The following is a 57,671-nucleotide window of genomic DNA, read 5'->3' as shown; positions in this document are numbered from 1 at the left end:
AAACGGTAGGTCAGATCGACGGTCAGCCGCACGTCGCGTTCGCGGTCACCGTCATAGGGCCGACTGATCCAACTCAGGTTGGCTCCGGCCTCCAGCACATCGTTCCAGCTCACCCGCTGGCCATACCCCAGCAGCGCAACGGCACCTGTCGAATAATCGCGCTGGCTGTAGGTCCCGGCACCGACTTGGAATTGCTGGCTCCACTGGGTTTCGTAGCGGCTATAAAGCACATGATTGACGTTCACCGTCGGCAGCACGCTGAAGTCGGACTTGGGGTTGAAGTACGGCACGTCTTCGCTCTTGCTGTTGTGGCTGGTGCCGACCTCCAGGCCCAGGTCCACCTGCACATGGGCCGTGCTGTAGATACCTTCGCGTCCGGTAAGCAGGGCCTCGGTGCGATTGTTGCCGTCGCTGAAATGCGAGGGCGTGACCGCCAGCTTCCACTCGCGGCTTTCGTCGGCGCGCCAACGCAGGAATGCACTCGCCGAATTGGCGCTGATGTCGCTGTTCAAGGCGCGCAACGGCGTCGCTGCCGACAGCCGTTCGAGGCTGCCGCCGTATTGCCAGTGATCATTGATATCGAAAGCCGCCGCCAGGCGCGCGCCGAGTTTGTCGCCATAGCCGTAGGACTGGTTGGAGACCTCGGCCTGTAGGGTCATGTCACGGGTCCGATCTTCGATACCAAGCCGCTGCCAGCGCCGTCGGGCATCTCCTTCGGTGAAGCGGCCAAAGGCATAACCGGCCCCGGCGAACAACCGCCAGTCCTCATTGATCGGCGGACTGTAGAGCGTGCTTTCAATGCCGTAGTCGCGACTGCCGGTCACCGCACCGGCACCGGCGGCACCGCCACCAAAACTCTTGCCGGTATAGGCCTCGACCCGCAACTCGGCCATGTCATGGACTTCGCGCAGACGCTCCAGGCGCTGGACCTGCAGGCTCTCGGCAAACCGTGCGGCAACGTCGTCGGTCAGCACATCGAGCTGGCGCCACTCCTGCAACGCCAGGGCGGTGTTGGCCTGGGCCACTTCCAGCCCCAGGTCGCGCGGCGCCTCGCTTTCGGTTTCCTTGTTCAAGGCCTCGGCACGCCGTGGCCACTCACGGGCCAGGTACATATCGGCCTGGGCCACCCGCAAGCCGACCTCACCTGGCGCCTGTGCCACCAGCGCCTCCAGACCTTGCTCGCTGGCGGGCAGATCGCCGTTGTGCTGCCCCATCTGCGCCGCCAACTGCTGGGCGTCCAGCCAGGCATCGTTGGGAACACCGCCCGGCACGCCCTTGAGCTGCAATCGCGGCGGTACGGTGAGCGCCAGCGCGTCCGCCAACGCGCGGGCTTCTTCCGGCTGGTCGCTTTCAACCAGGGCATAGACCAGCGCCGAGGTATCGCCCGCCTGGTCGATGGGGTCCGCGCTGGGTGCCGCGAGAATCTGCCGATACAACGCCACGGCCTTCTCCGGTTCGCGTACCGCGAGGTAAGCCGAGGCAATCCAGCGCTGGGCATAGGGTGGGATCGTCACCCCTTCATCTATCAGTTTTTGCGCCTCGCTCAGCACCTCGGCATTGCGCGAGCGGGCCTTGAGCGCACCCAGGCGGTCGATGCGCCAGTGCACCACATCATCATGGGCCTGCGGGTCCGCGGACCAGGCCGCGAGCAAGCGGTCGTAGTCGGCCAGGGCACGATCGGCGACGACAAAACGTTCCTGTTCGGTTCGGGTCGGCAGCTCGGCCAGGCGGACCCGCTCGGCCGCCAGCTCGCCTTCAAGGCGCCGGGTCGCGGCCGCGTCGATCAGCCCGGGATGCCGCTGGGCCAGGCGCAGGGCCGGCTCCGGCAGGCGCGCGCGCTCCAGGGCGAACAGGTATTCACGCATCACTTCGGGTTTATCCGAAGCCCGGATAAAAGCCTGGTCGTACTCGAACAAAGCATCACTGTTAGCGCCCGAGCGGGTCAGCGCATACCCCAGGGCCATGCGGCGGGCCGGGTCGTTGGGTTGTTTGTCGACCTGTTCGCGCGCCCGGCGCACCGCGTCCTGGGGGTCACCGCCATCGGCCTCGGTAATCGCCAGGCCCAGTTGCAGGTCGGCATTCTGCGGCTCACGCTCCAGGGCCTGGCGATACAGGCGCTCGGCCTCATCCCAGCGTTTCAGGTTGCGATAGGCGCGGGCGACGGCGGTCAGGGCCTGGGTCGGCAAGGTCCGCTGGGCACCCTGGGTTTCATAGACACTGACCACTTCGGCATCCAGCCCGGCCCAGCTGGCGATCTGCAAGTGATCGCTGATCTGGCCGGCGGATTGTTGCGCGGCCGGCAATTGACGCAAGAGCACCAGCGCCGGGGTGTAGCTGCCGTCACGGGCCTGCCGGATAAGCTGGTCGTAGGCGGTATCGGCGAAGGCATTGAGGGGCCAGAGCAACTGGCTGCACAACGCCACTCCCAGCAACGTGTGCAATCTGCCCCCGAGGCAGAGTTGAGCATTACGCGGCATATCGTCCATTTCCCCAATGACAGCCGGAGTTCAATGCTCCTGCCTGATGCAGACACACAGGGGAGCCTAGCGACAGCAGTCGAAAACGTCGCCCGCCTGTCGTTCTCGAAGGGTAGACCAAAAAAACAAGCTCAATACGTATTCAGTCGGTGCTCACTAAAAAGACCTGGGGCAACGCGCGGTCAGTCCTGCCAGAGAGGCAGGCACAGCGTGAACGTCGTGCCCTGGCCCTCGACGCTGGCGCAGTGAATACGCCCCTCATGCCGGTCGATCACCGCCTTGACCATCGACAGTCCCAGCCCCAGGCCTTCGGTGTTGTCAGGGCCGGCAAAGCGTTTGTACGGTTCAAAAAGCTGCGGCAATGCCTGTGCGCCGATGCCCCGCCCCTGATCGCCAACGCTGCAGGTCAGTTCATGCTCCGCTACCGTTACATCGAGGCTGACGAAGGTGCCGGAAGGGCTGTACTTGATGGCGTTTTCCAGCAGGTTGAACAGCGCCCGGGTCAGCAGCGAGGCATCGGCCCGCACCAGGCTTTCATCGACCTCGTCGAGCCGATGGCGCAGCTCGATGCCCTTGAGCTGGGCCAAAGGGGCCACCTGGTCGAAGGCGTCCAGCACCAGCATGGCGAACAGCACCGGCTCGAAGGTGTAAGCCTCCGACTCGGCCTTGGCCAACTGCACAAAAGCCTCGGTCAGACCCAGGGCCCGGCGCACTTGCTGTTCGATCTGGTGATAGAGCGGCGCATCGTCGTGCTGCGCGCGCTGCACTTCCAGCAGTGCCAGGATCGCCGAGTGCGGCGCCCGCAGGTCATGGGACAGAAAGCGCAACAAGGTCGCCCGTTGCTGCTCGGCCTCACGTGCAAGACTCAGGTCCGCCAGGCTGAACAGCCAGCCGACGGTGACTTCATCTTCCGTTGACCGCAGCGGTGCCAGGTCCAGGTGCAGGGTGCGCTGGCGACTGTCGCGAAATTCCTGGCTCGGCAGTTCGGTCAATGCTGGCCGCACTGGCCCGCCAACACCGGGAAAGCCAAGGCCCGCCAGGCAATCGAGCCAGTCCTCACCGACCAGCATGGGTCCCAGCAGGTCACGCGCGCTGCGGTTGGCGAGCAGCACCTGGCCCTGGGTGTCGGTGATCAACGTTGCCACGGGCAGGCATTCCAGGCCATCGGCCATAAACCGCCGGGTATCGCGAGTACGCCCGAGGGCCTGTTCCAACGCCGCGATGCGACCTTGCAACACATCACCCTTGGGCACCACGACCCGGCGCCGTTCGGGCAGCACCCTGGGCTCGTCGTTCAGACGGGCCAATTCCCAGCCAAAGTAAGCCAGTACCGCACTCAGGCGCCGCCAGTTCCAGATCAGGTAAGCCAGCAAAAAACCGCTCAGGCTGGCGGCCGGCGACCACCACAGGCCGAACCGCAACAACCCCCAGGCTGCCAGCAGCACCGCGGCCATGCTGCCGAGCGTCAGCCACAACGCATAACGCGCACGCAACAACAGCCCGCCCAGCAGGAGGGCCACCGCCAACACCGACAACAGCATGCCCGGCAGTGGCGCCAGCTCGACAATGCTGCGCTGCTGCAACAGGCCATTGAGCAGGTTCGCCTGGATCTCCACCCCGGCGGTGGTGCCGGCCTGCTCGGACACCGGCGTGACATAGCGATCCCCCAGGCCCGGTGCGGTCGCGCCCACCAGGATCAGCCGATCACGCAACAGCGTCGCCGGCACCTCACCGCGCAGCACGCTGATATAGGGCACGCTGGGGAAGCCGCCAGCCGCCGCGATAAAGGGCACCAAGATGGCGTTCTGCCGTTGCCATCCGTGGAGCTCGGAAACACTTCCGGCACCGGGCATCGGTTGCCGCTCAGCCTCCGGCAGCGCCATCTGATAGGCCAGCCAGGCCAACTGCTCACGGGGCTGGTGGACCGGACCTTCGCGCAGGAATACCCCGCGCACCACGCCGTCGTTATCCGCTTCGACATTGATATGGCCGACCGCCCTGGCGCAACGTCGCAGCGGTTCGATCGGCCCGACTTCGCCCAGCGCCGTGGCAAAGCGCGGCACGCCTTCGCGCAACAGCGGCAAGACCACATTGCCGGCGCGGCACAGGGCCTGGGCCAGGCGCTCGTCGCCGCTGCCCGCAGCCTCCGGCTCGCTGAAAATCACATCGAACAGCACACCCCGGGGCTGCACGGCGCTCAAGCGCTCGAGCAGCTCGGCATGCACGCTGCGCGGCCAGGGCCAGCGCCCCAGGGCCTCAAGACTGCGGTCATCGATGGTAACCAGGAGGATCCGTGGATCGACCGGCAAGGGGCTCAGGCGGCTCAACCGGTCATAGAGAAAATGGCTGAACGCCAGGTTCTGGCTCAAGGAGAGCACGGCGGTCAGCGGCAGCAACAACAGGCCCACCAGCAGCCATTCGCGCAACAAACCACGAAACAGCCGTTGTGCCTGCGTCGGCTCGCGTCCCTCGTGCCGTCGCCACAACCTCATGGACGCCGGATACCGCAGCTATTGCTCATGAACCGTCCTGGGCCAGTAGTAGATATCGTAGACCCCAGTCTGGCCCTCAAGTCCCTGCTCGTCGAATGCCGACAGCCGCACATGGTAGAACGCCGCCTGCAAACCACTGAAACGGATATCCGGGGTGCTGGAAAAACGTTCCTGCTTGATATTGAGAAACGCCGCGTCGGTAGCGACCTGCGCGCGATAGCGCCGGGCGCCGTCGAGGGGCTGGAGAAAAAGTTGCCAGATCGGCTTGTCGCCACGCTGGCCGTCCTGCCCGAGCAGGCGTGGAGCCGCCAGCAGGTCGACCGGCTTGAGCTCGCCCTGGTCCTGGATCTTCAGGCCCTGTCGGGCGTTGACCCTGACCGCGGGCTCAGCCGCAACGGGCAGTTTGTCCCGCGCCTTGTTGCCGGGTGCCGGCGACGCTTCGGCGCGACTCACCGCGACCTGGCCGTCGAGCACTTCAACCAGAGACTGCCCCTCTTCGCTACGGGTGCGAAAGTGCGTACCGCGCACCCCGAGCACGCCGACCGAGGTGCGAATCTGGAAGCGATCATGTTCGCTGATGCGCTTGATCACATAGGACTCGACCTGACCTTGTTCGAGCTGTATCTGCGGGATCGACTGCGTCTCGTCCAGCTGCAAACGCACCTGCGAGTTGGACGGCAGGACGATCCGCGAACCGTCGCCCAGCACCAGGCTGACAAAGGCATCGCCCGAGGTTCTCACCCCTTCGTGTTCCTCCAGGCTCATCCCTTCTTCCAGCGCCAGCGGCTTGCCCTTGGCATCCAGCTTCCAGGCCTCGCCCGCCAGGTGCAGCACCACCGCCGGAAAAGGCTGCGGACGGCATTGTTGTTCGCGATCAAGGTAAGGCGCGCGCAGGGCCGGTGTGGCCGCCAGGGCAGTGTGGCCGATCAGGCAGAAGACAATGCCGAGCAGCAGGCTCGGACGGGACGGGAAAGCAGGAAAATACGGGTGCGAAAGAAAGCGTTCGCTCATGGGCTTGGCCGCTCAGGCTCTGGAGGGAGCAGGATCGAAGTAAAGGAACGACGGCACACAACCATCCGGGCCCATCATGCCACAGCGCCCCCAATTGGCCGGACCACACTGTGTTGCTTTGTGTGAATGCGCACCGGAGTGTGACGGAAAAATGGCCAAGGGAAGGCATCCTGGCTTCCCTTGGCGGCGGTCCGTGTGGATCCGAACCGCCACCCGTCCATGGGTCGGACTTGCTCCAAAGTGCCCCCTTTAGTGCTGGAGCTACTCTATGGGTAAAACGGCGGTGCTCGGCGAATCTGTCAGATTTGTTCAGAATTGCCCTTGCCGGTCAGAACACCCAGCGCGGCTGCTCCCGTGGGGTGATGACCTCACCGGTGGTCCATAGCGTCGGTGCGGAGAATGGCGCTATCCAGCTGCCCTCGGGCACCACGGGTAAACGTTCGGCAACCAGCGAGGGACGTGCAGCCCCGTAATGGAACAGCCCGACGACAAAACCGAAACCAAGACACAGGCTCAACCCGGACAACAACCCGAGCACCGCCCAGGATGGCAAACCGCTGAAACGAAAGGGACTGCCCATGGATCCTTCTCCTTGACCGTGCAAATCGTTACCCTGCGCCTGCCCCCACAAAGGCCACGGTACGCCGGGTAAAAGCCATTTGACATCAGCCTAGCCAGCCGTCACCGGTCCTTGAGGAAATCGCCAGAATTGTTCAGATTTGACAGCCGACTTACAGACCTTCGCGTAGGAAATAGCCTGTAGAGTCCCCTTTTGAGAGACACATCCGCCGTTAAGCCAGGAGAAAACTCCAGACATGCGTGTCGCCATACTCGACGACGAACCCGCCGAACTGCGCCGGGTCGAACAGACCCTGGGCCAGATGGCCGGTGTCGGGGAAGCCCCCTGGACCCTGCACGGTTTCGAGCGCGGCGAGGACCTGTTGCGTCAGTTGCGCCGGGAAACCTTCGACCTGCTGATTCTCGACTGGCAGGTGCCGGACCTCAGCGGCCTGGCGCTGTTGCGCTGGACCCGTGAGCACATGGAAGTACCGCCGCCGGTGATCATGCTCACCAGCCGCGATGCCGAGAGCGATATCGTCCTGGCTCTGGGCAGTGGCGCCGACGATTACGTGAGCAAACCGTTCCGCGCCAATGAACTCAAGGCGCGGGTCAATGCGGTACTGCGCCGGCATGCCGGACAGCGCGGCAATACCAGCGAAATCGCCATCTTCAATGATTTGAGTTTCGACGATGCCGAACTGACCGTGACCCGCTCAGGCCGCCCGGTCAACCTGACCGAGCGTGAGTATCGCCTGGCCCGCTGCCTGTTCAGCAACCTCGGGCGGCCGCTGTCGCGCGAGTACCTCTATGAGCGCTTCTGGCCCCATGAGGAAATACTCTCCTCGCGGCCCCTCGATACCCATATCTATCGCCTGCGCAACAAGCTGGGCCTGACCGCCGAACACGGCTGGCAATTGCTGACGATCTACGGCTATGGGTATCGACTGGAAAGCGTCACCTCTGGCTGAACGCCGCTTAAGGCTGCTCGCCGCCGCTCGCACCACCGAACTTGGTCAGCAGCAAGGTGATGAAATCTTCCACCGGCATTTTCTGCCCGTTGAAGTCCACCTGGCCATTGGCGTAGTGCAGCGTCGAGATGATATCGCTGCCTTGCACCGTCGCCATCTCCGTGGACAAGGCCATGGTGCCGGCCATTTCACTGGCCATCGAGGCTTGCTGGGTGATCGCCTTGGGGTCGGTCTGACCCTGGATCTGCGCTTGCAGGCCCGCCAGGTCGGCGATCATCGGCTTGGACAACGACACCTTGGCATCCAGTTGCGAAACCAGTTGCTTGCCCAGTTCCACCGGTGGCAGATCGGTGGAAGACGGGTTGGTCAGGTCCACCACCAGGCTGGCGCGGCTCTCACCGTTGGCGGTCTTGATCGAGAAGTTTTCCAGGGCGATCTGCGGCTTGCCGGTCAACACTTGCTTGATGTCCGCTTCGGCCTGGGCCTGCTGGGCCGGGGTCAGTTCCGGAACCGCCGCCTCTGGGTCTTCAGCCCCGGCCGCCTGGGCCTTTTGCAAGGCTTCCAACTGGACCTGATACAGCTTGATCAGCGATTGCATCGCCGGGAAATCCAGGTTCTTCGCCGTCCAGCTCATCTGGGCACTGCCCACCGGCTTGTCGTTGTAGTCGATCGAGGCGATGTTATAGGCCAGGCGTCCGGCGAGCACATTGCCCTGCGCTTGCGTCGAGTCTTTCTGCTCGAAGCCCTTGATGGTGACCACCGCCGGCTTGACCCCAAAGCCCAGCTTGGTTTCGCTCAACTCGAGGGTGTTCTGCCCCAGGTAGAAACCCAGGTCGCTCTTGGTCAGGTCGCTGGCCAGGGTCAGGCCGCTCAATTCGACCTGCACCGGCCCCTGCTCAGGGGTGACCGTGGAGACCTTGAGGTTATCCATATAGCCGTTGAGCTTGATCTTGGCCGCCTGGTCGCTGGCGGTCACCGCAAGGTTCAGCCCGGAGAATTTCAGGCTGCTGGTGGCGTTCGGCGCGAAGTCCAGCGGCACCAGTTCGACATTGCCGTCCACCGAACGGTTGTAGCCCAGGGCAACCTGGCCCTTGAGCGGCGCGGCGCCCTTGGCGGCGTCGAACCACTTGGCGGTGGTGTCGTTCTTTTCCAGCTCGTAGTTGCTGTTGACCATCACCGGCGCCAGCTTGAACGCCTTGAGACGCGACCACGGCAACGGCCCGTGCTCGATATGGTCGACGAACAGCAGCTCGAGGTCTTTCTTCTCCGCGCCGGCCTGCAGGTTCTGGAACTTGACGCGGTAGTGCGCGGTGCTGGTGAACAGATGGCGATCCAGCGATACCAGCTCGATCTGCGCGCTGCCGCCGGCACTGGCCAGGGCAGTCTTCAGCTGTTGGTTGGCGTCCTGGATCGAAGTGTTCAGCACCCCTTCCAACTGATTGCCGGTGTACCACGCGCCGACGGTGCTCACCGCACCGACCACCACGACAAAACCTAAAAGCAAGCCCGCTGATTTATTCATGAATTGACCCGATCGATGTCCGTTAAATGGAGAAATGCTGGTCTTCCTGACCCCTGACCGGAGCCGGCTCGACAATGCCCGAAGGGACGCAGGGTAGCATTTGCCGGAGCAGGCCCCAAGGCCTTGCCCACAAGGCCACTGGCCATCACCTCATCCTACGAACAAAAGCGAAATGACTGACAGCGCAGTACGGGAATCGTGCGTTCGGCAGCGCCTATTGGCGTCCCGCGCACGTTTGCGGCGGATCAACGACCGCCGGGCAGGAACAGCAATGACTCAGGAATACTGGACTTCCATCTCATCCAGTTGATGGTCGAAGGTCTTCAAACGCGCGGTCCAGGTGTACACCAGCACCTCGAAGTCGCGGTTGATCACCACGCCGTCCGCCGAGTCATTGCGCGGGTCGCAGACGTCCAGTTGATGCCGCTCACGGGCCATGGCCGTGGCCACATCGGACAATTCGCGGGCATTGGTCAACCAGTGGCGTTCGTCATGGGCCACTTCGCGGTCGAGTTTCAGGCATTGGATCTTGAGCATCTCAAGGCTTTTTTCCAGCGGCGTACCGGTGAGTTCGCCCATGACTTCCTGGAAGGTCCGACCGGGTTGCCAGTAGCTGCCCCAGAAATAGCGGTCGAAGACCGTTTCGACCCGGCGCAGGGCGACTTTGGTATCCCAGACCAGCACCAGGGTCTTGCTCTGGGAGAGCTGGCGTTTCTTCACCTGCTGCGCCTGGTAACTGGCCCAGGCCACCACGGCGATGGACATCACCGCGATCAACGCCGTGGCGCTGTCGAGAAAGGCCAGGGCCTTGTCGATCTGGTGCGCCAGCATGACGCCATAGAAGTAGGTCGCCGAAAGCAGGACAAGCGCCACCACCGCACACCAGAAACCAGGAGCATAAGGGTTTTTCATTATTAGAATCCCCATCGGGCCACGCTGACCACGATGGTTAGGATTCTCCCAGCGCTCCCCACCAGCGGCGACCAGCCGATAGTTCAAAGCATAGCAACGGACTCAGGGTTTCGCGTGTTCGGCAGGTGGCGTTCGTCCGCTTTCCCAACCGCCGCCCAGGGCCAGGAACAAATCGATCTGGCTCATCGCGACCTGGGTATTGGCCGAGGCCAGTTGGGCGCGCACATCGGTGTAGGTGCGGGTCGCCTGCAGGTCGGCGAGGAACGAGGCGCGACCGGCCTTGAAGAAGCGGTGCGTCTGGTCCGCGGCGAGCTTGGCCGAGTTCCCCGCATCGGCCAGGGCATCGCGGCGATCAAGCTGCGCGGTGTACTGGGCCAGGCTGGTCTGGGTTTCGCGGATGGCATTGAGCACCACACCGTCGAAGTGCGCCAGGGCACCCTGGGTACCGGCCTCGGCTTCGCGGATGCGGGCACGGGCGCCGTTGGTCGGCACGGTCCAACTGATCGCCGGGCCGAAGCCCCAACGGTTGGTCGACGGATCGCCCAGATCCTTGAGAATACCGACCGTCCCCACCGTGGCACCGATGCTGATGTTCGGGTACAGCTCGCCCGTGGCCACGCCGATGCTGGCCGTCGCTGCCGCGAGCCGGCGTTCGGCCTGGCGGATATCCGGACGGCGCTTGAGCAACTCGGCACCGTCGCCCACCGGCAACAATTGAGTGATATGCGGCAGCGCGGCGCAATCAGCGACGCCCGCCGGCAGTTGGTCCAGGGGTTTGGCCAACAGCATCGACAGGCGATACAAACCGGCCTGGCGCGCGGCCTGGTAGCGCGGCAGTTCGGCGCGCAGGGATTTGAATTGGGTCTGGGAACGGGTGACCTGGGTTTCGTCGCCACGCCCGGCATCGCGCAGACGCTTGGTCAGCTCGGTGCTCTGGGATTGCAGCGCGAGGGACTCCTCGGCAATCCCGCGCTCTTCGTTGGCCGCACAAACCTGGGTGTAGGAGCGCACCACATCCGCCACCAGGGTGATACGGGCCACATCGCCCGCCGCCTGGGTAGCGTCGGCATTGGCTTTGGCCGCCTCGATGCCGCGCTGCAAGGTGCCCCACAGGTCGAACTGATAGGACGCGGAAAGCGCGATTTCACCGATATTGGCCACCGGGACCTTTTCCGGCAGCAGGAAGGCCTGGCCGGACTCCTGCAAGCGCTGGGCCCCGGCTTTCACCCCGGCACTGAAACCGCCGGCCGCCTCGGCCTCTTCCACCTGGGCCCGGGCCCGTGACAGGCTAGCCGCCGCCACACGCAGATCGGTGTTGGACGCCAGGGCCTGGCGTACCAGCTCGTCCAGGCGCGGGTCCTGGTACAGCCGCCACCAATCGGTCGGCACCGGCGCCGACACCACATTGTCACCTTCACCGGCGATATTCCCTTGCAGGTCCTTGCGTTGCATCGCCGAGTCGGCCGGCAGGTGATAATCCGGGCCGACCATCGAGCACGCCGACAGCATCAGGCCAAGGCCCAGGGTCGCGACTTGCGCCAGCGGTTTCATTGCGCAGCCTCTTTCTTCGGCGCGGCCTTGGCGTCATCGATGATCGACACCGTGGCCGTGCGTCCGGCGATCATGCGGAAGTCCGCCGGCACGTCGTCGAAGGCGATGCGCACCGGAATCCGCTGGGCCAGGCGCACCCAGCTGAACGCCGGGTTGACGTTGGGCAGCAGGTTCGTGCCGCTGGTGCGGTCACGGTCCTCGATCCCGGCGACGATGCTTTCCACATGCCCGCGCAACCGCGCGTTGTCACCGATCACCCGGATGTCCACGGCCTGGCCGACATGAATGCCGTCGAGCTTGGTTTCCTCGAAATAACCGTCGATATGGAAGGAGCTGCTGTCCACCACCGCCAGCACCGGCCGGCCGGCCGTGACGAACTCCCGCTCACGGGGCGCGCGGTCGTTGATGTAGCCGTCCACCGGACTGCGAATCACCGAACGATCGAGGTTCAACTGCGCGGCGTCCACCGCCACCTGGGCTTCGGCCAGGGCCAGCTCGGCACGGGCGACCCGCGACTGGCTTTCTTCCAGTTGCTCACCGGCCACCAGGTTGCCCAAACCCCGGTTGCGCTTGTTCTCGCGCTGGGCCTGGGCCAGGGTTTCCTGGCGGTCGGCCACGGCGGCCTTGGCCTGGCGCAGCGCCAGCTTGAAGCGATCCTGGTCGATGCTGAACAGCACCTGGCCGCGGCTCACCGGCTGGTTGTCGCGCACCTGCACCTGCTGGATCAGGCCGGACACGTCCGGGGCGATCTGCACGATATCGGCACGGATATGCCCGTCCCGGGTCCAGGGCGCGAACATGTAGTACATCACCATGCGCCAGACCACCAGGCAGGCGAAGATCACCACCAGCAAAGTCAGGACTACACGGCCAATGGTCAAAAGAGGTTTTTTCATGTCATCAGGTATCGACTGAACGAATCCACAACGCCCAGCAACAAAGCGTAGAGACCGACGTTGAACAAGGCCCGGTGCCAGACCAGGCGGTAGAAGTGGACGCGCGTCAACAGCCCGTGCACCACCAGGTACAGCGCATACGTAATGCCCATCAGCACCAGCAGCGTGGGCAGGAACACCCCGCTGATATCCAGCTCACCGATCATAACGGCACTCCATTGATCCCATACGGAACGCTCTCCGGCTGATCGCCGCTATCGACAAACTCGACGCCGGGCAACAACGCCAGGCGCAGGCCACTCAAGGCGTGCAACAGGTGCAGGCGGGTTTCGCCATCGTCCAGGCCCTGGGAACTCAAGGCCCGGCGCGTGCGGTCCATCGTCATCAGCAAAGGCGCTGGAGCCGGCAGGCGCTCGCGGGCCTCGAGGCAGGCGCGGAAGTACTCGCCGACCTCTTCCACCACCTGTTTGAGCAGCACATTCGCCACCCCCAGCACCCGCGGGGTGTAGGCCAGCAGGTCGAGCAGGTTGAGCGCGACCCGCAATTCGCGCAGCGCCGCGCCGGTGTCCTGGCCGGTCATGGCCAGGCGCGGCAGGTGCTGCATCAGCCGGTCGAGCATCTGCGCACCCAGGTGCCGGTGTTCGGCCAGGGTCGCCGGCTCGGTCAGCCCGACGATGTCGTGCCAGCTGAAACGGGTCAGGCGCTTGGCCGCCAGCTCGGCGCCGAAAGGCCGCGCCACCAGGGTCCAGACAAAAGCGAACAGCAGGCCCACGGGACCGGCCAGGTTGGCGTTGGAAAAGTTCAGGAAGTCCGCGTCATAGGCCCCTGAAATGCTGATAAAGGACGAGGTGTTGACGATGGTCAGCAAGGTGCCCAGGTAGAAACGCGGCTGCACGGTGAGGGTGCCGACGCAGATAAAGGGCACGGCGAAGGCCAGCACCAGCATCGGGAAATCGTGCAGGTTGGGTAGCACCACGAACAGGTAGAGGCTGGCGAAAATCACCGACATCGCGGTCCAGAAAAAGAACCGGTAGATCTGTGGCGCCGGGTCGTCCATCGCCGCGAAAAAGCTGCAGGCCACCGCCGCGAGGATCACCGCGCTGGCCCCGTCGGTCCAGCCGAGCAGGATCCACAGCACCGAAGCGACGATGATCGCCAGCACCGTCGAGCCCGCCGAATAGAGCATCAGGCCACGGTCGAGAAACGGCGTCAGGCGGCCCAGGCGCCAGTGGCGGTAGACCGCGCGCCAGCTGTCCTGGCTTTCGCACTGGATGGCATATTGCAGGCTGCGCAGGTCCTGCCACAGGTCAATCCATTCGCCGAGGCGGTAGAGGGCGTTGGAGAACAGCAACTGGCGTCGGTCATCCAGCTCGAGCGGGCTCGGTTGCAGGCTCTCGATCTCGGCCCGCAGGCTTTGCCAGCGTTCAACCGGCGCTCCTTTTGTGGTGCTTTCCAACCATTCGCGGGTGGCCACGAGCAAGGGTTCGAAACGCGCCACCAGCTCCGGCGTGCGCCGCTCCATCGCGTAAAGAGCATCGTCCAGGGCATCGACCACCGGCAACAGGTGAATCATCCGCCCGCGCAACTCCTTGGTGTTGCGCACGGTCTGCGGCCGGGCACCTTCGTGGGGCAACTGGCCGATCATCAATTCGAGGCTGTTGAAGGTCGCCACCATCGCCGAGCGCAGCGCGCTGACTTCATCGGCCTGCACGTTGCGCGAAAGGAAACGCAGGCTGTAGGTCGAGGCATCGCCGAACCATTTGCCCGCCGCGTCGATAAACACCGGGGCCAGGCGCCGGGGCCAGAACATGCTGCCGACCACCGCCGCCACGGCGATGCCGAGAAAGATCTCCTCGGTCCGCGACACCGCCACATCGAACACCCCCAGCGGGTTGTCGACCACCGGCAGGGCGATCATCGGCATGGTGTAGCCGGCGAGCATCAGCGCGTAGCTGTTGGCGGTGCGCAGGTGCAGCGAGAGAAATAGCAGGATGCCGGTCCAGAGCGCGATCGCCACCACCAGCAGATAGGGTGTCTGCACGAACAGCGGGACGAACAGCACCGCCGCCGAGGCGCCGAGAAAAGTACCGACCGCGCGGTACAGGGCCTTGGAGCTGGTGGGACCGACAAAGGGGCTGGAGACGATGTAGACGGTGGCCATGGCCCAATACGGGCGCGGCATTTCCATCAGCAAGGCGATATACAGCGCGATCATCGAGGCGGCGAAGGTCCGTACACCGTAGAACCAGTCGCGGGCGGGGGGCATGCCGGTCCAGAAACCGTTCACGGATTCGCCACTCCCAGGTTCTGCCCGGCCGCTTCGAACGCGCGGATGACTCGTAGCGCCGCTTCCAGATCAGCCGGAGCGATGCCGTCGAGCACTTCACTACGCAGGCGGATCAACTGAATTTCGATGTCCTGCATCAAGTGCTCGCCGGCCTCGGTCAGGCTCAGGCATTTGGCCCGGCGGTCACTCGGGTCTTCGCTGCGCAGCACATAGCCGGCATTGCACAACTGGTCGAGCAGGCGCACCAGCGACGGGCTTTCCATTCCGGCTTCGTGGGCCACGGTGACCTGGCGCACGCCCGGCCCCATGCGCCCGACCAGCAGCAACGGCATGGCGCAGGCTTCGGAGATCCCATAGTTGACCAGCGTGGTCTGGCACACCCGGCGCCAATGGCGCGAGGCGACGACGAGGCCGGCACTGATGTGCTTGTGCAGCTGTTCGAGGTGCTTGGACACGGGGAGATTCGCATTGTTAGTTTGCTAACTATCAATATCTCGCATCAGTTGGGGGCTCGTCAAGTTTTGAAACAATTACTTCATGCCGTGGATTAAACCCCTCTCCCCTTCCTCAACAACACATCCAACTGATCCACCACTTCCGCCCAGTCGGCATCGTCGAGAATCTCGCTCCGCAAAAAGTCCGCCTGGCTCTTGCTCCAGAAAAACGCGTCCGCCAGATGCAGCTCCGGCTTGAGCGGCGAGTGGGTGGCGATAAAGCGGTCGATGCTGACCGGGTCATCGGGCAGGCCCAGTTGCTTGAACAGGGACGGCAGGCTGTGATTGGGTGATTCCATGGAGGTCTCCGGTACAAGGAAAAGGGCGATGCTGGTCAGACAGCTTCGCGAGCAAGCACGTTCCCGCTGTGAAGCACCGCGTGAGTGGAGAACGGACAGCGCCCGGGGTCAGTGACAGACCTCGCACACCTCGGCATGGGGCACCAGCTTCAGGTACTGGTCCATCTGCATATGCACCAGGTTGTGGTGGTTGCCGGCTTCCAGGTAGATGTCGTGCTGGCGGGTCAGTTGCGGGTCGACCACCATCTTCAAGCCATAGGACTCACCCAGCGCCGGCACCGCCCCGCGTTCGCAATCCTGGAACAGATAGGCCAGGGTGCTTTCCCGGGTGATCTGCCAGGTACTGGCGCCACGGACCTTGCTCAGGTCCAGGTGCTGGCTGGCGGGCAGGACCGCCATCAGGTAGTGGCCGTGCTGGTCGTCGAGCACCACCGATTTGGCCATGCGTTCGGCCGGGATCCCCGCCAGGCGGGCGGTTTCCAGGCTGCTGGACGAATGCGGATGAGCGACGATGTCGAATTCGCAGCGCGCCTGTTCCAGGCTGCGCTGCACGGTTTTTGCCATGCGCATGATGCACCTCCGGGCCCTGTCGAATGCCCCAGGGCGATGGGTTTGCTGCATTCCTTGAGTAAGAGTCTAGGCAGTTCGCCGTGGAGCGTCGGCTTAACGTCAGTAACCGTTCTCGCTATCACAGGTCCTCGATAGTCGAGTCGGGTCTAAAGCTTCGAGTCCACAAATTCGGCCATACGCGGAATCTTGAACCGACACGGAACCTGTAGGAGCAGGGCTTGCCCGCGAAAGGGTCCTTGAGATCGCTAAAAGCTTCGCGGGCAAGCCCTGCTCCTACAGGCTCCGTGGGGCTCTAAGCCTGCGTTTATCCGGTGGGTCGCCAGAGCTCGACTAAGCTTCTTAATGGGGGTAACGAACTCGCGGAGAATGCAAGTGAGCGGTCGTTGCTGGTGGCGTTGGTTGTTGATCGGGTGGCTGATCGTCTGGCCCGTCGGGCACCAGCTTGCCGAAGGCGCCGACTCCGTCGTGACCCTGATCGTATTGCCCCTCGACGACTCCGGTTCCGGGCTGATCCTGCTGGGTATCGCCCTGATCGTCGCTGAGACGCTCCTGCCCAGCTTCGGCGTGATCGGCTTCGGTGGCCTGGTCGCCGTCGTGGCGGGCACATTGGTCCTGTTCGACCCACAGCTGTTCGACGACAACACCGCACGGCCGTTGAAACTCACCCTGATGCTGATCGGGCTGCTCCTGCTGGTCGGCTTGATCGTCGCGGCCCTCAAGGCCCGCCAGCGCCAGGTGGTCAGCGGCGACGCCGGACTGGAAGGCAGCCTGACCCCGGTGACCGCCCTGAAAGCCGGCGATGCCTATGCCGGTTGGGTGCAACTGCAAGGCGAAAACTGGCAGGTCCTCAGCCCCACGCCGCTGCATCCCGGCCAACAGGTCCGGGTCATCGCACGCAAGGGCCTGCTCCTGGAAGTGAAAGCCGTTGACGACCCGCCAAGGCGAGGAGATTGATCATGGTCCTGCAATTGGGCTCCGGCGCGCTGCTCGCGCTTCTGCTGCTGATGCTGCTGGCATCGACCTTTCGCATCCTGCGCGAATACGAACGCGGCGTGGTGTTCCAGCTCGGGCGCTTCTGGCAGGTCAAGGGACCGGGGCTGATCATCTTGATTCCGCTAGTGCAGCAGATGGTCCGGGTGGACCTGCGCACCGTGGTCCACGATGTCCCGCCGCAAGACGTGATCACCCGCGACAACGTCTCGGTCAAGGTCAATGCGGTGCTGTATTTCCGCGTGCTCGACCCGCAGAAGGCGATTATCCAGGTGGAGAATTTTCTCGCCGCCACCAGCCAGCTGGCGCAGACCACGTTGCGCGCGGTGCTGGGCAAACACGAACTGGATGAGCTGCTGGCCGAGCGGGAAAAACTCAATTCCGATGTCCAGCAGGTGCTCGATGCCCAGACCGATGCCTGGGGGATCAAGGTGGCCAACGTCGAGATCAAGCATGTGGACCTCAACGAGTCGATGATCCGCGCCATCGCCAAGCAGGCCGAGGCCGAACGGGAACGGCGGGCCAAGGTGATTCACGCCGAAGGGGAATTGCAGGCCTCCGAAAAATTGATGCAGGCCGCCGAAATGCTCGGGCGCCAGCCGGGGGCCATGCAGTTGCGGTATATGCAGACGTTGTCGTCGATTGCCGGGGACAAGAGTTCGACCATCGTGTTTCCGTTGCCGATCGAGTTGTTGAAGGGGATGGCGGATCTGTCACAGAAAGATAAGACCTGACGCGCGTTAGCGTTGACGTCCATTGCGCGCGATCAAGAGACGGCCGGATGTTCCTGGAGGATTGCGTTCGGCCCGCAAGGTTTCCAATGCCTGATAAGGCCCCTCGGCCCAGAACGCCACCCGCTCCTTGAGCCGCTCCGATGCCTCCCGGTGCTTGTCCTGGCTATCCGGCACAAACACCTGGTCTGGCTGCTTGGCGTGTTGTCGGGCCACGGAAAACACCTGGTCGCGTTGCTCCGCGTCGAGTCCGAAGAACGCCCCCAGATGCCCTTCCAGCGCCCCCGGCAACTCGCTGTAGTTGACCGGCAAACCGCCAAAAGCCACGCAGTGCTCCCAACCCTTCTGAAGGATCCGCCCGATGCGCGCAGCGATATAATCCTCCCGCGAATCATCCTGCCCCGGGGTGTCCAACACGCTATGGCCGATCATCCCCGGCACCATATGCAGTCCGGCTCGACGCACATGGGACACGGCGATTTCCAGCGGATCGCGGTACAGGAACAACCAGGGCGTCTCGGGAAAACACTCGCGCAACAACGGTAACTCGCCGATATTCCAGGCGTCCAGCTTGATCACCAGGGCCTGCTCACTGCCGCTGCGGCGCTGACCGTAAGCCGCCAACAAGCCCTGCAGGGCCGCGCGCCGCCCCTGCGGATCGAGGTCATCACGCAACAGGCGGTCGAGGGGCGGCGGCTCGCTGATTACGATATGGCTGTCCAACTGCGCCAGCATCTGACCGATCAGCGTCGAACCACAGCGCGAGGCGTGATAGATAAAGGCGCTCGGCGCCACCGCCGGCAATTGCCACTCGCTGAGCACCGCCAGCGGTGTCTCACGCCGAAAGACCTGGTTGAACGGCAGTTGCAGGGCCGCGTCCACCGAATCGCCAAAGAACGGCAGATCCAGACGACGCTCGCCGAACCAGCACCAATCGACACGCCAATAGGCGTCTTCGCGCCAGACGCGAATCGGCAACCAGTCCTTCAGGCCGTCCATGGTGGATTCCAACGCCGGCCCCGGGTCATGGCCGCGCGCAGGTCCTCATGGGCGAAGTGCAAGCCATGGGCGGCGGCCCGCTCCAGGGTCCGGGCGATAAAAGCCTCGCTGTCGGTTTGCACTTGCAGCTCACGGCACAGTTGCGGGTCACGCTCCAGCCATTGGCGAAATTGTTCGAGCCCCATGGCCGCCCGCCCCAGGCCGGGCGCCGGAGTACTCGGCAGGCCCGCGGCGATCTGCTGTTCCAGCCAGGCACTTGGGCGACAGTCGAGCACCAGATGAACCCGCTCGCTATCGCCCCAGTTGTCGACGCTGTGGGGCCGCGCCAGATCGAGAAACCAGCACTCGCCGGCCCTCATGGGAATGCACTGCCCGTCGAGCATGAACTCCACGTCGGGCGGGCTGAGCAGGGGAATATGCAGGCGCCGGTCGGCGTCCGGAGGACTGAGGTCGTAATCACGGTGTTCATGAATTCGCCCACCCGGCCCCAGCCGCAACAGGCGCGCCGAGCGGATTTCCAACGGCAGGCCCTGCAAGCCATAGGACCAGCGCGAGTCCTCCAGCCAAGGCTTGCGCGCAACCGCCTCGCCCTTGCCCGGCGCCAGTTCGCCCGGGGCATCGTTGGCGGACACCAACGCTACCCCGCTCCACTCGCCGGTGAAATAATCGCGATTGAAATGCGCTACCCAGGCGCTGTCGCCCACCTGCGCCAGGGCCTGGCGCAGCAGCGGCAGGTCCACGGCGACCGGCAGGCGGGAAAACGCCGGCCGGCTCAAGGAATCACTCCGCCCGCGCCCAGCCTGTCGAGCAAGTGTTCGACACAGGCCTCTCGCCGGCTGGCGCTGATGGACCCCGTGGACAGGTCGGTCATTTCGCTTGAGCAGGCCTCACAGGGTCATCGATCTTGCCCGCGGCCCAGTCGGATTCACGGGTGGCCAAGGCCCCGGCAATCGCCTGGATCTTGGTCGAAGACACTTCCGGCGGCAGCGGATCAAGCCCGGCACTGGCAAAGATCTGCCCATAGGCGTTGCGCAGATCGGCATAGGCCAGGTCGCGGCGCAGGTCGGCCTGCAAGGTGTTGAGCTCGCCCTGGATCAGGTCCAGTTCACCGAGCCCCGCAGCCTTGTAGCGGTTGCGCAACTGACCGGCGATCTGCCCGTCAATATTCGACAGTTGCTGGCTGGTCTTGAACTGGCGCACGGCTTCGTTGAAGTTGGCATTGGCCACGTAGAGCTGGGCCAGCACCGCGATGGACATGGCCTGGCGGCGTGCCGTGGCGACTTCTTCACCGGCCTTGGCGACGTCGATGGCCGCCGGGGCGGAGATCACGTTGAACAGGTTCCAGGTGACCTTGACGCCGTAGTCGGCCCACTTGTCGTTGACCAGGAAGGAGTTGCTGTCGTAATGGCCACCGGCGGAGAATTCCAGGCCCGGCAGCAGGCGCAGCATGGCCTTGCGGGTTTCGTTGGCGCTGATGCGGGTCTGGTAGTCCTGCTCGCGCAGTTCCGGACGGTTGGCCAGGGCTTCCTGCTCCAGCTTGCCCATGTCGACCTTGAGTTGCGGAATCTCGTAGTTTTCCGGGGTCGCCAGGGTCAGCTCGGTGCCCATGGGCAGGTTGATCAGGGTCGCCAGCTCGGTCTTGGCCAGGGTCAGCGCCTTGCGTTGTTCTTCCAACTGGCGCGTGGCGACGATCAAAGCGCGCTGGTAACCCAGGGCCTGGACCGGGTCACCGATACGCTGGTCGCTCATTTTCTCGCTGTTGCCCTGGGCCTGCTCGACCCGTGCCATCAGGCTGTCGATCTGCTTGAGCAGGCGCTCGGCGGCCACGGCGCGCCAGTAGGCCGAACGCACGTCCTGGACGATGGTGTTGACCACCTTGCGCCGGCGTTCCTGGACGATCAGGCGTTGGTCACCCTGCTGCTTGGCGTTGATATAGCTCACGCCGAAGTCGAGCACGTTCCAGACCATGGTCAGGTCGCCGACACGACGGTCGCGATCCTGGGAGGTCGAAGGGACCAGGGACGTGCTACCGGTCTGGACGCTCTCGCTGCTGGAAGCGCTGACGTTGTTACGCCCGACGTAGCCGGCGGACAATGCCATGCGTGGCAGCATGTCGAAGCTGGCGAGGTCGAGTTGGCGTTTGGCCAGGGCCTCCTCCATGATCTTGAGCCGGCCTTCGAGGTTGTACTTCACCGCGCGGGCCATGGCCTGGTGCAAGGTCAGCGGGCCGTTCAACGGCTCCTGATCCTTGAACATGGTCTGCATATCGCTCTTGGCACGTTGTTCACTGACACTACGATCGATCGGCTCGCTGGTGACGGCACAACCACTGACTACCAGCGCCAGCAAGCTGACGCTGAACAACTTATGACTTCTTCTCATCCCTTGCACCGCCCCTGACTACTGCATTCTTTTTTATAGGCGCCGACCAGCGTCGGCGCAGCTTCCCAATAGTGCTCAGGCCGACATTTCGCTGATGCCGACTTGTTCCAATGCCCAGGCTAGTTCATGCAGCTGTTTCTGCTCACTGTCTTTGATTTTCTGCAATTGCTGCCCCAGGGTCGGCGCGCCGAAAATACCGCGCGCGCCCTGGGCCGGGTCGCCCAGCCCCTTGCCGTTGCGGTCGAAGACCTGGCTGGTGGAGGTGTCGCTGTTGCCCGATTCGCGGCTGAAGATGCCCGACACGGTACTGCTGCCGAACACCCCGCCATCGCCGCCGCCAAAACCGAGGAAACCACTGGTACTGCCCGTGGTACCGCTGTCGGTACTGAACACCTGGGCGATATAGCTCGGTGCCAGCACGTTCGGGTTGATAAAGATATTGCCCAGCGGTGGCAGGCCATCTCCCGAGCTACGCTGTTCGAACAACGGCGGGAAGCCCAGCGGCGAGCCGAGGTTGCCGGTCGGGGCGACGCTGATCTGTGGCTGCAGCGGTGGGTTCGGCGCATCCGGCCGCACCACGGGCGTGTCCACGCGGAACTGCGGATCGCCGCCCAACGCGACCGTGTTGACCGCAAAGTTGTTGGAGTTGGCGAAGCCGGTCCCGGCGTTGCCGGCCAGGTCCGTGACCAGGCTGTTGTCCAGGGTGATGAAGTTGCTCGGGTCGGTGACGTTCGCCGTCGGGGTCAGGGTCGCGGTCCAGGTCTTGCCGCCATCGCGGGTGGCCAGATTGGACAGCACGCCGTTGGCCACGCTCAGCTCCGAGAGGTCGAAGTTGCTGACTTTCTCGCTGAAGGTGAAGGTCACCACGGTGGTCTGGCCGGTGGTCAGGTTCGGGTTGGCAACGCTGATGGTCGCCGTTGGCCGAATGGCATCAAGCGCGTAATTGTTGGAAATCGCGATGCTCGCCCCGGCATTGCCGGCGGTATCACTGACCAGGCTGGTGTCCAGCACGATCAGGTTGGTGGCATCGGTGACGGCCGCCGTCGGGGTCAGGGTCGCGGTCCAGGTCTTGCCGCCATCGGCGCTGGCCAGGTTGGACAGGGTGCCGTTGGGGACACTGAGCTCGGACAGGTTGAAGCCGGTCACCACTTCGCTGAAGGCGATGGTCACCGTGGTGGTCTGGCCGATACCCAGGTTGTTGTTCGCCACGGAGATGGTCGCGGTCGGACGCTGGGTGTCGACACTATAGGTGTTGGACTGGGTGCTGCCGCTGCCGGCGTTGCCCGCGCCGTCACTGACGGCCGCATTGTTCAGGGTAATGATATCGCCGGTATGAGTCACCCCGGCGGTCGCGGTCAGGGTTGCGGTCCAGGTAATCCCGCCGTCACCGCTGCTCAAACCGCTCAGGGTGCCGTCGGCGACGCTGAACGCGGCGGTTGTGAGCCCGCTGACCGCCTCGCTGAAGGTAATGGTCACCAGGGAGGTCTGGCCGATGTTCAGCGCGCTGTTGGCGACCACGATGCTCGCCGTCGGACGCTGGGTATCGATAGCGTAGTTGTTGGAGTCGGTGGTACCCGTCCCGGCGTTGCCGGCAAGGTCCATGTAAGTCGTGTTGTTGAGGCTGATCACGTTGCTGGCATGGGCGATATTGCTGGTCGGGGTAAAAGTCCCGGTCCAGGTGATACCGCCATCGCTGCTGCTCATCGTGCTCAGCGTGCCGTTGGCGACGGTCAGGTCGGCATTGCTGAAACCGGTCACCGCCTCGCTGAAGGTAATGGTCACCCCGGCGGTCTGACCGATATTCAGGGCCGAATGATCGATCACCACCGAGGCCGTCGGCGCCACGGTATCGACGCCATAGGTATTGGACAGAGTGGTGCCCGCGCCAGCATTGCCGGCGAGATCACTGACCAAGGTGTTATTCAGGCTGATCACGTCGCCGGTGTGGGTCGTGGCCGCATTCGGCGTCAGGATCGCGGTCCAGGTGATGCCGCCGTCGCTGGAACTGACCGCGCTCAGCGTACCGTCGGCGACCGTCAGATCGGCATTGCTGAAACCGGTCACCGCCTCGCTGAAGGTGATGGTCACCAGCGAGGTACCGCCGATCTTCAGGCTGTTGTTGACCACGATGCTCGCCGTCGGCCGCTGGGTGTCGACGCTATAGGTGTTGGAGTCGGTGCTGCCGCTGCCGGCGTTGCCCGCGCCGTCACTGACGGCCGCATTGTTCAGGGTAATGATATCGCCGGTATGAGTCACCCCGGCGGTCGCGGTCAGGGTCGCGGTCCAGGTAATCCCGCCGTCACCGCTGCTCAAACCGCTCAGGGTGCCGTCGGCGACGCTGAACGCGGCGGTTGTGAGCCCGCTGACCGCCTCGCTGAAGGTAATGGTCACCAGGGAGGTCTGGCCGATGCTCAGTGCACTGTTGGCGACCACGATAGTGGCCGTTGGGCGTTGGGTATCGATGGCGTATGTATTGGAGGTAGTGGTACCGCTACCAGCATTGCTTGCGCTGTCGCTGAACAGGGTGTTGTTCAAGGTGATGACATCGCCGGTATGGGTCACCCCAGGATTCGCGGTCAGGGTCGCGGTCCAGTGGGTGCCATCGACCTGGACCAGGTTGCTCAGACTGCCATCGGCGACAGTTAACGCGCCGGCGGTGAGATTGTTGACCGTCTCGCTGAAGGTGATGGTCACCAGGGAGGTGCTACCGTTGACGTTCAGCGCCGTGTTGGACACCACGATGGTCGCGGTCGGCGCCACAGTATCGACACCATAGGTATTGGACAGGGTGGTTCCCGCGCCAGCGTTGCCGGCGAGATCGCTGACCAAGGTGTTATTCAGGCTGATCACGTCGCCGGTGTGGGTCGTGGCCGCATTCGGTGTCAGGGTCGCGGTCCAGGTGATGCCGCCGTCGCTGGTGCTGACAGCGCTCAGCGTACCGTCAGCGACCGTCAGGTCGGCATTGCTGAAACCGGTCACCGCCTCGCTGAAGGTAATGGTCACCTGGGACGTGCCGCCGATATTCAGGGCCGGGTTCGCCACCACGATGCTCGCCGTCGGCCGCTGGGTGTCGATGCTGTAGTTGTTGGAGTCGGTAACACCGCTGCCGGCATTGCCCGAGGCGTTCGCCACGAGCGTGTTGTTCAGCTCGATCACGTTGCTGCTGTGGGTGATGTTGCTGGTCGGGGTGAAGGTCGCCGTCCAGGTGATGCCGCCGTCGTTGCTGGCCACGCCCGTCAATGTGCCGTTGCTGATCGTCAGGTCGGCGTTGCTGAAGCCGGTCACGGCTTCGCTGAAGGTGATGGTCACCAGCGAGGTTTCGCCGATCTTCAGGGCGTTATCCGCCACCACGATGGTCGCGGTCGGGCGCACGGTGTCGATGGTGAAGTTGCCCGAGTTGGTGATGCCGGTGCCGGCGTTGCCCGCTCCATCCTGCACACCGCTGTTGTTCAGGCTAATGAGGTTGGTGGTGTCATGAACGCCGTCGGTCGGGGTGAAGGTCGCCGTCCAGGTGACGCCACCGTCGCTCGTGCTGACAGCGGTCAGGAGGCCGTTGGGCACGCTCAGGTCATTGTTGTCGAAGCCGGTCACCGCCTCGCTGAAGGTGATGGTCACCAATGAACTCTGCCCGGCCGCCAGGGTCGGGTTGGCCATCACGATGGTTGCAGTCGGGCGCGTGCTGTCGAGGTTATAGGCATTCGAACTGGTGGTCCCGGCACCGCTATTACCGGCACCGTCGATCACCGTGCTGTTGTCCAGGACGATGTGATTGTTGTTTTGGGTGATACCCGGCACCGGCGTCAACAGCGCGGTATAGGTGATGTTGTCGCTGGTGCTCAGGCCGCTGAGGGTACCGTTGTCGGTCGTCAGGTCGGCCAGGGCCATACCGCTCACCGCCTCGCTGAAGGTAATGGTCACCGTGGAGGTGCTGCCGATACCCAGGTTGTTGTTCGACACAACGATAGTGGAGGTCGGGCGTACGCCGTCGATGGCCACGTTGTTCGACGTGGTGCTGCCGCTGCCGGCGTTGCCCGCCATGTCCTGGACCCCGGTGTTGTCCAGGGTGATGTGGTTGCTCGCGCTGACAATCGCCGCCGTCGGGGTGAAGGTCGCGGTCCAGGTGACGCCGCCGTCACTGGTCTGCACCGCGCTCAGGGTGCCATTGGACACCGCCAGGTCGGCGTTGGTGAAACCGGTCACGGCTTCGCTGAAGGTGATGGTCACCAGCGAAGTCTGGCCGATGCCCAGGTTGGTGTTGGCGAACACGACGGTGGCGTTCGGCCGCTGGGTATCGACGGCATAGGTGTTGGAGTTGGTGGTACCACTGCCGGCGTTGCCCGCGCCATCACTGACCGCGGTGTTGTTCAGGGCAATGACATCGCCGGTATGGGTGACCCCGGGGGTTGCCGTCAGGGTTGCGGTCCAGGTGGTGCCACCGTCACTGCTGCTCAAGTTGCTCAGGGCACCGTCGGCGACCGTGAAAGCGCCGGCCGTGAGCCCAGTGACCGCCTCGCTGAAGGTAATGGTCACCAGGGACGTGTTACCGCCGATGTTCAGCGCTGTATCGGACACCACGATGGTCGCGGTTGGTCGCACGGTGTCGACGACGTAGGTGTTGGAGGTGGTCGTGCCGGTACCGGCGTTGGTCGCGGTATCGGTATAGAGGGTGTTGTCCAGGGTGATGACGTTGCCGCTGCTGTTGTTGCTCGCGCTCGGCGTCAGGGTCGCGGTCCAGTGGATATTGTCGCTGGTGGTCAGGTTGCTCAGGGTGCCATTGGACGCCGTCATGTCGGCCAGGCTGAAACTGCTCACCGCTTCGCTGAAGGTAATGTTCACCGTCGAGTTGACCGTGGTGCTCAGCGTAGGCGCGACCACCGAGACGGTCGCGGTCGGACGCACGGTATCGATGGCATAGTTGTTGGACGAGGTGGTGCCGGTTCCCGGTGTACCCGTCGACGTGGAGGTGACGCCGGTATTGTCGAGGACAATATGGTTGGTGGCGCTGGTCACGCTCGAGTTCGGTGTAAAGGTCGCGGTGTAGGTGATGTTGTCGCTGGTATTCAGGGTGCCCAGGGTACCGTTGCTAATCGTCAGGTCGGCGCTGGTAAAGCCGGTCACTGCCTGGTTGAAGGTAATGGTCACCAGCGAGGTGCTGCCGATATGCTGCGCGGTGTTGGTCACCACGATGGTCGCGGTCGGCGCCGGCGCATAGGCGGTGTTGAGCGTACCGCCGTCGTTGAAGATATTGTTCACCGCCGCCACGCTGGCGCCGGTACTGCCGCCGCCCAGCGCCGGACCACCGGAGCCGCTGCCACCGACGTTGCCGGTCATCGCCGCGAAGTTGGCGGCGGTCATCAACAACGTGCCTTTGTTCCAGATCGCGCCGACGCCTTTGCCGGCCGCGCCACCGGAGTCGGCGGAGCCGCCCAGGCCACCGCCGCCACCACCACCGCCGCCAGCCGCGATGTTGCCGGAAATCACCGAAGTGCCGACGATGGTCAGGGTACCGGTACTGGCGTTGTAGATACCGCCGCTGGCCGAGGCACCGGCCCGGCCGGCTTTGTCCCAGCCGGAACCGCCGCCACCACCGCCAATCGAGATAGTGCCGTTGTTCGCCGTGCCGCCGGCCCCACCGTTACTGTAGTTGGCGGCGCCTATACCGCCCGCGCCGCCGGTGCTGCTCCCCCCCTTGCCACCCATGTAGTTGGGGTTGTAGCCGCCGCCGGTACCGCCATGGTTAGCGGTGCCGGAGGTACCGCCATAGACCCCCGTACCGAAGCCCGAGCTACCACCATGACCACCATTCTGTCCGCCAAGAGCACCACCGCCGCCGCCGCCACCACCAACCGCGCCGCCGACGTAGGGCGCCGTGACCCCGCCGCCGCCGCCGCCGCCCGAGGCCGCGTTGCTGGTCACCGTGACATTGTTCAGGGTCAGGTTACCGGCGTTGACAATACCGCCGCCCATCGCCGCGGTGCCGTCGACCCCGGCCGCCGCGCCATTGCCCACCGCCAACCCCTGGGTAATGACCAGCCCGTCCAGGGTCGCGGTGACCCCGGAATTGACCATGAGCACCTGGGTCTTGTATTGCCCGCTGAGGGTTACATCGGGTGTGCCGTTGTGGTCCAGGTCACCTTCGATGGTGAGGTTCTTGCTGATGATCAGTTGCGAATTCAGGTTGACCGTCATGCTGGCGTTGAAGGTAACGATATCGCCCGCCACCGCGCTGCTCAGGGCCGAACGCAGTGAACCGACGCCACTGTCAAGGTTGCTGGTCACGGTAATGGTCGACAGGCCGTACTGGTAGGCCGCCATGGCGTCGGCCGACAGTACGTTGTGGCTTTCGATGGTACCGGTGGCGATTTCCAGGGTCCAATCGCCCCCCAGGCCAGTGCGGTTGGTCGATGCCGCGATATCGCGCCCGGTGTATTGCGCCAGAGAGTCGACAAAGCCCAGGCCGGTGGCACCCTCGGCGGTATTACAGGCGTAGATCAGGATATCGCCGCCGACATTCATGTCATTGCCGATACGCGCCAATATGTCGGCCCGCGCCGCGACGTTGGTCGACGAAAGGTAGGTGCTGCCCAGCCACAGGTCGCCCGAGTTGCCGTGGGCGATGATTTCCACGGTGCTCACGCCCTGATGGGTGTCCAGGTAATCAGCAATCTGTTGCAGGCCGTCCTTGCCGGCCTGCAACACCACCACCTGGGTGCCGGGCGCGACGCCCTTGAGCAGGGCACTGAAATCCTGGACCCGGGAGTCGACGAAGACCACCGACTGGCCGGGTACGGCGGCCGGCGCCGGGGTCGGCGTGGCATCGGATTGCGGGTGGGCATCGGCGGGCGCGGTCGCATGATCGGTGGCCGGCGCCTTCGCCGCATCGGCGGTCGCGTGATTGGCCGGCTGTGCGGCCTCGGCCACGGTGGCGGCCACGGCACCGTCGAACAGCATGCGCGGCTCGAGCGGAATGATCATGGGTGAAACCAGGGTTCTCACACCTTCAGCCCGCGATTTCTGTTTGCTCCACCACATGCTTCACCTGCACTCGAGCACCTGCGCGCCCAAAGGATTTTTATCGGGATAAAAAGCCGCGATCAACTGACCGCGGTATTGGTTTTCATGCGAATAACATTGGCGGCGCTGGCTGAACCATCGTTCCAGAACGACAACTGCGCATATTTTTCGAACAGGTCCGGCGGCAGGATCGTGCGCCGTGGCTCCATGGCCACCTTGGGCTTGACCTTGTGCAGGCCAGCGACCCCGAGGGCCTGGTCGAATGCCGGAGCGTCATACACCAGATGGTCGAAATCGTGCTCGAACCAGGGCTCGCCAATAAAGTCGTAGACCAGCCGCAACACCCGCTCCGGCGCCTGGGACAGCAGGTCGTAGTCGACCAGCAACACGGAGTCGGCGTGTTCGCCGTAATAGGCTTCCTTGAGCGCGGTCCAGGCGAACCCCACCAGGCGATTGCGCTGGGCCAGGGTTTCGCAACGGCTGTAGACGGTGTTGCGCTCGACTTCGTCGTTGAACAGCTTGGTGTTCTCGAAGGGGTTGGCGCGATACAGCCGCTCAAGACTGTCCATGACCCAGGCGACATTGCGCACGCAGGCGATGACCTTGGACTGGGGGAACAGGTCCATCAGCGCGGGCAGGCGCGCCGACCACTGGCGATTGGTATCGAAGACCACAGATTGCTCGGTCTTGTCGGCGTAATAGGACTCGAACAGGCCGCGCAACAGACGGCGGCGCATATCGGTGTCGATCACCGCGCCGAACTCGCTGCCGGCACTGCACTGTTCCAGCACGCTGTTGAACAGGGTGCCGACCGGGCTGCTCATGCCGGCATGAAAGCGGGGATTCTGGAGAAGAATGGCGGACAGCAGGGTTGACCCTGAGCGCGGCAAACCGGAGACAAAGTGAAAACTACGCAATCCCTTCACCCTAGACGGAAGTCCATTTGTAGGACAAAGCGTAGCCTAAAGGGAATATTTCACACTAGTAGTATTTTGATATCAACCATCTACATTTTAAGTCTAAAAACCCATAAACAGAGACGTTTATAGGCCTTTAATACGACTTTATAGCTCTAAATCAGGCCTATTGCGGTGAGTCATCACTACACGAAGGGTGACAGACCTCATATAAAACCGCCTGGGTGTCGCCACCGGCATGCTGGTCAATTTTTCGCCAATTGTCCGGAATCGACGGGAATTCATCCGGTGCCACGCGGCTCATCACCAGCCAGACCCGGCCATTGCCCTGGGGCAGGTCGTCCAGGCGATCAAGGTAGACGCCAGCGTTTTCATCGACGAGCGTACCGAAACCATAGTTGTTGGGTCGGGTCGACACGCCCTTGGCAGTGGGCGGCGTGTACAGCCGTGGCGCGGTGGCGCTCTTGTCGTAGTAGCCCCAGGTGAGCAGCCAGAACATATCGCCCAGCACCACCTGGTCGCCGGCGACGGTGTGCTGGTTCATGTACTCGACCATATTGTTGAACTGATCGCCGGCGTCGACGGTGTAGTTGTTCTTCAGGCCCACGCCCTCCACCGCCAGGACCGCCAGCAGCAGCAACACGGCCAGGACCTTGAAGCGCCGCGCCAGGCGGTCGATGGCCAGGGCCAGGATAATCGGCAGGCCGAGCGCCGGCACGGTCAGGTAACGCTCGATAAACACCGGCGAGGCAAACGAAATGGCGAACACCAGCAGCAATGGCAGGGCGCTGTAGATCACCAGCAGCGTGTCGAAGCGGTAGCGGCTGCGATCACTCCAGACGAGGAATGTCATCACGGCCACCATCACGCCCGGCAAGGTGACGAACAGCCACAGCGGCATGCCTTCGCCGTCGTCCTGGGCCATCAGTTGCCAGAGCATCGACGGCAGCGAGCGCAAGGTGACCGGCGGCTCCCAGCCGACATCGCCACCGACCTTCAACTCCTCCATATGCCGCACCAGGTCGATCAGCCCCGGCAGCCAGGGCAGGAACAACAGCACGATCGCCACATTGGCCAACCACCACTCGCGGCGCGCGATGTGACGGTGTGCACTGCCGGGCTGCGGGCGGATCACCAGCAGATAGAGCCAGTGCGACAACACGCACAACGCCGAAAAGTAGTGGGTATAGAAGGCGGCCGCCATCAGCAGCGCATAGATCACCAGATAACGCTGGCGCGCGGGCTCACGAACCCAATACACCAGGGCAATGGTAGCCCCCAGCAGCCACACGCCCATCAGCGAATACATGCGTATTTCCTGGCTGTAGCGTACGGCCGTGGGCAGCAGGGTCAGCAGCAGGCAGGTCAGCATCGTGACCCGCCGGTTGGCGACCAGGTGCGCCAGCCAGGTACCGAGCAGCACCGTGATCACCCCGGGCACCGCACTCATCATGCGGATCGACAGGATCGAGTCGCCGAACAGGCCGATCCAGACATGCAGCAGCATGAAATACAGCGGCGGATGGACATCGTGGGACGCATGGGACCAGATGCCGGCCAGCGGGAACTGGGCCAGCAGCAGGCTGGAGCCTTCGTCGCCCCAGATCGCCGAGGCCGTCAGTTCATAAAGACGTAACGCCACGGCCAATAGCAGGAGGGCTATCAGCCAGGGTTCGCGAAGCAACTGGACAAGGGATTGCGGATGCGTGACAGGCTGACCGTAAAGTCGTTTTGCTACTTCATCATTGCTCGGAACGCCCATCACCATCCTCTAGAAATCGACAACTGCACCCGCCTGGGGGGGTATGACGCGGTGATTGTAGGCTAGAACGATACCGCCTTGCCTGACTGTTCCCATCACGACCTTGAGCATGCAAAAAACCCGGCGCTGGCCAGGACAGCGTCTACGCTTCAGGACGGTGCACAGCAGACCCGGACCGGCGGCCTACGCAGCCCGTCCAACGGGCAAGGCACTTCACTTACACACAGCTGAAGGATAAGGATCTATGGACGTATTTCTCGGCAGTATCCAGATGTTCGGCTTCAACTTCGCCCCTAACGGTTGGGCGCTCTGCAACGGCCAGTTGCTCAATATCCAGCAGTACAATGCGTTGTTCGCCTTGTTGGGAACGACCTACGGTGGCAATGGCCAGCAGAGCTTCGGCCTGCCCAACCTGCAAAGCCGCCTGCCCATTGCCCAGGGCACCGGACTGGGCCTGACGACCCGGGTAATGGGTGAAGCCAGCGGCACCGAACACGTCTCCATCCTGGGCAGCAACCTGCCGCCGCAAGCGATCCCCACCACCGGCCTGACCGTCAGCACCACCATCAACCTGGCGAGCGTCGCCAGCAATCCGGTCACCGCACCGACCACCACCAATGCCTATATCGGTGCATCCGTCCCTGGCGGGCCGCCCTCGGCCGCGATCTACTCCGACGCGCAAGGCACCTCGCCGGTCGCCCTGAAAGGCGCCACCACCACCATCGGCGGAACCCTGGCCATACCCGGCAGCGGCGTGCCCGTGGGAACGATGAATCCGTATCTGGTGGTGAACTTCAGCATCGCCCTGCAAGGGCTGTTCCCTTCCCGTAACTGATCAGGAACGCGCGCTTGAAGGCGCCACAAAACCTGTAGGAGCCGGGCCTGTCAGGTCGCCGCACCGCCGCGAAGCTTTTGGTGCTCTCACGGGCCTCTTCGCGAGCAAGCTCTGCTCCTACAGGGACCGTGTTTGGCCTTGATTGAGCGGTATTGAGCCAAATGCCCTGATGCTTGCCGCGTATGACGGAGAATATCGATGCTGCAACAAGTTTCAAGTGAACACTTCCAGTTGCTGATGAAACAGCACTGCCCGCTGCACCTGCCCGACGGCAGCCTGCTGCCGATCGAGATCGAATCGATCGCGCTGCGCCCGCAATCGCGTCTGCCGGAAAGCAGCCGGATTCCCTTCAACGTGGTGTTGCGCAGCCTGGAACCGACGGAGTTCGTCGACGGCCTGTGCGCCCTGGAGTTACCGCAGTTGGGCCGCGTAGACGCCGTCTTCGTGTCCCGCGAGCCGCCCCTGGGCCGTGATCCGGCCCTGGGTTATTTCAATATCGCTTTCAACTGAACCCCGGGTACCAGATCAAGCGCTCAGCCCCTGGCGAGCTCTCTTCGACCCGAAACCCCAGCGCCAGGTAATGCTGGCGCGCCTGGGGATTACTCGCCCAGACCACCGTCGCCACCGGGCAGCGCACCTGCTCGGCGGCCTTCTGCACCCCTTGCAGCACGCTACGACCAAAACCCTGGCCACGGGCCGCCGGGATAAACGCCAGGTACAGCACGCGGATTTCGTTGGGGCCGAAGTCGGCGCTGAGCACGCCGATGGGGGTGTCGAGCTTTTCCACCACGTAGTGTATCGCATCGGGGAAGTGCTCGCCGATCCCATGCTCCTGCACCTGGAATTGCTGGGCGACCACTTGTTCGACCACCTCGGGATCGGCGTCGATCCACTGCAACTCGGGCCGGGCCGACTTATAGAGACTCTGCAGAAAAGGCCCATCGGTAGGCCGTGAGGGCCGCATGGACAAACCGGCGGCAGACGCATTGTTCAACATCGGTTGTACTCCCTGAACCGTTGTACTGACTAGAAACCACTCTCCCGCACGCCCAGGGCGGCCATGCGCCGCCAGGCCGTGCCCAACAGTGACTCACTGCGTCCCTGCAACACCGCTACACCGCGCAGTGGATGGCTGGGCGTCGGCATATCCTCGAGCAACCGCAAGCGGGCGCCGTACTGCGCCTGCACCGGCTCCGGACGACGGTTTTCGTCGCGGCGCACGGCAATCGGGCCGTGATGATCGGAGGTCAGCGCCTCCTGGTCGATGGCTGCCACACCGTTGGCGTCGACGTCCAGCAACTCCACCGGCCAGGCCGGGCGCATCGGGTCATCCGCGACAAAACGCCCTTTCGCCCCCGGCGCAACCCGCCACAAGTCCTCTTCGGCCAGATAACCACGCATACGGGTGCCACCCTCGACCACCCGCGCCAGCGGCTCCTTGGTCGAAACCCAGCGCCCGACCGCCAATTGCGGCATCAGGTCGCGCACCTGGCCGGCCTGGGGTGCCTTGAGCAACAAACGCTCACGACGGGCCTGCAACCCCCGGTATTCGGCCACGGCCTCCGCCAGCCGCTGTTCGAGAATACCGACATCCGCCGCGGTCTCGCTGCGTCCGGCCTGGCGGCGCATCTGCAATTGGAGGATATCGATTTCACGGCGCACGATGATCAAGCGCGAGTCGACGTCCGGCGACTCCAGCTCCACCAGCACCGTGCCCGCCTCGATCATCTGCCCATCATGCACATTGACCTGCTTGACCCGCGCGGCAACCGGCGCGTGCAGGGCCGTGACCCGCCCGGCTTCCAGCATCACCGGTATTTCCACGCTGCTGCGCCAGGGCACCACCACCAGTAACAGCAGCGCCAGCAGACACAAGCCGCTGAGCAACACCCGTGGGGTATGCGCCTGCTCACGTCGCGACCACCATTCGCGGGTCTCCTTGAAAATCGGCAGGAAGATGAACCAACCCAGTTCCACCATCATCAGGAAGATGCCCAGCAATTTGAAGAAGAGGTGATAGACCGCCAGGGCGATCCCGAAAAACAGTGCCGCGCGCCACAACCAGGAGAGGAAGCCCCACCACAGCAGGCGTCGGCGCATGGCCGGCGGCCAGGGTTCCGGGGCCGGCTCGTCATAGCCGAACAAGGCCTCGCGCAAGCGCCAGCGGCACAGGGCAAAGGCCCGGCCCTGAAGGTTGTCGATTTCCCAGAAGTCGCTGAGCAGAAAATAACCATCGAAACGCATGAACGGGTTGAGGTTGACCGCCAGGGTGGTCAGCCAGGTGGCGCTGGCGAGCATGAACGCCGCCGTGCGCGCCGGCCCATCCGGTAACAGCGACCAGGCCAGCAGGGCGATACAGGCCAACAGCATCTCGGCCATGACCCCGCCGGCCCCGATCAATAATCGCGCCTTGCGGTCGTTGATCCGCCAGGCGTCGCTGACGTCGGTGTAGAACAGCGGCAGCATGACCATGAAGGCCACGCCCATGCTCTGCACCCGACACCCCGCGCGCTTGGCCATGAAGGCATGGCCGAACTCGTGGCAGAGCTTGGCGAAGAACAGCGCGATGCCAAAGGCCATGGCCCCGCCGAGGCTGAACAGGTGCGGGAAGGTCGAGAGAAAACGCTCCCAGTCCCGCGAAACCAGGAATACCCCGAGCCCCAGGGTGGCCGGCAAACCGTAGCGCAGCAGGCGCGGGCCGAAGCGTTGCAGCCAGGGCCAGGCGCGATTGAGGAAGGCATCTGGGCGCCACAGGGGAATGCGGAAAAACAGATATTGATGCAGCGCCATCTGCCACAGGCTCTGGCGCGACGCGGCGGCTTTCCAGGCATAGCTGGCACGCTGTTGCGGGTCCAGCGAGGCGATCAGGTCATGGGAACGCAAAAAGCCCAGCAACTGCTCCAGCTCCGGGTCGCCCAGGGGCAGGCCCGGTTCGCGGTTCGCCGCTTGCAGCACCTGCGTCGGATCACCCAGCGACCAATGCCGCAGCAAACGCATGGCCTGGACACCGAGCTTGAAATAACGCCCGCGCACCGGGTCGGCCAGGGTCCAGCGCGGCGAGCCATCCAACGCCGGGGCGGCCGCGGTGAGCTGCAGATCCGCGCGCAGGCTGGGCAGGTTCATTACAGCCCGACGCTCTGGCGCAGCCCGGCCAAGGGCCGGCGCAGCAGGTACAAGGCCAGCGGCGCGCGCTGGCCGAAGAGTTTCGCCGTGCCGCGCAAGCCGATACGCGGTACCGGGGTATCGGTGAAGCTGGCATCCAGGCGATAGGCCAACTGCCCGGCTGGGGTCGATTGCGCCTCGTAGGCCACCCGCTCCAGCTTGGCCGAGTAACGCTGCAAGGGGTCGCTGTCGAGGAACAACGCGACTTCGGCGTCGGACGTCAGGGCAATGGCGTCGCCGACCGCCAGTTCAATGCGCAGTTCGGCCTGGCTCGGGTCGGCGATTTCCATCAGCCGCTCACCGGTCTGCACCGGCTTGCCGGTCCAGCGTTCGGCGTCGGCGAACACCGCGATACCGTCACGCTCGGCGCGCACTTCGCTGCGTTTGAGCAATTCGGCGGCGTAATCGCGTTCGGCGCGCTTCTGCTCGACCCGCGCCGCCAGTAAATCGATCTTCGAACTCGACTCTGCATCGGCAAAGGCGCGCTGGGCATTGGCCTTCAATTCGGCTTCGGCCACGCCCAGGGCACGTTGGGCCACATCGGCCTGGGCCTTGAGGGTGGTGCTTTCGAAACGTACCAGCAGGTCGCCGGTTTTCACTGTCTGGTTCGGTTTGACCAGGAATTCGGCGATCACCCCATCCAGCGGGGCCGCCACCACCCGGCCGGCCAGCGGCACGACTTCCGCCGGCGCCAGCACCGACTGGCGCACTGGAATCAACAGGCTCAGCAGCGCCAGGACCACCAGCAACGCCTGGCGCTTGCGGGTGAAACGCAAACGCCATGGCCGGCGGGGCTGCAAGGCGAGCCAGGCATGGCTGTAGGTGTCGCCCAATTGCGCCAGCAGCACCTGCTCGGAAGGGCTCCAGGGATTGTCGCGGGCCAGCCAGAGGCCGCCGAAGACCTCGCCCTTGTGATCGAGCAGCGGCAGCCAGAACACCTGGGGCGCCGACAGGCTCTGCCAGTCCTCGCGCACCGAAGCGGTGAAGGCGTCCATCGGCACCACGGTCGCCGGCTTGGCCCGTTCCAGCTTGAAAATCTGCGCCACGGCGTGTTCGACGAAGGCGACAAACGGCGCATTCGGTTCCACCGAGCTGACCCCGGTGACCGCCCGCACCTTACCGGCGATCAGCAGGGCAGCGTGGCGAAAGCCAAACAGCGCCTGGCCGTCGTTGACCAGGCTATAAGCCAGCTGTTCGGTGGTGCGGGCAGCGCGGGTCACGCGTTCAAGGTCGAGGAACTGGGCGAACACCCGCTCCACGGCACCCGCTACCGGTGCGTTCATTTCAGCGCCTCGAAGCGCGCGGTGCCGCTCATGCCCGCCAACAGGCCGTCGGCCTTGGGCAGGCTGGCCACCAGCAACAGGGTCTGGCTGCCTTCATCGATCCGCGCGCCCAGGCGTTTGATGGTGGCAGTCAGTGGCTGCCCGGTTTCATCCGGGACAAAACTGAAAGTCTGGCCGGCCTTGAGCTTGCCCATCCAGCGCGACGGCACCAGCAGGTGGATTTCCAGGGTACGGTTGTCGACGATCTCCAGCATCGGCGACCCGGCCGAGACGCTTTCATAGCGCTGGACCTTGCGCTGCACGACCTGGCCGTCATAGGGCGCAATCACGCTGCAACGCCTGACCTGCACCTGGTAGACCTGGGACTGGGCCTGGGTTTCGGCGAGCTTGGCCTCGGCGCGGGCCACTTCGAAGCGGCCGACGGAGTTCAACGAAGCCAACTGTTTATTGTGGGCCAGCTCTTCACTGGCACCGCGGCTGGCGGCCTGGGCGGCATTGAGCTGGGCCTGATAGGCCGAGCAGTCGAACCGCGCCAGGGTGTCGCCCTGCTTGAAGGTTTCACCTTCACTGAACGGTAACTCGACGATACGCCCCGACAGCTCGCTGGCGAGCATCGCCTGGTCACGGGCGCGCAACACGCCACGGGCCTCGCTCGCGGCGACGGCATGGGTCGCTGCAGCATTATTATTGTTATCCAACAGCGGGTCAGTCTCGGCCGGCGTCTGCGCCTGAGCCAGGCACGCCATGCAGGACAACCCAAACACACCCAACCGCAAACACCACATATTAAGGGACTCCTTGTCGGACAATCGCGAGTCTACGGCAGCCGTATCAAGCGTCAAGCCAATTGCCACTATGTTTATCGAACGACCGGGCGGTCGCCGATGTGCGGCAGATCACAGGCTGCAACGCCGTGCTGGGTACAAGCATAGGTGTTGTGGCCCGGCTTCGGTATTATTCGCGCCATTCCCGGCCTCGCTGCCGCTCGTTTAACGAATTAGGGACAATTCATGCGTATCGGTCTTCTGACATCTCTGGCCCTGGCGGTGAGCGCCGGCTTCTGCTCACAGGTCTTGGCCAGTTCCGACGACACCTGCTACCCGCGTTGGTCAATGCTCAAGTACAGCCTCGACGGCTGCAGTAACCTCGCCTTCCTCAACCCGGGCAACGACAGCCGGGTCAACCTGCGCCTGTTGCTCGCCGACCAGGGCGCTTTGCCCCTGGCGCCCAACCCGTTGAGCAACGACGACCTGGGCGCGGGCTTCGGCCCGGTACCGTTCGCCACGACCCGCCTCGACGCCGCCTCTGAGCCGGTCGTCGGTGCCGAACCAGGCAAGCCCGTCGCCGCCCCGCTGGATGAGGCCCTGGGAAAACTCGGTATCACCCGCGAAAACGCCGACACCGCCGTCAGTTCGCTGCTGTCCGGCGAGGGTGGCCGCTGCCGCAGCAACGACGCCGACAGCGCCACGACCTTTATCAACCAGTTGCTGGGCAGCAGCGAACTGCCCGACCCCGAGCGCCAGGCCCTGGCCCGCGCTCGCGTGCAGATGCTCGGCACCTGCGCCTGGGAGCCGGCGCAGCAAGCAAGCCTGGTGCCCGCCGTGCAATCGGCCCAGGGCCAAGCATTTGCCAGCTACCTGAACGGTGCCATCAGCTTCTATAGCGGACGCTTCGCCGACGCCGCCCAGGCCTTCGCCAGCCTGGGCGAAAGCCCGCAACCCTGGCTGAAGGAAACCGCGCAGTACATGCAGGCGCGCACCGCCCTCAACCTGGCGCAACAGAACACCTTCGACAGCGACGGCATGCCGACCAAGGAAGAGGCCGACGCGGCCCAGCTGAAACTGGCCGAAGAAGGTTTCCAGCATTACCTCGTCACCTGGCCCGAGGGCCTCTATGCGACCTCCGCCCGTGGCCTGTTGCGCCGGGTCTACTGGTTGGCGGGGAATGCCGAAAAACAGGCGACCGAATACCTCTGGCAACTGGGCCAGGCCAAGGCCGAACAGCGCAACGTGACGCCTGACGAGCTGGTGCAAGAGATCGACAACAAGATGCTGCTCGGCGGCGGCAAGGTCGAGCAACCCTTGTTCCAGGCCCTCGACGACCTGATGGGCATGCGCCCCGGATACGGCGAGAACGCCACGCCCAAGCTGACCCTGGAAATCCTCCAGGGGCAGAAACCGATCTTCGCCGCGCAACCGGCGCTGTATGACTATTTGCAGGCGGCGTTCCAACTGTATGTCGCGAAAAAACCGGAGCTGGCGCTCAAGAGCCTGCCGACCGAGATCCCGGCGAAACTCGACTACCTCGCCTTCAGCCAGCAGATGCTGCGCGGCCTGGCCCTGGACGCAAAACAGGACGTGAACGGTGCCGAAGCCCTCTGGCTGCAACTGCTGCCGCAGGTCCACCAACCACTGCAACGCGAGCAGGTCGAACTGGCCCTGGCCAATCACTACGAGCGCAACCAGCAGGTGGCCAAGGTGTTTGCCGCCGACTCGCCGATCAAGACCGCGCAGGTGCGTGCCATCCTGTTGCGGCATATCGCCGACGCCGGGCTGCTGCGTCAGGTCGCCCAAGGCGAAGCCTCCACCGAGCGGGATACAGCCCTGTTCGTGCTGCTCTACAAGGACCTGCGCCTGGGCCATTACGCGGACTTCGCCACCGATCTCAAGCAGTTGCCCGCCGAGCCATCGGATACCAAGTTGAGCACCTCGTTGGGTTACACCTACGGCGACGGCCAGCCGCTCAAGCTGTTCCGCTGGAGCGGCGCCAAGGCCGAGTCCGGTTATACCTGCCCGACCATTGGCGAGACGGCGGCGACCTTGCAAGCCGATGCGAAGCAGCCCCAGGCACTGAACTGCCTGGGCGAATTTATCCTGCGCAACAGCCTGGACGGCATGCCCCTGGACAGACAGCGCGGCTCGGATGAGCTGGGCGGGACCGCGTCCTTGTTCAAGGGCAGCACCTTCTCGCGGCTCGACGGTTACCAGAGCGTGATCGGCGATACCAAGGCGTCGGCCACGGATAAGGCCTACGCACTGTTCCGGGCGATCAACTGCTATGCGCCCTCGGGCTACAACAGTTGCGGCGGGAAAGAAGTGACACCGGCGCAGCGCAAGGCCTGGTTCAAACAGCTTAAAACCAGCTATGCCAGCACCCAGTGGGGCAAGTCGCTGCAGTACTACTGGTAAGTGGCCGTGGGTCGCTGGCGCTGGCTGTTGCTGGCCGGGCTGCTGGCGTTGGCCGATGCCCGGGCGGCGGTCGATGCGCGGGACTACGACAGTTTCTGGCTGTGGAGCGGCGTCGCCCCGCAGCCGGTGCTGAGCCGGGCCAAGAGCCTGTACATCCTGCAAGGCCAGGTCAGCGAGTCGCGGCGCTCGCCGCAGCGGACGGTCAACTTTATCGCCCAGGGCATTGCCATTCCACGCCTGACCCGGGGCGAGGTCTGGGTAGTCTATCGCGCCCACACCCTGCGTTGGCCGGAGTCGGTCTATCAGCAGTTGCTCGGCCAGGTGAAACGCTGGCAACAGGCGGACAATCCGGTGGTCGGCATCCAGATCGACTTCGATGCCCGCACCCGCTATCTCGACGAATATGCCGCTTTTCTGCGCGACCTGCGCCAGCGACTGCCGGCGGAGTTGCGCCTGAGCATCACCGGGCTGATGGACTGGAGCAGCAATGCCGACCCGGCGGCCATCGCCCAACTCAAGGGCGTGGTGGATGAGGTGGTGGTGCAGACGTATCAGGGGCGGCACAGCATTCCCGATTACGCCGCGTATCTGCCACGGATGAACCGGCTGGGCGTGCCGTTCAAGATCGGTTTGATCCAGGGCGGCGAGTGGCAGGCACCGGGGTATTTGAAGGGGAATGAGTGGTTTCGGGGGTATGTGGTGTTTCTCCAGAATCCTTAGCGACCGGACAATTCCCTTTCCCTTGCCTGAAGTTTCCTAGAAAATCCTTTCGCCTTGCGCCTGCTGGAAGCGGTCACTAGTCTTCGTCCTATCGCTGCAAAATCAGCGATCCAGGTGTGGAAACCTGAACCTACCAGTAGGCGCGTCAGCGCCACCAAGCTCATTGTCGGCGCTTTTTTTGCTCTGCAATGTGTTCTATGGCGGCTGTGCGCAGGCAGACTTCGGTCTGGCCGGGTTGCCTACTGGTCCGGTTTTCCACCCTGTGTACAGCTGCCACCTTTTCGCCGTGTGGAAACGGCAGAAAGAGGGCTCCCACTTATCACGTAGGAGCTGGACCATGGATAAAAGACTTACACCGGATCCGCCGATCATTTTCCCGGCGTCACGTCGTGTAGAAACTGAAAAACATCACTTCGACGCCGCTGCCGAACGCGCTTTTGCGCACTACGGGCTGCCGCTGAGCGACGACCCACTCAGACCTCACCCAACCTTCTCGCCCTCGCCCACTCGTATCCCCTCGTCACTCAGCGTGGAAGACAAGTTGGTCAACGCGCTGTCGATCCTGCAATCGGCGGCGGCCACGGCTTACGAGTCCGCCGATCAACTCGACGGGGCGAAGCGCAAGTTGGCGATGGGGACGGTGCATCTGATCGAGTTGGCGCAGTCGTGGGTGGACTCGGTGATTGATGAGACGTCGGCAATGGGGACTGCGGGCTGATCCAAAGTCTGTGGCGCCTGTTCCGCCGCCTTCGCGGGCAAGCCCTGCTCCTACAGGTTTGTGTCGTACGCAAAATCTGTGACCGACGCGAAACTGTAGGAGCAGGGCTTGCCCGCGAAGACGGCGGGACAGGCGCCACAAAATCAACGGATGTTCATCACCTGCCGAGTGATGTCGACGACAGGACCTCAGGCATTCAGCCGAAAACTCTCCAGCCAGGCACCCAGCTCGGCCGCCCGCATCGGCTTTGAAATCAGAAACCCCTGCGCCACCTCATAGCCCTGGGCCTGGAGAATCCTTTGCTGGGCCAGGGTTTCCACCCCCTCGGCCACCACCCGCAACTCCAGGCTCTCGCCGATACGAATCACAGCCTCGCTCAGGGCCTGGCTGGTCTCGTCGGTTTCCAGGTCGTGGACAAAACTGCGATCGAGCTTGAGCTCCTGGATCGGCAAGCGCCGCAGGTAGCTCAAACTCGAATAGCCCGTGCCGAAGTCATCCATGGCCAGACGGACCCCAAGGGCATGAATCTCATCGATCGTGCACAAGGTATCCGGGTTGTTGTCCATCAACACACTCTCGGTGATCTCCACCGTCAGGTCCGCCGCCACCAGTCCGTTCTGCGACAAGGCCCGACTGATAAAACGTGGCAGATCACGGTTGTGGAAATTGGTCGGCGAGAGATTCACCGAAATGCTCGGCACTTTCAGGTGCTGACGACGCCAGCTCGCCAGCTGCCGACAAGCCTCACGCACCGACCATTGGCCGAACTCGCCGATCAGGCCGCACTCCTCGGCCATGGGAATGAACGTGCAGGGTGATACCTCGCCGAATTGCGGATGATTCCAACGCGCCAAGGCCTCGATGCCGCACAGGTCCTGATGGTTGAGATCGACCTGCGGCTGATACACCAGATGCAGCTGTTTGCGATCAATCGCCTCACGCAGAGCGGTTTCCAGGCTCAGCCGCCCCTTGGCCATCTGATCCAGCCCGTGACTGAAGAAACTGACGCTGCCCCGTGCGCTGGTCTTGGCCTGGTACATGGCAATGTCGGCCCGTTGCAGCAGGACCTCCATGGTCCGGCCATCCTCGGGAAACATACTGACGCCAATGCTGGCGGACGGCTTGAGGGTCACACCGGCGATCTGGCACGGGACGCTCAGGCAGCTTTTGAGACTGACGAGAAGATCGGTCACTTGCTCCAGCGAGCATTGCGGCAATACCAGCACAAACTCATCGCCGGACAGCCGACAGACAATATCCTGCTTGCGTCGCCGCTCCTGCAAACGCCGGGCGATCATGCACAGGAACTCATCGCCCGCCGCATGCCCAAGGGAGTCGTTGACCTGCTTGAAGCGGTCCAGGTCAATGAAGACCACGGCCAGGCTGCTCTTGCTCCGCACCGAATCGGCAATCGCCTGGTCGGCCTTGGCGTGCAGCATATTGCGATTGGGCAGCCCGGTCAGGTCATCGTAAAACGCCAACTGACGAATATGCGCGCGGGACTCTTCGCGCTCCAGGGCCAGCGCGCAGAGGTGGATCGTGGCATTCACCAGCAGTTGATCCAGCGGGCTCGGCTCGCGCCTCTCCCGGTAGTAGAACGCGAAGGTCCCGAGCACCCGGCCAGAACTGGATTTGATCGGCGTCGACCAACAGGCCTTGAGCCCCAACGGAATCACCTTGTCGCGAAAACCTTCCCAGAACGGGTGATGAGCAATGTCCGCCACAACCACCGGCTCACCGCTGAACGCCGCCGTACCGCAAGACCCCACTTGCGGCCCGATGCGCAAGCCATCCAGCGCATTGGAGTAATGTTCAGGCAAGCTGGGGGCGGCCAGGGGGTGCAAGGTGCCCCCTTCGTCCACCCGCAGAATCGAAGCAATCACGTCAGGGGCAATCCGCTCGACTTCACGGCAGACCAACATCATCAAGGCCGCCAGTGATTCCTCTCGAACCATCGCTTCGAGCACTTTGTGCCGCAGGACTTCCGGCATTCGCGAATGAGTCACGTCAATCAGCACGCTGACGGTATGGGTCAGGTGACCGAGGCTATCGAGCACCGGATAGGTAGTGACATTGCACCAGACACGACGGCCATCATGGCGATAACCGAATTCCTGTGAGTGATATGCCTCACCGCGCCCCAACTGAGCACGGATGGCGGCGATATCTCCCACCTCGAAATAGGGGGCAATCAGGCTGATGGGCGTTCGTCCCACCACGGCGGCTTCGTCATAGCCGAACATCTCGGTGAACCCACCGTTGACGTAGCGGATCTGCCATTGGGCATCCGTGACGATGATTGCGTTTTCGGTGCTGTCGACCACCAGTGACAGTAGATACAGGCGTTCGCGCTCTTCATGCTGGACCGTGATGTCCTTGATGAAGGCGGTGTACATCAACTGGCCGTCGCTCTTGACCTTGGAGATGGACATCGCCCCCCAACGCCGGGCGCCGTCTTTGCGCTCGATCAGCACGTCGCGACTGGTGCCGACGATCTTGTTGAGGCCGCTGCGACGATTGGCATCGATGTAGCCGTCGTGCTCCGCACGGATCAACTGTGGCACCAGGATACTGACGTTCTGCCCGATCACCTCCTCCCGGCTGTACCCCCACAAGGCTTCGGCGGCAGCGTTGAACAGGATGACCCTGTTCTGGCTATCAATGACCACAACACTGTCGATGCTCTGCTCTAGGGTCTGGATGAAAACCTGGGAAAGATCCTGAATGTCAGGCATGGCGGTAGCCCACTCACGGGAAGGAAGACAAACACAGTGTCGGGCTCCCTCCCGGTGCTTCAGGACTTTGTTGATCGCCGCCCCACTCTTGCAGAGATCGGAGGGGGGTTGAATGGCCCTCCCTATCGATGCGCGACAGTAGTAAGGTCGTCATGTAAACACTAATATCAATATGCCTCCATCCGATCATCGGACTATTGACCCGCATCAAAGAACCCCAAAGGACAGATGTAATATCTTCGTCGCGACCCCGCGACGTAGGCGTTCTCAAAAGCATTCTCATTAGCTATAGCGCTGCATCCCCCAACGCTTCACCGTGATTCGCTCCAGGGTGTCGAACACCAGGTTCTCCACCAGCAGGCCGATCAGGATCACCACCGCCAGGCCAGCGAATACCTTGTCGGTGTAGAGCTCGTTGCGGTTCTGGAAGATGTACCAGCCCAACCCGCCCTTGCCGCTGGTGGCGCCGAACACCAATTCGGCCGCGATCAAGGTGCGCCAGGCAAACGCCCAACCAATCTTCAACCCGGCGAGAATCGACGGCAATGCCGCCGGAATCAGGATGAACAGCACAAAACGCAAACCCTTCAAACCATAATTGCGCCCCGCCATGCGCAAGGTCTCCGACACTCCGAGAAACCCGGCATAGGTATTGAGCGCCAGCGCCCAGAGCACCGAGTGCACCAGCACGAAAATCAAACTGTTCTGCCCCAGCCCGAACCAGAGCAACGCCAGCGGCAGCAACGCAATCGCCGGCAACGGGTTGAACATCGAAGTCAGGGTACTCAGCAGATCCCGCCCGAACTGGGTCGACACCGCCAATGTGGTCAAGGCGAACGCCAGGACGATCCCCAGCACATAGCCCTTGAGCAGCACCACCAGGGAAATCCCGACCTTGCTCAGCAACTCACCACTGATCAGGCCGTCGTACAACGCACTCGTCGTCTGCAGAAAACTCGGCAGCAACAGATCGTTGTTCTGATACCGCGCCGCGGCCTCCCAAAGCACCGCCAGCAAGATCAGGATCAGGCTCTTGCGTAACCAGCCCTGTTGCCACAACCGTTGCCCCAGAGGCAGTTCGCGCTCCAGCGGGACCTCGAGCAACGGCTCCAGGACCACTTCATATTCTTCACGCACAGGGGATGAAAGACTCATCGGGCATTCCTCCAGCCGCTCAATAGGCGATGCGGATATCGGCGAAATCCAGTTCGGTTTCAGCCTGCGGGGTTTCGTCGAACAGCAGCCGGTGGATCCGTCGCGCCGACGCCTGGAACTCGACGCCGCCCAGGCTGTGCAGGTTGTACTGATGGCTGTGGATCTCCGCCCGTACCCGACCCGGATGGGGTGACAACAGCAGAATGCGGTTGCCCACCACCAGCGCCTCTTCAATCGAGTGGGTGACGAACAGCAGGGTGAAGCGCACCTCCTCCCAGAGCTGCAGCAACTCCTCCTGCATCTTGCGCCGGGTCAAGGCGTCGAGGGCGGCGAAGGGCTCGTCCATCAGCAGGACTTTGGGTTGCATCGCCAGGGCCCGGGCAATCGCCACCCGGGCTTTCATACCGCCGGACAAGGTGTGCGGATAGGCATCGGCAAAGGCCGACAACCCGACCTTCTCCAGATAATGCAGCGCCCGCTCCTCCGCCTCCCGACGCTTGAGGGTGCCGGACGCCAGCAGCGGAAACATCACGTTCTGCTTGACGGTTTTCCAGGGCGGCAACTGGTCGAATTCCTGGAACACCACGATACGGTCCGGGCCCGGCTCGGTGACGGCCTGGCCTTGCAGGCGGATCTCGCCTTCACAGGGCCGGAGAAACCCGGCCACCGCCTTGAGCAAGGTCGACTTGCCACAGCCCGAAGGCCCGAGCAGCACAAAACGATCTTCGCGGTCGACTTCAAAACTGACCTGATGCGTCGCCCGCACCACCCGCGCCGGCGTGCGGTACTCCAGGCTGACCTGGTCGACCGCCAGCAACGCCGGGGTGGCGACGCTCGGGTTGCTGGCCGTGTGGCCTTGCAAGGGGGCATTCATGTCGGTCAGCTCCCCTGCAACAGTTTGGCGTCCTCGAAGAAGTAGTCCTTCCACGATTCCGGCTTGTGCTTGATGGCGCCCACACGATAGAGGAACTCGGCCAGGGGGTAGGTGTTCTTCGGCGTCACGCTGAATTCGAACTGCGGGTTGTCGATGATTTTCAGCAGCGCCGCACGGTCGATCTTGGCCTTGGTCACCCGCAGGTAGGTGTCCGCCGCCGCGCCTTTGTCCTTCTGCGCGAACTCGGCCGCTTCGGCCAGGGCGTCAACGAAAGCCTTGTAGGTTTTCGGGTTGTCGTTGCGGAATTTCTCCGTGGCGAACAACACCGTCGGCGAGTTCGGCCCGAGCAGGTCGTAGCTGTTGAGCACCACATGCACGTTGGGGTTTTCCAGCGCCTGTTCCTGGAACGGCGGGTTGGAGAAGTGCCCGGTCAATTCGGTGCCGCCGGCGATCAGCGCCGCCGTGGCGTCGGGATGCGGGACGGCGACGGTGTATTTGTCCAGGCGATTGAATTCCTTGTCGCCCCACTGCTTGGCCGCGGCATATTGCAGGAAGCGCGACTGCACGGAAACGCCAACCGCCGGCAAGGCGATGCGGTCCTGGTCGGTGAAGTCGGCGATGGTCTTGACCTTCGGGTTGTTGCTCACCAGGTAGTAGGGAAAGTTGCCCAGGGAAGCGACCGCCTTGACGTTCTGCTTGCCGTAGGTGCGATCCCAGATGGTCAGCAAGGGCCCGACACCCGCACCGGCGATATCCACCGAGCCGGAAAGCAGCGCGTCATTGATCGCCGCGCCGCCGGACAGCTGGGTCCAGTCGACCTTGATATCGATGCCTTCGGCCTTGCCGTATTTCTCGATCAGGTGCTGGTCGCGGACCACGTTGAGCAACAGATAGACGATGCCGAACTGTTCGGCGACGCGGATCTCGCCCTCGGCCTGGGCCGTGGCAGGCGCCAGCAGGCTGCCGGCCAACAGGCTCAAGCCGAGGCCGAGGGAGGTGGTGAGACGGCCGAGTTTCGGCCACAGCGCAAAGGGTGCAGGCATGGGGATGCTCCTTGAAGCGATCGGATCAGAACGGGGCATCGCCCTGGATGGTGGTGCGGTAGAGCTTGCGCCGCAGGTCACTCGGGCAACCGGCGGCCAGGTGCACCAGCGAACGGTTATCCCAGAACACCAGGTCGTGGGGCTGCCACTGATGGCGGTAGATGTTTTCCGGCAACACGCTGTGGGCATACAGCTCGCTCAGCAGCTGGCGACTTTCGTCTTCCGGCAGGCCGACAATCCGCGTGGTGAAACCCTCGCTGACGAACAACCCCTTGCGCCCGGTTTCCGGGTGGGTACGCACGATGGGATGCACCACCTCGGCGACCTGGGCCAGTTGTTCAGGGGTCAGGGTCGGCCGCCAGTTGCCTTCGAATTTGGTCTCGCTGTAACGCGCCGTGTAGGAGTGCGCCGCCGAACGGCCTTCGATCGCCTTGCGCAGGGCCTCGGGCAAGCTGTCCCAGGCCTTGTGCTGGTCGGCAAACAGGGTGTCGCCGCCTTCGGATGGCAGCTCCTGGGCGTGCAGCATCGAACCGAGGCTCGGCAGCTCCTTATAGGAGAGATCGGAATGCCAGAACTTGCCCGCATCGCCCAGGCCGATGTTCTGGCCGTTTTCGACGATGTTGGAAACGATCAGGATCTCCGGGTGCCCGGCCAGCAGGAATTGCTTGAGCACATGAATCTGCAACACGCCAAACCGGCGGCTGAAGGCGATCTGCTGTTCGGGACTGATGCGCTGGTCGCGGAACACCACCACATAGTGATCCAGGTGTGCACGGTGAATGCGCGCAAAGTCCTCGGCATTGAGCGCCTGGCTCAAGTCGAGGCCGACGATTTCAGCGCCCACCGATCCATCAAAGGGGCGGACGTCGAAGTGCTGTGCCGGGGCATCAGCGGTGGTCGAAACGGAAGAAGCCAGGGACATGGAAGGACTCCTGCGCAGGGCACGCTCAGAGGTGCACTTGGTGATCAGACACTCACGCGGGTCGCGTGTGGGTTCAGTTCATACGGCCCACCCAAGGGTCGGTGAGCACGCAGAAATATGACGATATAGATATAAGAGAGATAACTTAAATACTATTAAGGAATATCAATAGGGCCTTTTTCATAAGCGCCCCGGCGCCGAGCCGGTGAGAGGCGATGATTTTTTCACGTGCCCCGAGGACCTCTCCGACACATCCGGATACCTTGAAAACCCGGGTTCTGGAACCTTGTGCAAAACACTGGAGCCGCGGGAAGCAATACGCATCGCCAAGAGGGCGAGTCCCTACAGCCACTTGGGAATCGATTGATAGTTTCAGTGAGGGCTGGTGAAAGAGAATGGCACCATGCAATCATCCGTTATCGCGTGCCTCAGGTGCAGAGAATGGACGGTTTGACAAGCACCCGGGCAGCTTCTAGTGTGCCATCGGATCACCCTTCAACCTTGTTCAAAACAGAGTAGTCGCGTGGCGGAAAAACCGAATCCCTTGAACAGCGTTCACGTCAATGGACCCATACCCGCCCATCTGGCCCGGGCGGTGATTGAGGAGACCTTGCGCAACGCCATCCTGGACGGGCGTCTTCCCTGTGGCCTGGCCTTGCGCCAACAGGAACTGGCGACGCTGTTCGGCGTCAGCCGCATGCCCGTGCGTGAAGCCCTGCGCCAGCTCGAAGCCCAGGAACTCCTGAATGTGGTGCATCACAAGGGGGCCGTGGTTGCCCCTTTGATCGTCGATAATTCCATCGAAGCCTACGACTTGCGGATCCTCCTGGAGACCGAGGCCCTGCGCCTGTCGGTGCCCCTGCTCGATGACAACGACTTCAAGCAGATCGAGGCCTATATCGATCTGCTGGAAACCGAACAGGACTATACCCAGGTCGGACGGCTCAACCGCCTGTTCCACATGGGGCTCTACAGCAAGGCCCCCAATCACAAACTGTTGAAGCTGATCGAGCAGGGCCTGGTGGAAGAAGAACGCTTCCTGCGTTTCAACCTGTCCGCCATGGGGCTGGGCAAACTCTCCCAGGATGACCATCGCGCCCTTCTCAGCGCTGCTCGGGCCGGCGAGATCGAGGTGTGCGTGGAGAATCTGCGACACCACCTGCAACGCGGCATTGAAGTGATTCTGCGTTATCTGGCCCAGGCCCGGTCTTGACCCCCTGAGCCGATACGCCTGTTGGGCCCGGGGTCTGCTGTTCTATCGATGTGCATGGCAGCCCACAGGCTGATGAGACGGGTTGTCGGTGAGCGATAACAACACCGCCGACAAGCTGCCATCAGCTGTTTTCCATGATTTGTGAAAAAGGTCGTGGGCGCACGCCCTGCCACGCGGGATGACCCTATCTATTCACCGCTTCGGACAGGTTTCGCCTCTTCCGGCGATAGCAGAACTGTCCGTTTGGGCACAGGCTTGCTCACCGATAATCAATTGACGAGCGATGTACGGCTCTGCGCATGCAACTTTCGGATTACATCACTCAACCAAGGAGCACTTCCACGCGCCGGAAGTACGGATCAGCCGTGTCTCGGCCACGCCTATCAAACTATTAATCCATCCCATTGAGAGCCAGTTGAATGAGGCATTCCATCATTCATTTAAATTCTGATCGTTATTATTCGGAAGGGGCACTCTCACCCCTAAAAACACGGCATCGCCAGTGTTATCGGGGACACTCATCTATTAAAAAGTGCCACTTACAATTGTTCTAAAAATAACTTGATCCGCGCTGATTATTTGTATTAATTTTTAATGGCTTTCGGGCAACCCCTGTCGCCAAGGCCTTAGCCAGCCTAGACATAGGCGCCCGGCAACACCAAACAAAATACGCTCAAAACGCTTGCACGATGACACTTTGGCGTACGTTAAATACGCCGTGATTCCTCTCGATACTTTCAATTTCTTATTGAGGACTCTGTTCGTCCGCCCGTTAGCCAATGCAACACCGTGACACCGCCATACCGTATAGAAAACACCGTGCAACCTGTCACAGCCCCTTCAACTTCGCAGACACGTGGTGAATATTAATGAGCGCACTAAAGCACCTTCTCGACGCCCGTAAAGAACAACTGACCCAACACCCTGTATTCAGTGAGATTCATTCACTTTCACTCCTTCGACGGTTCATGGAAGTCCATGTCTTTGCGGTCTGGGACTTCATGTCGTTGACCAAGCGCTTGCAACAGGAACTGACCTGTACCACTTTGCCCTGGCTGCCGCCCAGGGACCCCCAGGCCGCACGCCTGATCAATGAAATTGTCCTTGGCGAGGAATCGGACCAACGCGAAGGCCCCGGCCATTGCAGCCACTTCGAGTTGTATCTGGAAGCCATGCGCGAGGTGGGCGCCAGCACCGCCGCCATCGAGCACTTCATCGAACTGCTGCGTGAAGGCGTGACGGTCGACACCGCGCTGCGCACGGTGAACGCCGCGCCGATGGTGATCGGCTTTGTCAGAAACACCCTCGATATCGCCCTCCACGCCTCGGCGCATCAGGTGGCCGCGGCCTTTCTGCACGGCCGGGAAAGTGTCATCCCGCAGATGTTCCAGCGGATTCTCGATGAGTGGGGCATCGATCACGCCCAGGCCCCGACGTTGCGCTACTACCTGCAACGGCATATCGATGTCGACTCCGAGGACCACGGGCCGGCGGCCGAACACTTGCTCGAACGCCTGGTGGGCGGTCAGCCGCAACGCGAGGCGGAGATCTACAGCGCCGCCCTGGCCGCCGTGGACAGCCGCCTGGCGCTGTGGGACGGCTTGCAACTGAGCCTGAGCGAACGCGCCGTCGAGGTGGCCCTCTCATGAACGCCGTCGACTACACCTCCTTCGCCGATGCCTGGGAAAGCCGCGCCAGCATCCGCACCCGCCCACGGCGCCTGCTCGAGGACGACGATCGGCTGATCTATCCCCTGAGCCGCCAGCCCCTGGTCAGCAGCGAGAGTTTCCTCACCCTGTGTCCGGAGCAGCGGGATTTCGTGCTGCTGCAGAGCCTCTACAAATTCATCAATGACGTGGTGATTTTCGAGACCGATATCGTCGACCGCACCGCCCGCAGCATTGCCAAGGGGCGCTTCCCGATCCGCTTTCCGTTCGCCTGTCGTTATGACGCCATGACCGTGGTGGTGGACGAGGATTATCACGCCCTGGTGGCCATGGACTTCATGCAGCAGACCGTGGCCATGACCGGCATCGAGCCCCTTGAGCTGCCCGAGGAAATCGAACTGAGCCGGGCGATCCCGGCGGCCATGGGGATGGCCCCCGAGCACCTGCAAGCGGCCATGGAGCTGATCTGCGTGGCGATCTCGGAAAACACCGTGACCAACGATGTCGCGGCCTTTGCCAAGGACGACACGATCAAACCCTCGATCAAGGGCCTGATGGCCGACCACCTGCTCGACGAAGGCCGGCATGCCGGGTTCTGGACGCGCCTGGTGCGGATCTACTGGCAGACCGCGAGTGAGGACGACCGCGACCTGATCGCGCAGATCCTGCCGGTGTTCATCGTCCATTACCTGACCAACGACATCCAGAAAGCCTTCGACTTCCGCGTGATCGAGCACCTGCCGGTGAGCGAGGCGATTCGCCAGGAACTCAGGCGCGAGGCATTGGGGCTGGCGTATCCGATCAATCGCCACCATCCGCTGGTGATCAATATCGTGCGCTTTCTGCGCAACAGCTCGCTGCTCGATTCGCCCTGTGTTCAGGACGCCTTGAGCGACTACCTGATCTAGCCAAGGAGATCATCATGAGACGTCTCACCCTTTTGCTCGTCGGTAGCAGCCAGGCGCTGGATGAATTGCTCCGCGAGCTGGAACAGCACGGTCATTCGATTCAACGCCTGAGTCACGCACAGGCCATCGAAGCACAACCGCCGGGCGCGGCGGATCTGTTGATCGAAGATGGCAGCCTGGTGCTGCACACCAGTTGGCGGCGCGACCTCGGCGCCTGCATTCACCTGGCCCTGCGCCTGGAACAAGGGCCCGTGGCGCCCCAGGGCCTGCCCGCACTCAGCCTGCTTTGCCGGCTGGTCGAGGAGGACGGGAGCCGCCTGATCCAGCGCCTGGGGGTTGATCAGGACGGCTCCGGAAACGGCCAGGCGCTACGCCTCGCCGCAGTCCAGGCATTGGTGGAGCGGGTGGCCTTGCAGGTCAGCCGCTATTCCCGTGACGCCGATTACTTTGCCGAGGCCGCCACGTTGCCATCGGCGTCGGAGCACCCGGAACAGGATCTGCGCAGGCTTGAGACGCTGGCTTTCGAACACCGTCTCAACCAGACCGCCCGCCCCGAGTTGCTGGCCCTGGCCCAGGTGTCGGTCATCGAGCATATCGAAAGCAGCCTGCTGCGTTTCGCCGAACGCCCCGCGCTGACCCTGGACGGGGTGTCGCTGACCTACCGGGAACTGCACGACCTGAGCCGGACGATCCAGCAAAGTCTGCTGGCCCGGCTCGATGCCCTGGGACCGTTCACCGAACCGCCGGTGATCGGGCTCTGCCAGCACAAGAGCCCCGCGCTGTATGCCAGCATCCTGGCGATTCTCGGGGCCGGCGCGGTGTATCTGCCGCTGGACCCGGGCCACCCGCTGCAACGCCAACTGTTCGTTCTCAAGGATGCCGGCGCCAGCCTGCTGCTGCATGACGGACAATCTTCCCTGGCCGAACAGCTGCCGGCCCTGGATGTCCGTGGCCTGGCGCAAAAACCGACTGATCAGCCCCTGGTGCGCCAGGCACGCGCCCCCCAGGCACCCTGCCTGGCGCTCTATACCTCGGGCACCACCGGACAGCCCAAGGGCGTGCTGCTCAGCCAGCACAACCTCAGCCACTTCACCGCCTGGTATGCCGACTATGTGCAGCTCAGCGAAACCAGTCGGGTGCTGCAGTTCTCCACCTTGAGTTTCGACTCGTCGCTGATCGACATCTTCCCGACCCTGGTCAGCGGCGCGGCGCTGGTGGTGCCGACTGAAGACCAGCGTCGCGATCCCTTGCAACTGTTGGCGCTGATTCGCGGGCAACGGCTCAGCCATGCCTTCCTGCCGCCGGCACTGCTGAGTATCCTGCCGCTGGACACGCCCCTGGGCCTGAGCCATGTGATGACCGGCGGTGACGTGTGCGAACCGGATGTCATCGAGAAGCTCTCGACCCAGTGCCATTTCTATAATCTCTACGGCCCTACCGAGACCACCGTGCTGGTCACCGCCAGGCGCTTCCAGCCCGGCTCCGGCAATCGCAGCCTGGGCCAGGCCATCGCCAACAGCCAGGTGCTGATTCTCGACGAACAGCGCCAGCCAGTCGCCGAGCAGACCGTCGGCGAGTTGTATATCGCCGGCCCCGGGGTCGGCCTCGGTTACCTGAACAATCCCGACAAGACGGCGGACAGTTACCTGCAACTGGCGCTGGGCCAGGGCGAAAGCCTGCGTGCCTACCGCACCGGCGACATGGCCAAGTGGACCGGCGAAGGCATCGAGCTGTGCGGGCGCCGGGACAACCAGGTGAAGATTCGCGGCTTCCGGGTCGAGCCGGAGGAGATCGAGCAGTGCCTGCGCGACAGCCGGCTGTACCGCCAGATCGCGGTGGTCATCGATCCCCGGCGGCGGGTGCTGGCCTTTATGAGCCAGCCGCAGTCTGCCGGCGGCCAGGACGCCCTCAGGCAGCATGCCGAGCGCTACTTGCCGGACTATATGCAACCGACCGTCTACACCGAGCTGGCCAGCCTGCCTTCGGCCAGCAACGGCAAGATCGACCGCGGGGCGTTGCTCAAGCTGCCGGTGGAGACGCCCGAAAACAGCCGCCGCCGGTTACCCGCCACGGCGGACGAAAGTCGCCTGCTGGAACTCTGGGCCGAGCTGCTGGAACTGCCTGTCGAAGATATCTCCACCGACGAGAGCTTCTTCAACCTGGGCGGCCACTCGATCCTGTTGTCGAAAATGCTGCTGGGTATTCGCGAGCAGTATGGCCGGGGTATCTCCATCAACCGCTTTATCGAGGAACCGACCCTGTGCCGCCTGGCGATGCTGGTCGGTGGCGCCGCCACCAGCCAGGCCCTGAGCGAGCAGATCCTGATCGATGTCGAGCGGGAACTGGGACTCAACGTATTGCCCGCTGATCGCACCGGTGATGTGAACAAGGTGGTGGTGACCGGCGCCAACAGTTTTGTCGGCGTGCATCTGGTCGAAGCGCTGCTGGCCGGCGGGGCCGTCGAGGTCGCCTGCCTGGTCCGCGACAGCGCCGCGGAACCGGCGGCCGAGCGCTTTGCCCGGGCCCTGCGGGAAAACCGCCTGGAGCACCTGGATCTGAGCCGGGTGCGGGTCCATGCCGCCGACCTGACCCGTCCTCTGTTGGGACTCGCCCCGGCGGTCTATGAACGGATCGATCGCGAGTTCGGCGCCCTGGTGCACAACGCGGCCAACGTCAACCACGTACTCGACTACGAGTCGCTGGCACCCGATAACGTCGATCCGCTGTTCGAATGCCTGCGCCTGTGCGAGGGGCGCAGCAAGAAGATCTTCAACTTCATCTCGACGCTGTCGGCCTCCAGCAGTACCGATGCCGAGGGTCGGGTGCTCGAGCAACCGGCGGCCCAGACACCGCCGATCTATATCCGCAACGGCTACAACCTGAGCAAGTGGGTCGGCGAGCGGATCCTGCAACGGGCCCGCGAGCAAGGCGCCTGGGTCAACCTCTACCGGCCCGGCAATATCAGCTTCAACAGCCGCACCGGGGTCAGCCAACCCCACAAGAACCGATTGATGCTGATGCTCAAGGGCTCGCTGCAGTTGGGCCAGGTGCCCGCCCTGGAGCTCAATTTCGACCTGATGCCGGTGGACTTCCTCGCCCGCTTCATCGCCGTGCACGGCCGACGTACCAGCGCCCACGGGGTGTTCAACCTGCATAACCCGCAACCCCTGAGCTGGGCCGACTACATGGCCTCGTTCCGTGAAGCCGGCCATGACTTCCAGCTGGTCAGTGTCGCCGACTGGCAGCGCCAGTTACACCGGGTCGACAGCAACAATGCGCTGTTCGAAGTCCTCGGTTTCTACCTCAACGGTTTCGAAGAGGACATCGGCGACATCTCGGCCATCGGCCATGCCCATGCCGCCGCAGCCGTGCGCGAGATGGGCGAGCAATACCCGGCCAAGACCCCGGCGCTGCTGCGCAAGGGCTGCGACTACCTCAAACAGATTCAATTCATCTGATTCACCCCCACCCACAAGGAGTTACATCATGAATAACCTGCAACCCGATAGCCTGATCCGCAATCCACAAGGCAGCCCGGTGATTTCATCGGTGGAAGTGGCCCGCGACGCCGCTACGGTCTGGGCCGTGGTCGGCGATTTCGGTGGCTTTGCGGCGTTTATCACGGCGCTGGAGCGCATCGAGATCACCGGCGAAGGCGTCGGCTCGCTGCGCAAGAAGTTCTTCAAGGACGGTAACCTGGTGGTCGAGCAGCTCAACTCGCGGGACGAGCAGGCACGGCGGATGACCTGGACGACGATCTACAACACCCTGGGGGTTGGTCAGCTGTGGGCGTCGATGACGGTCGAGGCGCTGGATGCGGACCGCAGCCGCGCAACCTGGACCATCATTGCCGAACCGGCCAGTGGTGGTGAGGAGGCGCTGCCGGGGTTCCGCAGTTTTGTTCAGGGGTTTGCCGATGATGCGATGAACAATGTGCGGACGTTGTTGGCCTGATAGGTTCTGATAGCGCGTAGTAGGTGTCCTTGAGGGACTCTTCGCGGGCAAGCCCTGCTCCTACAGTACAGCGTCAATCACAGATTTCGTGTACGACATAAACCTGTAGGAGCAGGGCTTGCCCGCGAAGGCGGCCTCAAGACCGCCAAAAGCCTCGTAGACAAGCCCGGCTATCAGATCCTGAAACTGTCCACCAACTGCTTCAACCGTCCGGCCTGCTGCGCCAAGGCATCGCAATCCTTCAAGGTTTCATTCAGGTTGGCCACACCTTGCTGGTTCAGCAGGTTGATCTGGTTGATATCGACGTTGAGGGTTTCCACCACCGCGGTCTGCTCCTCGGTCGCGGCCGCCACCGACTGGTTCATCCCGTCGATCTCGGTAATCCGCTGGGTCACGCTGACCAGACGGGCACCGGCCTGGTTGGCGACTTCAACGCTCTCTTCGCTGGACACCTGGCTGGCGTTCATGGTCGTCACCGCTTCCCGCGAACCGACCTGCAGCGAGGTGATCATCTTGTGGATTTCCTCCGCCGATTCCTGGGTCCGGTGGGCCAGGTTACGCACCTCATCGGCCACCACGGCAAACCCGCGTCCCGCTTCGCCCGCCCGCGCCGCTTCAATCGCCGCGTTGAGGGCCAGCAGGTTGGTCTGCTGGGAGATGCCCTTGATCACATCAAGAATGTGCCCGATGTTATCGGTGCTGGCGTTCAGCGTTTCGATCTGGGTGCAGGACAGGCTGATCTTCTGCGACAGCTCGGTCATCGCCAGGATGGTTTTTTCCACCACCTGACGCCCGTCGTCCGCCTGCTCGCTGGCGCCACTGGCGTGTTGCGAAGCATCGGCGGCGTTGCGGGCGATCTCCTGGGTGGCCGCCCCCAGCTCGTTGATGGCCGCCGCCACGCTGTTGGTCCGTGCGCTCTGCTCATCGGAACCGATGATCGAGGCATTCGAGGAGTTCATCACCCGCTGGGACAGGTCGTGCACCTGGCGCGTGGCCGAGGACACTTCACTGATGGAGGCGTGGATGCGCTCGACGAACTGGTTGAAGGAACCGGCGAGTTCGCCGAACTCGTCCCGGTTCTCGATGCTCAGGCGGCGGGTCAGGTCGCCCTCGCCCTGGGCGATGTCCTGCATCGCACGACCCATGGTGGTCAACGGACGCATCAGGAACTGGATCAACAGGGTCAGCAGCACCGCGATCGCCACCACGGCAATCAACATCGCGATCAACGCCGAAGTCCGGAACTTGCTCAGTGGCGCGTAGGCCTTGTCCCGGTCGATGGACAGACCGATATACCAGTCCGCCGAAGGCAGGCCCACCACCGGTGTGAACGAGATAATCCGTTCCTGGTTGTTCAGGGTGACTTCCTGGATGCCCTTGGTAATCCGCAGCCCGGAGTTCGGGTAGAGGTCCTTGAGGTTCTTCATCACCTGGTCTTTGTCCGGGCTGACGATTACCTGCCCGTCGCCGCTGACCAGGAAGGCCTGGCCAATCCCGCCGAAGTCCACCGAGTTGATGATCTTCACCAGGGTCTCCAGGCTCAGGTCACCCCCCACCACACCGAGCAATTGCCCGTTGCTCTTCACCGGCAGGGCGATGGTCACCACCAACCCGCCGACCGAGGCCATATAGGGCGGAGTGAGCATGGTCTTGTCCGCCACGACAGCGGATTTGTACCAGGGGCGCTGACGTGGATCGTAGCCGTCGGGCATCTTCGCGTCAGGACGCTGGGTGAAGGTGCCATCGGTCTGACCGACATAGGTGAACTGGAAGTTGGAGGTCAATGCCGGTTGATCGACCAGGCCCGGGTAATCGGCCTTGCTGCCCTGATGGGCCAGGTTCTGCGCCAGGTTCTCCAGTACCAGGATCCGCCCGCCCAACCAGTTCTGCACGCTGCTGGCGGTCAGGTCACCGGCTTGCTGGACGGAGGACTCGAGATTCTGCCGGATGGTACTGCGCTGTAGATAGTCGTTGTAGAACGTGAACAGCGCAAAGGCGAGAACCACGACACCAGAGGCGGCCAAAAGGATTTTATGGCTGAATTTCAGATTCATTTCATGGACTTCTTATTATGCCGAAAATGGGGATGCGTGCGGGTGCAACACTCGTTGGGGGGCGCAGGCAGCGTTCTATGACTGCTCCACTTTGGTGCACGCATCATTCACCATACTGTCGGCACCATGGGATGAAAACTTAGCTCATTTCAGGAAATGTCTGGAGGATTTTTTGCACGCCCAAAACAAAACCCCCGTCTGCGTGAGCAGACGGGGGTTTCGGAATTCAATCTTGACGATGACCTACTCTCACATGGGGAAACCCCACACTACCATCGGCGATGCATCGTTTCACTGCTGAGTTCGGGATGGGATCAGGTGGTTCCAATGCTCTATGGTCGTCAAGAAATTCTGTGGCCAGACCCGCCACCGGAGGGCGTGTCAGCAAAATCGGGAACTTCTACT

Annotated in this window: 42 protein-coding genes and 1 rRNA gene (1 of these 43 running past the window's edge); 13 read left to right on the top strand and 30 right to left on the bottom strand. The window is 63.1% G+C overall.

Features of this window, described 5'->3' with window-relative positions:
• The 4 genes from pgaA to M5C56_RS24815 all read right to left on the bottom strand — a co-directional run.
• Positions 1 to 2,477, bottom strand: partial view of a poly-beta-1,6 N-acetyl-D-glucosamine export porin PgaA gene (pgaA, locus tag M5C56_RS24830; RefSeq protein WP_103496041.1) — the 5' portion only. 4 nt of this gene lie to the left of the window's left edge; only the first 2,477 of its 2,481 coding nucleotides appear in the window; it begins with the start codon at positions 2,475 to 2,477; its stop codon lies off the left edge, out of view.
• Positions 2,478 to 2,659: 182 nt separating this feature from the next.
• Complete coding sequence (locus tag M5C56_RS24825; protein ID WP_103496023.1) at positions 2,660 to 4,969, bottom strand: CHASE2 domain-containing protein; 2,310 nt, start codon at positions 4,967 to 4,969, stop codon at positions 2,660 to 2,662.
• A gap of 18 nt (positions 4,970 to 4,987) precedes the next feature.
• Positions 4,988 to 5,980: a FecR domain-containing protein gene (locus M5C56_RS24820; RefSeq protein ID WP_103496024.1), complete on the bottom strand. Its 993-nt coding sequence runs from the start codon at positions 5,978 to 5,980 to the stop codon at positions 4,988 to 4,990.
• A 328-nt stretch (positions 5,981 to 6,308) separates the two neighbouring features.
• On the bottom strand, positions 6,309 to 6,560 hold the full coding sequence (locus M5C56_RS24815; RefSeq protein ID WP_103496025.1) for a hypothetical protein: 252 nt from the start codon (positions 6,558 to 6,560) through the stop codon (positions 6,309 to 6,311).
• 235 nt (positions 6,561 to 6,795) lie between these two features.
• On the opposite strand from M5C56_RS24815, the gene M5C56_RS24810 reads away from it, so the two are divergent.
• Entirely contained in the window at positions 6,796 to 7,509 is a 714-nt protein-coding gene (locus M5C56_RS24810; RefSeq protein ID WP_103496026.1) for a response regulator transcription factor, read from the top strand.
• A 7-nt stretch (positions 7,510 to 7,516) separates the two neighbouring features.
• On the opposite strand, the gene M5C56_RS24805 is transcribed toward M5C56_RS24810, so the two are convergent.
• The 9 genes from M5C56_RS24805 to M5C56_RS24765 form a co-directional block, all read right to left on the bottom strand.
• Complete coding sequence (locus tag M5C56_RS24805) at positions 7,517 to 9,031, bottom strand: YdgA family protein (protein ID WP_103496027.1); 1,515 nt, start codon at positions 9,029 to 9,031, stop codon at positions 7,517 to 7,519.
• Positions 9,032 to 9,307: 276 nt separating this feature from the next.
• Complete coding sequence (locus M5C56_RS24800) at positions 9,308 to 9,943, bottom strand: NADH:ubiquinone oxidoreductase subunit N (RefSeq protein WP_103496028.1); 636 nt, start codon at positions 9,941 to 9,943, stop codon at positions 9,308 to 9,310.
• Between the two features lie 102 nt (positions 9,944 to 10,045).
• A complete protein-coding gene (locus M5C56_RS24795; RefSeq protein WP_103496029.1) occupies positions 10,046 to 11,494 on the bottom strand; it encodes an efflux transporter outer membrane subunit in 1,449 nt (482 codons plus the stop codon).
• Positions 11,491 to 12,390 carry an HlyD family secretion protein gene (locus M5C56_RS24790; protein ID WP_103496030.1) on the bottom strand — a complete coding sequence of 300 codons (900 nt, stop codon included), beginning with the start codon at positions 12,388 to 12,390 and terminating at the stop codon, positions 11,491 to 11,493. Before M5C56_RS24790 ends, M5C56_RS24795 begins: the two co-directional genes overlap by 4 nt.
• Positions 12,387 to 12,596, bottom strand: a complete 210-nt coding sequence (locus M5C56_RS24785) for a DUF1656 domain-containing protein (RefSeq protein WP_103496031.1) — start codon at positions 12,594 to 12,596, stop codon at positions 12,387 to 12,389. The genes M5C56_RS24790 and M5C56_RS24785 overlap by 4 nt, the downstream gene beginning before the upstream one ends.
• Positions 12,593 to 14,677, bottom strand: a complete 2,085-nt coding sequence (locus tag M5C56_RS24780; RefSeq protein ID WP_103496032.1) for an FUSC family protein — start codon at positions 14,675 to 14,677, stop codon at positions 12,593 to 12,595. Before M5C56_RS24780 ends, M5C56_RS24785 begins: the two co-directional genes overlap by 4 nt.
• Positions 14,674 to 15,132 (bottom strand): MarR family transcriptional regulator, encoded by a 459-nt coding sequence (locus M5C56_RS24775; protein ID WP_103496033.1) that lies wholly within the window; start codon positions 15,130 to 15,132, stop codon positions 14,674 to 14,676. The genes M5C56_RS24780 and M5C56_RS24775 overlap by 4 nt, the downstream gene beginning before the upstream one ends.
• Positions 15,133 to 15,224: 92 nt before the next feature.
• A complete protein-coding gene (locus M5C56_RS24770; protein WP_103496034.1) occupies positions 15,225 to 15,470 on the bottom strand; it encodes a DUF2789 domain-containing protein in 246 nt (81 codons plus the stop codon).
• A gap of 108 nt (positions 15,471 to 15,578) precedes the next feature.
• Positions 15,579 to 16,040: a YbaK/EbsC family protein gene (locus M5C56_RS24765; RefSeq protein ID WP_103496035.1), complete on the bottom strand. Its 462-nt coding sequence runs from the start codon at positions 16,038 to 16,040 to the stop codon at positions 15,579 to 15,581.
• A gap of 372 nt (positions 16,041 to 16,412) precedes the next feature.
• Between M5C56_RS24765 and M5C56_RS24760 the strand changes: the two genes are divergently transcribed.
• Positions 16,413 to 16,994 (top strand): NfeD family protein, encoded by a 582-nt coding sequence (locus M5C56_RS24760; protein WP_247263348.1) that lies wholly within the window; start codon positions 16,413 to 16,415, stop codon positions 16,992 to 16,994.
• A gap of 2 nt (positions 16,995 to 16,996) precedes the next feature.
• On the top strand, positions 16,997 to 17,764 hold the full coding sequence (locus tag M5C56_RS24755; protein ID WP_103496037.1) for a slipin family protein: 768 nt from the start codon (positions 16,997 to 16,999) through the stop codon (positions 17,762 to 17,764).
• A 6-nt stretch (positions 17,765 to 17,770) separates the two neighbouring features.
• Here M5C56_RS24755 and M5C56_RS24750 read toward each other — a convergent pair whose 3' ends face one another.
• From M5C56_RS24750 to M5C56_RS24725, 6 genes are all read right to left on the bottom strand, one after another.
• On the bottom strand, positions 17,771 to 18,760 hold the full coding sequence (locus tag M5C56_RS24750; protein WP_247263347.1) for a sulfotransferase family protein: 990 nt from the start codon (positions 18,758 to 18,760) through the stop codon (positions 17,771 to 17,773).
• Complete coding sequence (locus M5C56_RS24745) at positions 18,748 to 19,536, bottom strand: aspartyl/asparaginyl beta-hydroxylase domain-containing protein (RefSeq protein ID WP_103496038.1); 789 nt, start codon at positions 19,534 to 19,536, stop codon at positions 18,748 to 18,750. Before M5C56_RS24745 ends, M5C56_RS24750 begins: the two co-directional genes overlap by 13 nt.
• A 91-nt stretch (positions 19,537 to 19,627) precedes the next feature.
• A complete protein-coding gene (locus M5C56_RS24740) occupies positions 19,628 to 21,124 on the bottom strand; it encodes a TolC family protein (protein WP_247263360.1) in 1,497 nt (498 codons plus the stop codon).
• Between the two features lie 93 nt (positions 21,125 to 21,217).
• Positions 21,218 to 28,117: an Ig-like domain-containing protein gene (locus M5C56_RS24735; protein WP_247263346.1), complete on the bottom strand. Its 6,900-nt coding sequence runs from the start codon at positions 28,115 to 28,117 to the stop codon at positions 21,218 to 21,220.
• A 119-nt stretch (positions 28,118 to 28,236) separates the two neighbouring features.
• Entirely contained in the window at positions 28,237 to 29,082 is an 846-nt protein-coding gene (locus M5C56_RS24730) for a sulfotransferase (protein ID WP_103498491.1), read from the bottom strand.
• 157 nt (positions 29,083 to 29,239) lie between these two features.
• The gene (locus M5C56_RS24725; RefSeq protein WP_103498490.1) at positions 29,240 to 30,835 is read right to left on the bottom strand and encodes a glycosyltransferase family 39 protein; all 1,596 of its coding nucleotides are present in this window, start codon (positions 30,833 to 30,835) and stop codon (positions 29,240 to 29,242) included.
• Between the two features lie 244 nt (positions 30,836 to 31,079).
• Here M5C56_RS24725 and M5C56_RS24720 point away from each other — a divergent pair, with 244 nt between their 5' ends.
• Both M5C56_RS24720 and M5C56_RS24715 read left to right on the top strand, forming a co-directional pair.
• Positions 31,080 to 31,670, top strand: a complete 591-nt coding sequence (locus M5C56_RS24720) for a tail fiber protein (protein ID WP_103498489.1) — start codon at positions 31,080 to 31,082, stop codon at positions 31,668 to 31,670.
• Positions 31,671 to 31,868: 198 nt separating this feature from the next.
• On the top strand, positions 31,869 to 32,180 hold the full coding sequence (locus tag M5C56_RS24715) for a hypothetical protein (protein WP_103498488.1): 312 nt from the start codon (positions 31,869 to 31,871) through the stop codon (positions 32,178 to 32,180).
• Here the strand turns inward: M5C56_RS24715 and M5C56_RS24710 are convergent.
• The 4 genes from M5C56_RS24710 to M5C56_RS24695 are packed head-to-tail and all read right to left on the bottom strand — an operon-like array spanning position 32,173 to position 36,900.
• A complete protein-coding gene (locus tag M5C56_RS24710; protein ID WP_103498487.1) occupies positions 32,173 to 32,667 on the bottom strand; it encodes a GNAT family N-acetyltransferase in 495 nt (164 codons plus the stop codon). The genes M5C56_RS24715 and M5C56_RS24710 overlap by 8 nt on opposite strands.
• Before the next feature lie 29 nt (positions 32,668 to 32,696).
• A complete protein-coding gene (locus tag M5C56_RS24705; RefSeq protein ID WP_103498486.1) occupies positions 32,697 to 34,793 on the bottom strand; it encodes a biotin/lipoyl-binding protein in 2,097 nt (698 codons plus the stop codon).
• The gene (locus M5C56_RS24700; protein WP_103498485.1) at positions 34,793 to 36,115 is read right to left on the bottom strand and encodes an HlyD family efflux transporter periplasmic adaptor subunit; all 1,323 of its coding nucleotides are present in this window, start codon (positions 36,113 to 36,115) and stop codon (positions 34,793 to 34,795) included. Before M5C56_RS24700 ends, M5C56_RS24705 begins: the two co-directional genes overlap by 1 nt.
• Positions 36,112 to 36,900 (bottom strand): efflux RND transporter periplasmic adaptor subunit, encoded by a 789-nt coding sequence (locus tag M5C56_RS24695; RefSeq protein ID WP_103498484.1) that lies wholly within the window; start codon positions 36,898 to 36,900, stop codon positions 36,112 to 36,114. Before M5C56_RS24695 ends, M5C56_RS24700 begins: the two co-directional genes overlap by 4 nt.
• Positions 36,901 to 37,125: 225 nt before the next feature.
• On the opposite strand from M5C56_RS24695, the gene M5C56_RS24690 reads away from it, so the two are divergent.
• From M5C56_RS24690 to M5C56_RS24680, 3 genes are all read left to right on the top strand, one after another.
• Positions 37,126 to 39,303 carry an outer membrane assembly lipoprotein YfiO gene (locus M5C56_RS24690; protein WP_103498483.1) on the top strand — a complete coding sequence of 726 codons (2,178 nt, stop codon included), beginning with the start codon at positions 37,126 to 37,128 and terminating at the stop codon, positions 39,301 to 39,303.
• A 6-nt stretch (positions 39,304 to 39,309) separates the two neighbouring features.
• On the top strand, positions 39,310 to 40,023 hold the full coding sequence (locus M5C56_RS24685; protein ID WP_103498482.1) for a DUF3142 domain-containing protein: 714 nt from the start codon (positions 39,310 to 39,312) through the stop codon (positions 40,021 to 40,023).
• Positions 40,024 to 40,360: 337 nt separating this feature from the next.
• Positions 40,361 to 40,741, top strand: coding sequence for a hypothetical protein (locus M5C56_RS24680; RefSeq protein WP_103498481.1), 381 nt, complete (start codon positions 40,361 to 40,363; stop codon positions 40,739 to 40,741).
• Between the two features lie 188 nt (positions 40,742 to 40,929).
• On the opposite strand, the gene M5C56_RS24675 is transcribed toward M5C56_RS24680, so the two are convergent.
• From M5C56_RS24675 to M5C56_RS24655, 5 genes are all read right to left on the bottom strand, one after another.
• Positions 40,930 to 43,476, bottom strand: coding sequence for an EAL domain-containing protein (locus M5C56_RS24675; protein ID WP_103499539.1), 2,547 nt, complete (start codon positions 43,474 to 43,476; stop codon positions 40,930 to 40,932).
• Between the two features lie 282 nt (positions 43,477 to 43,758).
• Positions 43,759 to 44,631 carry an ABC transporter permease gene (locus tag M5C56_RS24670; RefSeq protein ID WP_103499538.1) on the bottom strand — a complete coding sequence of 291 codons (873 nt, stop codon included), beginning with the start codon at positions 44,629 to 44,631 and terminating at the stop codon, positions 43,759 to 43,761.
• 19 nt (positions 44,632 to 44,650) lie between these two features.
• Positions 44,651 to 45,505: an ABC transporter ATP-binding protein gene (locus M5C56_RS24665; RefSeq protein ID WP_103499537.1), complete on the bottom strand. Its 855-nt coding sequence runs from the start codon at positions 45,503 to 45,505 to the stop codon at positions 44,651 to 44,653.
• A 5-nt stretch (positions 45,506 to 45,510) separates the two neighbouring features.
• Entirely contained in the window at positions 45,511 to 46,548 is a 1,038-nt protein-coding gene (locus M5C56_RS24660) for an ABC transporter substrate-binding protein (protein ID WP_103499536.1), read from the bottom strand.
• Positions 46,549 to 46,573: 25 nt separating this feature from the next.
• A complete protein-coding gene (locus M5C56_RS24655) occupies positions 46,574 to 47,470 on the bottom strand; it encodes a TauD/TfdA family dioxygenase (protein ID WP_103499535.1) in 897 nt (298 codons plus the stop codon).
• A 523-nt stretch (positions 47,471 to 47,993) separates the two neighbouring features.
• Between M5C56_RS24655 and M5C56_RS24650 the strand changes: the two genes are divergently transcribed.
• The 5 genes from M5C56_RS24650 (at position 47,994) to M5C56_RS24630 (ending at position 55,212) form a co-directional block, all read left to right on the top strand.
• A complete protein-coding gene (locus tag M5C56_RS24650; protein WP_103499534.1) occupies positions 47,994 to 48,683 on the top strand; it encodes a GntR family transcriptional regulator in 690 nt (229 codons plus the stop codon).
• 869 nt (positions 48,684 to 49,552) lie between these two features.
• A complete protein-coding gene (locus M5C56_RS24645; protein WP_103499533.1) occupies positions 49,553 to 50,332 on the top strand; it encodes a DUF3050 domain-containing protein in 780 nt (259 codons plus the stop codon).
• Positions 50,329 to 51,258: a diiron oxygenase gene (locus tag M5C56_RS24640; protein ID WP_103499532.1), complete on the top strand. Its 930-nt coding sequence runs from the start codon at positions 50,329 to 50,331 to the stop codon at positions 51,256 to 51,258. Before M5C56_RS24645 ends, M5C56_RS24640 begins: the two co-directional genes overlap by 4 nt.
• Positions 51,259 to 51,272: 14 nt before the next feature.
• The gene (locus M5C56_RS24635; RefSeq protein WP_103499531.1) at positions 51,273 to 54,716 is read left to right on the top strand and encodes an amino acid adenylation domain-containing protein; all 3,444 of its coding nucleotides are present in this window, start codon (positions 51,273 to 51,275) and stop codon (positions 54,714 to 54,716) included.
• Between the two features lie 28 nt (positions 54,717 to 54,744).
• Positions 54,745 to 55,212 (top strand): SRPBCC family protein, encoded by a 468-nt coding sequence (locus tag M5C56_RS24630; protein ID WP_103499530.1) that lies wholly within the window; start codon positions 54,745 to 54,747, stop codon positions 55,210 to 55,212.
• A 173-nt stretch (positions 55,213 to 55,385) separates the two neighbouring features.
• On the opposite strand, the gene M5C56_RS24625 is transcribed toward M5C56_RS24630, so the two are convergent.
• Both M5C56_RS24625 and rrf read right to left on the bottom strand, forming a co-directional pair.
• Complete coding sequence (locus M5C56_RS24625) at positions 55,386 to 57,266, bottom strand: methyl-accepting chemotaxis protein (protein WP_103499820.1); 1,881 nt, start codon at positions 57,264 to 57,266, stop codon at positions 55,386 to 55,388.
• Positions 57,267 to 57,496: 230 nt separating this feature from the next.
• Positions 57,497 to 57,612, bottom strand: a 5S ribosomal RNA gene (rrf, locus tag M5C56_RS24620).
• Positions 57,613 to 57,671 lie beyond the last annotated feature (59 nt).

The sequence above is a fragment of the Pseudomonas sp. MWU13-2862 genome, from assembly GCF_023242495.1.
Classification (GTDB): Bacteria; Pseudomonadota; Gammaproteobacteria; order Pseudomonadales; family Pseudomonadaceae; genus Aquipseudomonas; species Aquipseudomonas gingeri_D.
The sequence above is the reverse complement of the archived record's forward strand: the minus strand, read 5'-3'. Positions and strand labels throughout refer to the sequence as shown.

Bases quoted from the DNA above. Each gene is read 5' to 3' on its own strand.
- M5C56_RS24825 (WP_103496023.1), bottom strand. From the start codon at position 4,969: ATGAGGTTGTGGCGACGGCACGAGGGACGCGAGCCGACGCAGGCACAA.
- M5C56_RS24820 (WP_103496024.1), bottom strand. From the start codon at position 5,980: ATGAGCGAACGCTTTCTTTCGCACCCGTATTTTCCTGCTTTCCCGTCC.
- M5C56_RS24815 (WP_103496025.1), bottom strand. From the start codon at position 6,560: ATGGGCAGTCCCTTTCGTTTCAGCGGTTTGCCATCCTGGGCGGTGCTC.
- M5C56_RS24810 (WP_103496026.1), top strand. From the start codon at position 6,796: ATGCGTGTCGCCATACTCGACGACGAACCCGCCGAACTGCGCCGGGTC.
- M5C56_RS24805 (WP_103496027.1), bottom strand. From the start codon at position 9,031: ATGAATAAATCAGCGGGCTTGCTTTTAGGTTTTGTCGTGGTGGTCGGT.
- M5C56_RS24800 (WP_103496028.1), bottom strand. From the start codon at position 9,943: ATGAAAAACCCTTATGCTCCTGGTTTCTGGTGTGCGGTGGTGGCGCTT.
- M5C56_RS24795 (WP_103496029.1), bottom strand. From the start codon at position 11,494: ATGAAACCGCTGGCGCAAGTCGCGACCCTGGGCCTTGGCCTGATGCTG.
- M5C56_RS24790 (WP_103496030.1), bottom strand. From the start codon at position 12,390: ATGAAAAAACCTCTTTTGACCATTGGCCGTGTAGTCCTGACTTTGCTG.
- M5C56_RS24785 (WP_103496031.1), bottom strand. From the start codon at position 12,596: ATGATCGGTGAGCTGGATATCAGCGGGGTGTTCCTGCCCACGCTGCTG.
- M5C56_RS24770 (WP_103496034.1), bottom strand. From the start codon at position 15,470: ATGGAATCACCCAATCACAGCCTGCCGTCCCTGTTCAAGCAACTGGGC.
- M5C56_RS24765 (WP_103496035.1), bottom strand. From the start codon at position 16,040: ATGCGCATGGCAAAAACCGTGCAGCGCAGCCTGGAACAGGCGCGCTGC.
- M5C56_RS24755 (WP_103496037.1), top strand. From the start codon at position 16,997: ATGGTCCTGCAATTGGGCTCCGGCGCGCTGCTCGCGCTTCTGCTGCTG.
- M5C56_RS24750 (WP_247263347.1), bottom strand. From the start codon at position 18,760: ATGGACGGCCTGAAGGACTGGTTGCCGATTCGCGTCTGGCGCGAAGAC.
- M5C56_RS24735 (WP_247263346.1), bottom strand. From the start codon at position 28,117: ATGATCATTCCGCTCGAGCCGCGCATGCTGTTCGACGGTGCCGTGGCC.
- M5C56_RS24725 (WP_103498490.1), bottom strand. From the start codon at position 30,835: ATGGGCGTTCCGAGCAATGATGAAGTAGCAAAACGACTTTACGGTCAG.
- M5C56_RS24720 (WP_103498489.1), top strand. From the start codon at position 31,080: ATGGACGTATTTCTCGGCAGTATCCAGATGTTCGGCTTCAACTTCGCC.
- M5C56_RS24715 (WP_103498488.1), top strand. From the start codon at position 31,869: ATGCTGCAACAAGTTTCAAGTGAACACTTCCAGTTGCTGATGAAACAG.
- M5C56_RS24710 (WP_103498487.1), bottom strand. From the start codon at position 32,667: ATGTTGAACAATGCGTCTGCCGCCGGTTTGTCCATGCGGCCCTCACGG.
- M5C56_RS24705 (WP_103498486.1), bottom strand. From the start codon at position 34,793: ATGAACCTGCCCAGCCTGCGCGCGGATCTGCAGCTCACCGCGGCCGCC.
- M5C56_RS24700 (WP_103498485.1), bottom strand. From the start codon at position 36,115: ATGAACGCACCGGTAGCGGGTGCCGTGGAGCGGGTGTTCGCCCAGTTC.
- M5C56_RS24695 (WP_103498484.1), bottom strand. From the start codon at position 36,900: ATGTGGTGTTTGCGGTTGGGTGTGTTTGGGTTGTCCTGCATGGCGTGC.
- M5C56_RS24690 (WP_103498483.1), top strand. From the start codon at position 37,126: ATGCGTATCGGTCTTCTGACATCTCTGGCCCTGGCGGTGAGCGCCGGC.
- M5C56_RS24680 (WP_103498481.1), top strand. From the start codon at position 40,361: ATGGATAAAAGACTTACACCGGATCCGCCGATCATTTTCCCGGCGTCA.
- M5C56_RS24675 (WP_103499539.1), bottom strand. From the start codon at position 43,476: ATGCCTGACATTCAGGATCTTTCCCAGGTTTTCATCCAGACCCTAGAG.
- M5C56_RS24670 (WP_103499538.1), bottom strand. From the start codon at position 44,631: ATGAGTCTTTCATCCCCTGTGCGTGAAGAATATGAAGTGGTCCTGGAG.
- M5C56_RS24665 (WP_103499537.1), bottom strand. From the start codon at position 45,505: ATGAATGCCCCCTTGCAAGGCCACACGGCCAGCAACCCGAGCGTCGCC.
- M5C56_RS24660 (WP_103499536.1), bottom strand. From the start codon at position 46,548: ATGCCTGCACCCTTTGCGCTGTGGCCGAAACTCGGCCGTCTCACCACC.
- M5C56_RS24655 (WP_103499535.1), bottom strand. From the start codon at position 47,470: ATGTCCCTGGCTTCTTCCGTTTCGACCACCGCTGATGCCCCGGCACAG.
- M5C56_RS24645 (WP_103499533.1), top strand. From the start codon at position 49,553: ATGAGCGCACTAAAGCACCTTCTCGACGCCCGTAAAGAACAACTGACC.
- M5C56_RS24640 (WP_103499532.1), top strand. From the start codon at position 50,329: ATGAACGCCGTCGACTACACCTCCTTCGCCGATGCCTGGGAAAGCCGC.
- M5C56_RS24635 (WP_103499531.1), top strand. From the start codon at position 51,273: ATGAGACGTCTCACCCTTTTGCTCGTCGGTAGCAGCCAGGCGCTGGAT.
- M5C56_RS24630 (WP_103499530.1), top strand. From the start codon at position 54,745: ATGAATAACCTGCAACCCGATAGCCTGATCCGCAATCCACAAGGCAGC.
- M5C56_RS24625 (WP_103499820.1), bottom strand. From the start codon at position 57,266: ATGAATCTGAAATTCAGCCATAAAATCCTTTTGGCCGCCTCTGGTGTC.